At 73.2% G+C, this 57,671-nt stretch carries 45 protein-coding genes and 1 riboswitch (1 of these 46 running past the window's edge); of the genes, 26 read left to right on the top strand and 19 right to left on the bottom strand.

Annotation, left to right across the window (positions count from 1 at the left end; genetic code table 11):
• Positions 1-75: 75 nt before the first annotated feature.
• Positions 76-5,706 (top strand): MupA/Atu3671 family FMN-dependent luciferase-like monooxygenase, encoded by a 5,631-nt coding sequence (locus ABZ956_RS22480; protein ID WP_361896429.1) that lies wholly within the window; start codon positions 76-78, stop codon positions 5,704-5,706.
• A gap of 23 nt (positions 5,707-5,729) precedes the next feature.
• Entirely contained in the window at positions 5,730-6,506 is a 777-nt protein-coding gene (locus ABZ956_RS22485; protein ID WP_361896432.1) for an alpha/beta fold hydrolase, read from the top strand.
• On the opposite strand, the gene glgX is transcribed toward ABZ956_RS22485, so the two are convergent.
• Genes glgX through ABZ956_RS22510 form a run of 5 tightly spaced genes read right to left on the bottom strand, consistent with a single transcriptional unit; the run spans position 6,475 to position 13,882 of the window.
• The gene (gene glgX / locus ABZ956_RS22490; protein WP_361896435.1) at positions 6,475-8,571 is read right to left on the bottom strand and encodes a glycogen debranching protein GlgX; all 2,097 of its coding nucleotides are present in this window, start codon (positions 8,569-8,571) and stop codon (positions 6,475-6,477) included. The two genes, ABZ956_RS22485 and glgX, sit on opposite strands and share 32 nt — an antisense overlap.
• Before the next feature lie 16 nt (positions 8,572-8,587).
• Entirely contained in the window at positions 8,588-9,841 is a 1,254-nt protein-coding gene (locus ABZ956_RS22495) for a hypothetical protein (RefSeq protein WP_361896437.1), read from the bottom strand.
• Positions 9,842-9,850: 9 nt separating this feature from the next.
• Entirely contained in the window at positions 9,851-10,981 is a 1,131-nt protein-coding gene (locus ABZ956_RS22500) for a cupin domain-containing protein (RefSeq protein WP_361896440.1), read from the bottom strand.
• A complete protein-coding gene (locus tag ABZ956_RS22505) occupies positions 10,982-12,802 on the bottom strand; it encodes a GMC family oxidoreductase (RefSeq protein WP_361896443.1) in 1,821 nt (606 codons plus the stop codon).
• A 9-nt stretch (positions 12,803-12,811) separates the two neighbouring features.
• Positions 12,812-13,882 (bottom strand): gluconate 2-dehydrogenase subunit 3 family protein, encoded by a 1,071-nt coding sequence (locus ABZ956_RS22510; RefSeq protein ID WP_361896445.1) that lies wholly within the window; start codon positions 13,880-13,882, stop codon positions 12,812-12,814.
• 178 nt (positions 13,883-14,060) lie between these two features.
• On the opposite strand from ABZ956_RS22510, the gene ABZ956_RS22515 reads away from it, so the two are divergent.
• Positions 14,061-15,224 (top strand): methyltransferase, encoded by a 1,164-nt coding sequence (locus tag ABZ956_RS22515; RefSeq protein WP_361896448.1) that lies wholly within the window; start codon positions 14,061-14,063, stop codon positions 15,222-15,224.
• 22 nt (positions 15,225-15,246) lie between these two features.
• Here ABZ956_RS22515 and ABZ956_RS22520 read toward each other — a convergent pair whose 3' ends face one another.
• A complete protein-coding gene (locus tag ABZ956_RS22520; RefSeq protein WP_361896451.1) occupies positions 15,247-15,756 on the bottom strand; it encodes a pyridoxamine 5'-phosphate oxidase family protein in 510 nt (169 codons plus the stop codon).
• Positions 15,757-15,828: 72 nt separating this feature from the next.
• Between ABZ956_RS22520 and ABZ956_RS22525 the strand changes: the two genes are divergently transcribed.
• The 3 genes from ABZ956_RS22525 (at position 15,829) to ABZ956_RS22535 (ending at position 18,125) form a co-directional block, all read left to right on the top strand.
• Positions 15,829-16,425 (top strand): TetR/AcrR family transcriptional regulator, encoded by a 597-nt coding sequence (locus ABZ956_RS22525; protein WP_361896454.1) that lies wholly within the window; start codon positions 15,829-15,831, stop codon positions 16,423-16,425.
• Between the two features lie 32 nt (positions 16,426-16,457).
• Positions 16,458-17,042 carry an NAD(P)H-dependent oxidoreductase gene (locus ABZ956_RS22530; protein WP_361896456.1) on the top strand — a complete coding sequence of 195 codons (585 nt, stop codon included), beginning with the start codon at positions 16,458-16,460 and terminating at the stop codon, positions 17,040-17,042.
• A gap of 231 nt (positions 17,043-17,273) precedes the next feature.
• Positions 17,274-18,125 carry a hypothetical protein gene (locus ABZ956_RS22535; RefSeq protein WP_361896459.1) on the top strand — a complete coding sequence of 284 codons (852 nt, stop codon included), beginning with the start codon at positions 17,274-17,276 and terminating at the stop codon, positions 18,123-18,125.
• Here ABZ956_RS22535 and ABZ956_RS22540 read toward each other — a convergent pair.
• On the bottom strand, positions 18,111-18,455 hold the full coding sequence (locus tag ABZ956_RS22540; protein WP_361896461.1) for a helix-turn-helix transcriptional regulator: 345 nt from the start codon (positions 18,453-18,455) through the stop codon (positions 18,111-18,113). The genes ABZ956_RS22535 and ABZ956_RS22540 overlap by 15 nt on opposite strands.
• A gap of 474 nt (positions 18,456-18,929) precedes the next feature.
• On the opposite strand from ABZ956_RS22540, the gene ABZ956_RS22545 reads away from it, so the two are divergent.
• The 4 genes from ABZ956_RS22545 to panD all read left to right on the top strand — a co-directional run bounded on the left by ABZ956_RS22545 (position 18,930) and on the right by panD (position 23,243).
• Complete coding sequence (locus ABZ956_RS22545; RefSeq protein ID WP_361896463.1) at positions 18,930-19,583, top strand: DUF4360 domain-containing protein; 654 nt, start codon at positions 18,930-18,932, stop codon at positions 19,581-19,583.
• Between the two features lie 305 nt (positions 19,584-19,888).
• Entirely contained in the window at positions 19,889-20,467 is a 579-nt protein-coding gene (locus ABZ956_RS22550) for an ATP-binding protein (RefSeq protein WP_361896466.1), read from the top strand.
• A gap of 199 nt (positions 20,468-20,666) precedes the next feature.
• Positions 20,667-22,745, top strand: a complete 2,079-nt coding sequence (locus ABZ956_RS22555; RefSeq protein WP_361896468.1) for a SpoIIE family protein phosphatase — start codon at positions 20,667-20,669, stop codon at positions 22,743-22,745.
• A gap of 81 nt (positions 22,746-22,826) precedes the next feature.
• Complete coding sequence (gene panD / locus ABZ956_RS22560; protein ID WP_361896471.1) at positions 22,827-23,243, top strand: aspartate 1-decarboxylase; 417 nt, start codon at positions 22,827-22,829, stop codon at positions 23,241-23,243.
• Positions 23,244-23,269: 26 nt separating this feature from the next.
• Here the strand turns inward: panD and ABZ956_RS22565 are convergent, their stop codons facing one another.
• Complete coding sequence (locus ABZ956_RS22565; protein ID WP_361896474.1) at positions 23,270-24,058, bottom strand: alpha/beta hydrolase; 789 nt, start codon at positions 24,056-24,058, stop codon at positions 23,270-23,272.
• 22 nt (positions 24,059-24,080) lie between these two features.
• Positions 24,081-24,545: a helix-turn-helix domain-containing protein gene (locus tag ABZ956_RS22570; protein WP_361896477.1), complete on the bottom strand. Its 465-nt coding sequence runs from the start codon at positions 24,543-24,545 to the stop codon at positions 24,081-24,083.
• Positions 24,546-24,792: 247 nt separating this feature from the next.
• Between ABZ956_RS22570 and ABZ956_RS22575 the strand changes: the two genes are divergently transcribed.
• Positions 24,793-25,773, top strand: coding sequence for a streptomycin biosynthesis protein (locus ABZ956_RS22575; RefSeq protein ID WP_361896479.1), 981 nt, complete (start codon positions 24,793-24,795; stop codon positions 25,771-25,773).
• Positions 25,774-25,865: 92 nt separating this feature from the next.
• Complete coding sequence (locus ABZ956_RS22580; RefSeq protein WP_361896482.1) at positions 25,866-26,729, top strand: helix-turn-helix domain-containing protein; 864 nt, start codon at positions 25,866-25,868, stop codon at positions 26,727-26,729.
• 28 nt (positions 26,730-26,757) lie between these two features.
• On the opposite strand, the gene rbsK is transcribed toward ABZ956_RS22580, so the two are convergent.
• Positions 26,758-27,657, bottom strand: a complete 900-nt coding sequence (gene rbsK / locus ABZ956_RS22585; protein WP_361896775.1) for a ribokinase — start codon at positions 27,655-27,657, stop codon at positions 26,758-26,760.
• A gap of 364 nt (positions 27,658-28,021) precedes the next feature.
• Here rbsK and ABZ956_RS22590 point away from each other — a divergent pair, with 364 nt between their 5' ends.
• Complete coding sequence (locus tag ABZ956_RS22590; protein ID WP_361896485.1) at positions 28,022-28,810, top strand: sigma-70 family RNA polymerase sigma factor; 789 nt, start codon at positions 28,022-28,024, stop codon at positions 28,808-28,810.
• 395 nt (positions 28,811-29,205) lie between these two features.
• On the opposite strand, the gene ABZ956_RS22595 is transcribed toward ABZ956_RS22590, so the two are convergent.
• Positions 29,206-29,445, bottom strand: coding sequence for a chaplin (locus ABZ956_RS22595; protein ID WP_361896487.1), 240 nt, complete (start codon positions 29,443-29,445; stop codon positions 29,206-29,208).
• Positions 29,446-29,802: 357 nt separating this feature from the next.
• On the opposite strand from ABZ956_RS22595, the gene ABZ956_RS22600 reads away from it, so the two are divergent.
• Positions 29,803-31,290 (top strand): SDR family NAD(P)-dependent oxidoreductase, encoded by a 1,488-nt coding sequence (locus ABZ956_RS22600; RefSeq protein ID WP_361896490.1) that lies wholly within the window; start codon positions 29,803-29,805, stop codon positions 31,288-31,290.
• Between the two features lie 54 nt (positions 31,291-31,344).
• On the opposite strand, the gene alaS is transcribed toward ABZ956_RS22600, so the two are convergent.
• Both alaS and tsaD read right to left on the bottom strand, forming a co-directional pair.
• Positions 31,345-33,981, bottom strand: a complete 2,637-nt coding sequence (gene alaS, locus ABZ956_RS22605) for an alanine--tRNA ligase (RefSeq protein WP_361896493.1) — start codon at positions 33,979-33,981, stop codon at positions 31,345-31,347.
• A gap of 20 nt (positions 33,982-34,001) precedes the next feature.
• Positions 34,002-35,081, bottom strand: coding sequence for a tRNA (adenosine(37)-N6)-threonylcarbamoyltransferase complex transferase subunit TsaD (gene tsaD, locus ABZ956_RS22610; RefSeq protein WP_361896496.1), 1,080 nt, complete (start codon positions 35,079-35,081; stop codon positions 34,002-34,004).
• A 131-nt stretch (positions 35,082-35,212) separates the two neighbouring features.
• Between tsaD and cbiE the strand changes: the two genes are divergently transcribed.
• From cbiE to ABZ956_RS22630, 4 genes are all read left to right on the top strand, one after another.
• Positions 35,213-36,427 carry a precorrin-6y C5,15-methyltransferase (decarboxylating) subunit CbiE gene (cbiE, locus tag ABZ956_RS22615; protein WP_361896499.1) on the top strand — a complete coding sequence of 405 codons (1,215 nt, stop codon included), beginning with the start codon at positions 35,213-35,215 and terminating at the stop codon, positions 36,425-36,427.
• Positions 36,428-36,551: 124 nt separating this feature from the next.
• Positions 36,552-37,322: a precorrin-4 C(11)-methyltransferase gene (gene cobM / locus ABZ956_RS22620; RefSeq protein WP_361896501.1), complete on the top strand. Its 771-nt coding sequence runs from the start codon at positions 36,552-36,554 to the stop codon at positions 37,320-37,322.
• Positions 37,323-37,382: 60 nt separating this feature from the next.
• Entirely contained in the window at positions 37,383-38,219 is an 837-nt protein-coding gene (locus ABZ956_RS22625) for a MerR family transcriptional regulator (protein ID WP_361896503.1), read from the top strand.
• A 116-nt stretch (positions 38,220-38,335) separates the two neighbouring features.
• Positions 38,336-39,565: a serine hydrolase domain-containing protein gene (locus tag ABZ956_RS22630; RefSeq protein WP_361896506.1), complete on the top strand. Its 1,230-nt coding sequence runs from the start codon at positions 38,336-38,338 to the stop codon at positions 39,563-39,565.
• A 3-nt stretch (positions 39,566-39,568) separates the two neighbouring features.
• On the opposite strand, the gene ABZ956_RS22635 is transcribed toward ABZ956_RS22630, so the two are convergent.
• The gene (locus tag ABZ956_RS22635; RefSeq protein WP_361896509.1) at positions 39,569-40,711 is read right to left on the bottom strand and encodes a cobalt-precorrin-5B (C(1))-methyltransferase; all 1,143 of its coding nucleotides are present in this window, start codon (positions 40,709-40,711) and stop codon (positions 39,569-39,571) included.
• 56 nt (positions 40,712-40,767) lie between these two features.
• Between ABZ956_RS22635 and ABZ956_RS22640 the strand changes: the two genes are divergently transcribed.
• On the top strand, positions 40,768-41,529 hold the full coding sequence (locus ABZ956_RS22640) for a cobalt-precorrin-6A reductase (RefSeq protein ID WP_361896512.1): 762 nt from the start codon (positions 40,768-40,770) through the stop codon (positions 41,527-41,529).
• A 138-nt stretch (positions 41,530-41,667) separates the two neighbouring features.
• The gene (locus ABZ956_RS22645) at positions 41,668-42,006 is read left to right on the top strand and encodes a hypothetical protein (protein WP_361896515.1); all 339 of its coding nucleotides are present in this window, start codon (positions 41,668-41,670) and stop codon (positions 42,004-42,006) included.
• Positions 42,007-42,080: 74 nt separating this feature from the next.
• Here the strand turns inward: ABZ956_RS22645 and ABZ956_RS22650 are convergent, their stop codons facing one another.
• From ABZ956_RS22650 to ABZ956_RS22660, 3 genes are read right to left on the bottom strand one after another with little or no spacing between them, the layout of a single operon-like run.
• Positions 42,081-43,601, bottom strand: coding sequence for a precorrin-2 C(20)-methyltransferase (locus tag ABZ956_RS22650; protein WP_361896518.1), 1,521 nt, complete (start codon positions 43,599-43,601; stop codon positions 42,081-42,083).
• On the bottom strand, positions 43,598-44,251 hold the full coding sequence (locus ABZ956_RS22655; protein ID WP_361896521.1) for a precorrin-8X methylmutase: 654 nt from the start codon (positions 44,249-44,251) through the stop codon (positions 43,598-43,600). The genes ABZ956_RS22650 and ABZ956_RS22655 overlap by 4 nt, the downstream gene beginning before the upstream one ends.
• Positions 44,248-45,732 carry a cobalamin biosynthesis protein CobG gene (locus ABZ956_RS22660; RefSeq protein ID WP_361896524.1) on the bottom strand — a complete coding sequence of 495 codons (1,485 nt, stop codon included), beginning with the start codon at positions 45,730-45,732 and terminating at the stop codon, positions 44,248-44,250. Before ABZ956_RS22660 ends, ABZ956_RS22655 begins: the two co-directional genes overlap by 4 nt.
• 118 nt (positions 45,733-45,850) lie before the next feature.
• Positions 45,851-45,924: riboswitch (cobalamin riboswitch) on the top strand.
• A gap of 112 nt (positions 45,925-46,036) precedes the next feature.
• On the opposite strand from ABZ956_RS22660, the gene cobN reads away from it, so the two are divergent.
• The 4 genes from cobN (at position 46,037) to ABZ956_RS22680 (ending at position 52,504) form a co-directional block, all read left to right on the top strand.
• Positions 46,037-49,750, top strand: a complete 3,714-nt coding sequence (cobN, locus tag ABZ956_RS22665) for a cobaltochelatase subunit CobN (protein ID WP_361896527.1) — start codon at positions 46,037-46,039, stop codon at positions 49,748-49,750.
• A gap of 225 nt (positions 49,751-49,975) precedes the next feature.
• The gene (locus tag ABZ956_RS22670) at positions 49,976-50,434 is read left to right on the top strand and encodes a hypothetical protein (RefSeq protein ID WP_361896530.1); all 459 of its coding nucleotides are present in this window, start codon (positions 49,976-49,978) and stop codon (positions 50,432-50,434) included.
• A gap of 88 nt (positions 50,435-50,522) precedes the next feature.
• Positions 50,523-51,785, top strand: coding sequence for a VWA domain-containing protein (locus ABZ956_RS22675; RefSeq protein WP_361896533.1), 1,263 nt, complete (start codon positions 50,523-50,525; stop codon positions 51,783-51,785).
• Complete coding sequence (locus ABZ956_RS22680) at positions 51,785-52,504, top strand: hypothetical protein (protein ID WP_361896536.1); 720 nt, start codon at positions 51,785-51,787, stop codon at positions 52,502-52,504. The genes ABZ956_RS22675 and ABZ956_RS22680 overlap by 1 nt, the downstream gene beginning before the upstream one ends.
• Positions 52,505-52,565: 61 nt before the next feature.
• Here ABZ956_RS22680 and ABZ956_RS22685 read toward each other — a convergent pair whose 3' ends face one another.
• Positions 52,566-53,519 (bottom strand): trypsin-like serine protease, encoded by a 954-nt coding sequence (locus ABZ956_RS22685; RefSeq protein WP_361896539.1) that lies wholly within the window; start codon positions 53,517-53,519, stop codon positions 52,566-52,568.
• 212 nt (positions 53,520-53,731) lie between these two features.
• Between ABZ956_RS22685 and ABZ956_RS22690 the strand changes: the two genes are divergently transcribed.
• Both ABZ956_RS22690 and ABZ956_RS22695 read left to right on the top strand, forming a co-directional pair.
• Entirely contained in the window at positions 53,732-54,103 is a 372-nt protein-coding gene (locus ABZ956_RS22690) for a hypothetical protein (RefSeq protein WP_361896542.1), read from the top strand.
• Positions 54,103-56,358 (top strand): tetratricopeptide repeat protein, encoded by a 2,256-nt coding sequence (locus ABZ956_RS22695; RefSeq protein ID WP_361896544.1) that lies wholly within the window; start codon positions 54,103-54,105, stop codon positions 56,356-56,358. The genes ABZ956_RS22690 and ABZ956_RS22695 overlap by 1 nt, the downstream gene beginning before the upstream one ends.
• Here ABZ956_RS22695 and ABZ956_RS22700 read toward each other — a convergent pair.
• Positions 56,355-57,671 carry part of the coding region annotated (locus ABZ956_RS22700) for a hypothetical protein (RefSeq protein ID WP_361896547.1) on the bottom strand (this coding region is incomplete at its 5' end). 326 nt of the annotated region lie beyond the right edge of the window, so 1,317 of the 1,643 annotated nt are shown. The genes ABZ956_RS22695 and ABZ956_RS22700 overlap by 4 nt on opposite strands.

A 57,671-nucleotide genomic window follows, 5' to 3' on the forward strand; every position in this document is an offset into this window, starting at 1 on the left:
ATGTACCGGACCGGGGATGTGGTGCGGTGGTCGGTTTCGGGGGAGCTGGAGTTTCTGGGGCGTGCGGATGATCAGGTGAAGATCCGTGGGTTCCGCATCGAACTCGGCGAAATCGAATCCCTCCTCGCCGCACAGCCGCACGTCGCTCACGCCGCCGTCATCGTCCGCGAAGACCAGCCGGGCGACAAACGCCTGGTCGCCTACGTCGTCCCGGACAGCGGCACCACCCTGGAACCGCAGACGCTGAACGCGGCGGTGACCGACCGGCTCCCGGACTACATGGTTCCGGCTGCGGTGATCGTGCTGGACGCGTTGCCGCTGACCACGAACGGGAAACTGGACCGCAGGGCCCTGCCCGCACCCGACTACGCCCGCCTCAGCACCGCCCGCGCACCACGCAACCCCCGCGAAGAAACCCTCTGCGGCCTCTTCGCCGAAGTCCTCGGCCTGGACAGCGTCGGCATCGACGACAGCTTCTTCGACCTCGGAGGCCACTCCCTCCTCGCCACCCGCCTCATCAGCCGCGTGCGCTCCACCCTCGGTACCGAACTCGGCATCCGCGCCCTCTTCGAAACCCCCACCGTCGCGGGCCTGGCCGACCAGCTCTCCGACAGCACACCCATACGCCCCGAACTCGCCCCGACTGTACGGCCTGAGCGGTTGCCGTTGTCGTTCGCGCAGCGCCGGCTGTGGTTCATCAGCCGCCTCGAAGGGCCCAACGCCACCTACAACATGCCCCTCGCCGTCCGCCTCACCGGCACCCTCGACGAGCAGGCACTGCGCACAGCCCTCCACGACGTCATCACCCGCCACGAAAGCCTGCGCACCGTCTTCCCCGAAGACACCGACGGACAACCCCACCAGCACATCCTGAGCCCGGACGAGGCAGTCGAGTCGCTGACGCTCGTCACGGTCGACGCCCCCGGCGAGGAGGCGCTGGCGGCGGTCATGGAGAAGAGCGCCGGTTGCCGGTTCGATCTGGCCGTCGATCTGCCGCTGCGGGCATGGTTGTTCACCAGCGCTCCGGACGAGCACGTACTGCTGCTCGTCATGCACCACATCGCCGGCGACGGCTGGTCAATGGCGCCGCTGGCCAAGGACCTGTCCACCGCCTACACCGCGCGCAGCGGGGGCCGCGCCCCGTCATGGGCTCCGCTGCCGGTGCAGTACGCGGACTACACCCTCTGGCAGCGTCAGCTCCTCGGCGACGAGGACGACCCCGAGAGCGTCATCACCGGTCAGGTGGCCTTCTGGCAGGAAGCGCTCGCCGGTGTTCCCGAGGAGCTGGCGCTGCCCTTCGACCGGGCGCGTCCCGCCATCGCCTCGCACCAGGGTGGTTCGGTGCCACTGACGCTGGACGCGCAGTTGCACGCACGGATCGTCGAACTGGCCCGTGTGCAGGGCACGAGTGTGTTCATGGTGATGCAGGCCGCCCTCGCGGCCCTGCTCACCCGCCTCGGCGCCGGCGAGGACGTCCCCATCGGCTCGCCCATCGCCGGGCGGACCGACGACGCCCTCGACGATCTTGTCGGCTTCTTCGTCAACACCCTCGTCCTGCGCACCGACACCACCGGCGACCCCACCTTCACGGAACTCCTGAAGCGCGTCCGCGAGACCGACCTCGCCGCCTACGCGCACCAGGACCTGCCCTTCGAACGGCTCGTGGAGCTCCTCAACCCCGTCCGTTCCCTGGCCCGCCACCCCCTCTTCCAGGTCATGCTGACCCTGCAGAACCAGACGCAGGCCGGGCTCGAGCTCCCCGGGATCAGTGTCGGCATGGAACCGCTGGGGCCGCCGGCCGCGAAGTTCGACGTCGGCTTCACCCTGACGGAACGTTTCACTGCCGATGGCGGCCCCGCAGGCATGGATGGCACCGTCGATTACGCCACGGACCTGTTCGACCGCCCGACCGTGGAGGTGCTGTCGCGTCGCCTGGTCCGGCTGCTCGAAGCCGTCGTCGCCGACCCCGGCCTGCCCATCGGGCAGGTGGAGATCCTCTCCGACCACGAGCGGCACCAGCTTCTGACCGACTGGAACGACACCGGCCGCGACGTACCGCAGACCACGATCCCCGAGCTGTTCGAGCAGCAGGCGGCCCGTACGCCCGATGCCACCGCCGTGGTCTTCGAGGGCACCGGCCTCACGTACGCGGAACTCAACGCCCGCGCCAACCGGCTGGCCCATCGCCTCATCAGCCAGGGCACGGGCCCCGAGCAGATCGTCGCGATCGCCCTGCCCCGCTCGACCGAGCTGATCGTCTCGCTCCTGGCGGTCCTCAAGGCCGGCGCGGCCTACCTGCCCGTCGACCCCGACTACCCCGCCGACCGCATCGCCTACATGCTCGCCGACGCAAACCCCACCTGCGTCATCACCGACACACAGACGCGCCCCATCGTCGGATCCACCACGACTCCCGTGATCGTCCTCGGTACTGACGAGACGGGCGACGCCGACGACAACCCGGCCCGGACGACCCTGCGCCCCGACCACCCCGCCTACATCATCTACACCTCCGGCTCCACCGGCCGCCCCAAGGGCGTGGTCGTCCCCCACAGCGGCATCGTCAACTTCTTCGCCGGTGTCGACGAGCGGGTGGGCTGCGGTCCGGACGACACGCTCCTGGCCGTCACCAGCGTCGCTTTCGACATCTCCGTCCTGGAGCTGCTCTGGACGCTCGTCCGCGGAGCCCGCGTCGTGCTGATGCAGGACCGTGCCCTGGTCAAGGAAGGCGCCGGGGCCCTGGCGTCCGAGCGGGCGGTCAAGCCGTGCGACGTGAGCCTGTTCTACTTCGCGAGCGCCGAGACGGCCACCGCCGGTGACAAGTACCGGCTGGTGCTCGAAGGGGCCCGCTTCGCCGACCGTCACGGGTTCGAGGCGGTGTGGACCCCCGAACGGCACTTCCACGAGTTCGGCGGGCTCTACCCCAACCCCTCCGTGATGAGCGCGGCGCTGGCCACGGCGACCGAGCGGGTCAAGATCCGGGCGGGCAGCGTCGTCCTGCCCCTGCACGACCCCATCCGGGTGGCGGAGGAATGGTCGCTGGTGGACAACCTGTCTGGTGGCCGGGTCGGCGTGGCGTTCGCCTCGGGCTGGCACGCCGACGACTTCGCCTTCTACCCGGACCGGTACGAGCAGCGCAAGCAGTACACCTTCGAGGCGATGCAGGTCGTCCAGGACCTGTGGCGAGGGGGATCGCGGAAGGTCCGGGCCGGATCGGGTGCCGAGATCGAGGTCAAGGTCTTCCCGGCGCCCGTCCAGCGGGAGCTGCCGACGTGGATCACGACGACCGGCGGCGGCGAGGCGTTCGCCCGTGCGGGCGCGATGGGCGCCAACGTCCTGACGCACCTGCTGGGCCAGTCGGTCGAGCAGGTCGCCGCCAACGTCCGGCTGTACCGGCAGGCGCGCGCGGACCACGGCCACGACCCCGATGCGGGTGTGGTGACGCTGATGGTGCACACGTTTATCGGTGAGGACCGCGAGGCGGTCCGGGAACAGGTGCGTGAGCCGTTCACGGCCTACCTGAGGTCATCGGTCGGGCTGCTGATGAACCTCGCCAAGAGCCTGAACCTGCCGTTCGACCCGTCGAGCATCACCGATGCCGACCGGGACACGCTGCTGTCCTTCGCCTTCGACCGGTACTTCGAGAGCAGTGCGCTCTTCGGAACCGTCGAGTCGGTGCAGCCGTTCCTCGAGGGGCTGAGTGCGGCCGGTGTCGACGAAGTGGCGTGCCTGATCGACTTCGGCCTTCCGGACGACATGGTCCTGGAGCACCTGTCGAGCCTGGCGGCGGCCCGCGATCTGCATGTGCAACGGGTCGGAGGGGAGGAGGACCTGTCGCTGGCGGGCGTTGTCGAGCGGTATGCGCCGACGTTGATGCAGTCGACGCCGTCGCTGATGCAGATGATCGCGCAGGACGAGCGGAATCTGGCAGGTCTGGGCTCACTGCGGACCCTCGCCGTGGGCGGTGAGGCGCTGCCGTCGTCGCTGGCCGGACTTCTGCGGTCCGAGCTGCCGGATGCCCGGCTCGTCAACATGTACGGGCCGACGGAGACCACGATCTGGTCGGCGACCCACGAGGTGGGGGACGTGGCGGGACCGGTCCCGCTGGGGCGTGCCATCGCCAACACACGGACGTACGTCCTGGACGACCGCCTGGAGCCCGTACCGCCCGGCACCCCCGGCGAGCTCTATATCGCCGGCGCGGGACTGGCCCGCGGTTACCTCAACCGCCCCGCCCTCACAGCGGAACGATTCGTGGCCGACCCCTTCGACACCACCGGCACCGGTGCCCGCATGTACCGCACCGGCGACGTCGTGCGCCACCGCACCGACGGCACCCTCGAATACCTCGGTCGTGCCGACGACCAGGTCAAGATCCGCGGCTTCCGCATCGAACTCGGCGAGATCGAGGCCGCACTCGCCGCACAGCCCAATATCGCCCACGCCGCCGCCGTCGTCCGCGAGGACCGCCCCGGCGACAAACGACTCGTCGCCTACGTCGTCCCCACCGACACACTCACCGACAACGCGACCCTCTCCCCGGACACCCTCCGCGCAGCCATAGCCGGGCACCTGCCCGACTACATGGTCCCCAGCACCATCCTCACCCTCGACGCCCTCCCCCTCACCCCCAACGGAAAACTCGACCGCAAGGCCCTGCCCGCACCCGACTACGCAACCCTCACCACCGGCCGCAAGCCCCGTACCCCGCAGGAAGAGGTCCTCTGCGGTCTCTTCGCCGAGGTCCTCGGCCTGGAAACCGTGGGCGTCGACGTCAGCTTCTTCGAGCTCGGCGGGCACTCCCTCCTCGCCACCCGCCTCATCAGCCGCATCCGTTCCGTGCTGAGCGTCGAGCTGGGCATCCGGGTGCTGTTCGAAGCGCCGACGGTGGCGGGCCTCGCCGAACACCTGACGGGCGAGAAGGCACAGGACTCGCTGAAGCCGCTGTTGCCGCTGCGGGAGAGCGGAACCGCGGAGCCGCTGTTCTGCGTTCACCCCGGCACGGGCCTGAGCTGGCCCTACGCGGGCCTGCTCCGGCACATTCCGCAGGAGGTGCCGATCTACGGGCTGCAGGCCGGGCAGGTGTGCGGGGAGGGGGAGCCGCCGCGGGACCTCGCGGAGATGGCGGACGACTACGTCCGGCACATCCGGTCCGTCCAGAAGGAGGGGCCGTACCGCCTGCTGGGCTGGTCGTTCGGCGGCCTCGTGGCGCACGCCGTGGCCACGCGCCTGCAGGAGCAGGGCGCGGAGGTGTCCCTGCTGGCGTTGCTCGACGCCAGCCCCAGCGAGCAGACGTCCGCCCCCGCCTCGGTGGACGAGCGGGCGGCCGTGGTCGGGCTGCTGCGCTCCCGCGGGCACGTCTTCGACGATGCCGCGGCCATGGACCTGCCGGAGGCCGCGGAGATCCTCGTCGAGCATGACGAGTGGTTCCGCCACATGGACGTCCGCACCGCCGTCTCCGTCCTGCGGTTCATGCTCGACAGCGCGACCCTGTCCAGGGGGTACAAGCCCGCCGTGTTCCGCGGCGACGTGCTCGCCTTCGTCGCCGCCCGGGAGGGCGAGGAGACCGTGGTGACCGCGGGGGACTGGGCGCCGTACGTCGACGGGAGCGTCAGCCGGCACGAGATCGACTGCGTGCACATCGACATGATGCGTCCCGTCCCCCTGGCCGAGATCTGCACGACCGTCAATCAGTACCTGCGGTAAGGCGACGAGTGAAGGTGTTCTCCGTGTCGAATCACCCGACTGCCGGGTCCGGCCCCGCCCGGAACCGCTGGCTGAGGTTCCTCAGCAACCGGCCCGGTTCCCGGGCCCGGCTGGTTTGCTTCCCCCACGCCGGGGGAGCGGCCGGCTATTACCAGGCGTGGCCGCGGCACATCCCGTCCGAGGTCGACGTCGTGGCCGTGCAGTACCCCGGCCGGCAGGACCGGCTGGGGGACCCGCCGGTGACGGACATGCGCACCATGGCCGAGTCGGTCGCCGCGGCGCTGCAGCCGCTGGCAGACCGGCCGATGGCCTTCTTCGGGCACAGCCTCGGGTCGGCGGTCGCCTACGAGACGGCCCGCGTGATGGAGGGGCTCATGGGGTCGCCGCCCGCGATCCTCTTCGCTTCCGCCCGGATGGCACCGCACGCCGCGAAGCTCTCGGACCTGAGCCGGCAGGGGGACGCGGCGCTGATCGCCCATCTCACCGAACTGGGCGGCATGGCCCCGGAGATCCTGGCGGACGAGGAACTGCTGGGGCTGGTGATGCCCGCCATCCGCGCGGACTACCGCCTTCTCGAGGACTACCGGCCCACGCGCCTCGCCAGGCTGTCGACCCCCGTCGCGGCCCTGGTCGGCACGGACGACAAGGCGGTCGACGCCCGGTCCGCAGCGACCTGGAGCGACGCGACGCGTGAGTTCCTCGGGGTCAGCGAGTTCCCCGGTGGCCACTTCTACCCCGACGCGTGCCTGGAGAGGCTGAGCGGGGAGATCACCCGCCATCTGCGGGAAAGAGTGCTGTGAATCCCTCCGTGACGCCTTCCGCTGCCGGCAGCGGGGCGGTCGCCACGAGCACCGTGCGCGCCGGCACCACGCAGCGGTCGCCGGTCTTCGCCCCGGCGCCCGCCGCCGGGGCGCCGTCGGGGGCCGTCGTGTCCACGACGACGCGGTAGACCGCCCCGGGCCGGCCCGGCACGGTGAACTCCGCCGGGTCGTCGCCCGCGTTGAGCAGGACGAGGATGTCGTCGTCACGCTGCGGCGCGCCCTCGGGCGTCAGGGGGTCGACCCGGTCCCCGGCCAGGAGGAAGCCGAGGAAGCGGGTCGAGGGGTCCTCCCAGCGCCCGGTCGTCATCGGGCGGCCCTCGTGGTCGAACCAGGCGATGTCCGGCAACCCGGGCGGCTCTCCCGCCCCGGTCAGGAACGTGCGGCGGCGCAGCGCCGGGTGGTCGCGCTGCAGGGCCACGACGCGGCGTACGAAGGCGGTGAGCTCCGGCCGTGCGCTCTTCCAGTCGTACCAGCTGGTGGCGTTGTCCTGGCAGTAGGCGTTGTTGTTGCCGCCCTGGGTGCGTCCGATCTCGTCGCCGCCGCAGAGCATCGTCACGCCCTGCGACAGCAGGAGGGTGGCGAGGAGGTTGCGGCGCTGGCGCTCGCGCAGCGCGGTGACGGCGGGGTCGTCGGTGGGGCCTTCCACGCCGTGGTTGGCGGCGCGGTCGTCGTTGGTGCCGTCGCGGTTGTCCTCGCCGTTGGCGTGGTTGTACTTGCGCTCGTACGTCACCAGGTCGGTGAGGGTCTTGCCGTCGTGGCAGGTGACGAAGTTGACGGAGGCGTCGGGGCCGCGGCGTCCGACGGCGTAGAGGTCGGCGGAGCCGGTGAGCCTGCGCGCCAGGTCGGCCACGGCGGGCCGGCCCCGCCAGAAGTCGCGCAGGGTGTCGCGGCAGCGGTCGTTCCACTCGGCCCAGCCGGCCGGGAACCGGCCCACCTGGTAGCTGTCGGGGGCGCCGACGTCCCAGGGTTCGGCGATGAGCTTGGTCCGGTTCAGGACGGGGTCCTGGTGCAGGAGGTGGAAGAACGCGGCGAGCCGGTCCACGTACCCGTACTGGCGGGCGAGGGTGGCGGCCAGGTCGAAGCGGAAGCCGTCGACGTGCATCTCCGTCACCCAGTAGCGCAGCGAGTCGAGGATCAGGCGCAGTACTTCGGGGCGGCCGACGTCGAGGGTGTTGCGGGTGCCGGTGGTGTCGATGTAGCGGGAGCGGTCGGCCGGGTCGAGCCGGTAGTAGGTCTCGTTGGCGAGGCCGCGGAAGCTCAGGGCGGGGTCCGCCGGGCCGCCCTCCGCCGTGTGGTTGTAGACGACGTCGAGGATGACCTCGATGCCCGCGGCGTGCAGGGCCGCGACCATCCGCTTGAACTCGGTGATCTGTCCGCCGCGGTCGCCCGACGCGCTGTAGGCGGCGTGCGGGGCGAAGAAGCCGATCGTCGAATAGCCCCAGTAGTTGGTCAGGCCCCGGGCGAGCAGGGAGGGTTCGGAGAGGTGCTGGTGCACCGGCAGCAGTTCGACGGCGGTGACGCCGAGGTCCGTGAGGTGGCCGAGGACGGCGGGGTGGGCGAGCCCGGCGTAGGTGCCGCGCAGCGCGGGCGGTACGCCGGGGTGGGTGGCGCTGATCCCTTTGACGTGGGTCTCGTACAGCACGGTCCGTGACCAGTGCGTGCCCGGGCCGCGGTCGTCGCCCCAGTCGAAGGCCGTGTCGGCGACCAGGCAGGCGGCCGTGCGGGGGCCCAGCGGCCGCATGATCCTGGCGTAGGGGTCGAGGAGCAGGGTGCCGGGGGAGAACAGCAGGCCGCGCCCGGGGTCGTGGGGGCCGGTGGCCCGGAAGCCGTAGCGCCGCCCCGGGCCCACGCCCGGCACGTAGAGGTGCCAGATGTCGCAGTCGGCGGACATCGCGAGCCGGCTCTCGTGGCCGTCCTCGTCGAGCAGGCAGAGCGTGACGTGGCCGCCGTAGGCCCCGGCCGAGGAGTACACGGCGAAGTTGGTGCCGTGGCCGTCCCAGGTCGCGCCGAGGCGGTAGGGGTCTCCTGGCCGGGTGTCGGTCATCTCGGGCCCTTCCCTGTCAGTCGTAGCCGCCGAACATGAACAGGGAGGCGCGCTGGTCGGCCGGGTTCATCAGGCCGTGCAGGTTGCCGCCCTTGAGCAGTGCGAGGTGGCCCGCGGGGAGCCGGCGGATCTCGAAGGAGCGCGTGCGGGTTCCGGAGTCGGCCCAGTCGCCGATGACCATCAGCGCGTCGCCCTCCAGCATCAGGAAGACTTCCTGGTTGTCGCGGTGCCGGTGCAGGCCGATGCCGCAGGCGGGGTCGAGGACGTGCAGGTCCATGTAGGTGACCGCCAGGAACGGCTCGGTGTCGCCACTGCGGTGGCCCTTGGAGCCGTGGGCGTCCAGGTTGTACGGCTCCAGGACGCGGGGGAGGTCGCCGCTGCCCGCCCAGCGGCCGTAGTCGCTGAACAGGGTGCGGTATTCGAGGAAGCCCACGCCGCCGTGCGGGTTGGGGCTCGTACCGACGCTCAGGTAGGCGTCCCAGCCGCGGACGCGCATCTCGAAGCCGAGCCGGGTCACGCCCCGGTCCGGGTCGGCCGCGCCCGAACCGTCGCCGCCGGCGGTCCAGCGCACGTCGAGGTGGAGGGGCAGGACGGGGTGCAGGGTGTGGCCGGGGGAGACCTCGCGCAGGTCCCGTTCCGTGAGGCGGTCGCGGGCGAAGTCGTCGGCGCCGCCGGGGACGAGGTCGGGGCGGGGCTGCAGCAGCCCGGAGTCCAGGGCGGCACGGCCCCGGTCGCCGAGCAGCTCGCGCAGGCCGCCGCCGTCGTGGCCCCACAGCTCGACGGTGTAGAAGTCGCTCTCCTCGTCGTAGGGGGCCCGCAGCGTCACCGGGGGCCCGCCCCGGACCGAGACGACGCAGCCGATGGTGTCGCCGAGCTGCCCGGCCGCCCGCCACAGCGCGGAGTCGGGGCCGCCGCGGTAGCTCAGCTGCAGGAACGGCACGCGCCGGTCGCCGGCGGCCGCCCAGCCGCGGACGGCCCGGGTGTCGGCGAGGCGGAAGTCGCGGACGTTCTGCTTCTGGAAGTCGGTCTTGACGTCCTGGAGTTCGGGGTCGAGCTGGTCGGCGTCGCCGCCGCTCGGCCCGTACAGCTCGAGCCAGCGGTGCGGGAAGAGGTACTGCAGCGACAGGGACTCGTAGTGCTCGCGCTCGGCGGCGAGCCGGGAGCGCTCCACCAGGCCCAGCAGCCGCAGCAGCGGGTTGTCCGCGGTGTAGTCCGGCGGCTTCCCGGGATCGACGCGGAAGACCGAGTCACTGTGCACGATCTTGGGCATCGGACCGCCTCACGTGGTGTGGTAGAGGAAGGCGACGAATTTCAGCGGCTCGCCGGACGGATTGCGGATGCCGTGCACGCCGCCGCTTTTGGTGAGGATGACGCTGCCCGGTTTGACGGGCAACTCCCGGCACTTGACCGGGCCCACGCCGAAGACCTGCCGGTCGACCAGGGGGTAGGAGTCGGTGGCCGGGTCGTCGCCGTCGCTCATGTAGGCGATGCCGGTGCCGGAGACGATGTAGTAGAGCTCCTCGGAGCCGATGTGGCGGTGCGTGCCCTCGACCGTGCCGGGCGGGACGGTCACCTCGTGGAAGAAGACCAGCTCGCTGCCGAGTTCGCGCTGGAAGAGCCAGCGCATCTGGATGACGTTGTCCTCGAAGCGCTCCGGGTCGCCGGGGTCGGTCATCGCGTTGCGGTAGTTGACGGGCAGCACGTCGGCCGCGTCGGGGATGAAGTAGCCGCGCTGGAAGTCCAGCAGGTAGTTCTTGTCCTCGACCGTGTTCAGCGCCGAACTGGGCTCCGGTGTACGGGGCTCCTGGTGGGAGCGGAGGTAGGCGTTGTCCCACTGCGCGTCGCCGATGTTCTGGCCCGTGGGGTAGAGCACCCCGTCCTCGCGGAAGGCCAGCAGCACCTTGCGGGCCCCGCCCAGCAGCGGCGACAACCGCGGCACGCGGGTGATGGGCGCGTCCCGGCCCATCAGGGGCAGCACACGGTGGTCGTGGGCCGAGCCGGCGGGCGGCTCCAGCGTTTCCCAGATCTCCGCGGCGTACGCGCCGATGACCGGGTCCCAGTGCAGAGTGACGACGGCCTCGCCGGCCCGGTCCGGGCCGTCCCCGACGAGCCGGACCCAGGCTTTCACGCGCGGTCCGAGCCGGCGGCCGAACTCCCGGGCCTGCTCGACGAGCCGGATGCCCGCGTATTCGATGCGCAGCATCGAGCACAGCCGGGTGCCGCCCAGGAAGACGTCGCCCTTGATGGCGGTGCCGTCGGCGCTGTTGCGCACCTCGGAGACGTAGTAGCGGTAGCGGGAGGAGCGGGTCGCGCTGAGGTAGCGGGCGTGGTAGATCCGGTCGGGGTAGAACACCACCCGGAAGATCTCGTTCTCGGGGTGGGTGAAGATCTCGTCGAACCGGGTGTCCATTCACAGCCTCCCGAGCAGCGTGCCGGCGACGCGGAACGCGTTCGCCTCGATGGTCAGCGTGGGGTTGGCGCTGCCGGACGTCGGCATGAACGAGCCGTCGGTGACGTAGAGGTTGTCGAAGTTCCAGGCCCGGCAGTCCGGGTCGAGCACCGAGTCCGCGGGATCGGACCCGAAGCGGGCCCCGCCCAGGACGTGGTTGGCGATGCGCACCACCGAATGGCCGACGGAGCCCGCGCTGATGTCACTGGTCCGCCCGCCGGCGGCCAGGATGCGCCGGCACTGCTCGGCGAGGGTGTCCATGAGCGCCCGGTCGTGCGGGTGCCAGGTCTTGACGATGTAGGCGGCCGGACGGCCCCACTTGTCCTTCACGGTGGGGTGGAGCTCGATCCGGTTGCCGCGCTGGGGCACCTGGTTGGCCATGAACGCCACCGACAGGCGGCGGCCGAAGCTCGTCTCCAGATAGTCCTCGAAGCCATTGCCGACCAGCGAGGTGTCGTAGAGGTATCCCTTCCAGATGTTGTCCATGTCCATCGCGTGCCAGGTGCGGGCCAGGGACAGCGGCAGGGCGCCGTCGGAGGTGTTGTTGTAGATGACGCCGCCCGCCCACAGCCCCTGTTCCCTGATCCACTCCGCGCGTGCGCAGTGGTCGGTGGCCCAGTCGGAGTCCAGGGTGCGGGATTTGTCGGCCCGCTCCGGCACCACGCACTGGGCGCCGCCGAAGCAGTGGGTCAGGAAGTACGCGCCGAGCAGCCCGTTGCCGTTGATACGGCGCTCGAAGGCGGAATCCAGCAGCGCGGACAGCCGCAGCAGCCGCACCGATTCGATCGCGGAGCAGGCGACGACGACGGTCCGCGCGGCCAGCGCGCGGGGGCGGCCCGCCGGGTCGCGGTAGTGGACCCGGGTCACCTTGGAACCCTCGGCTTCCAGGTGGGTGACCGTGCAGTTGGCCCGCAGGTCGAAGCCGCCGCCGGCACCGCCGCCGTCGGCGCCGAGCGGCGCCAGGAGCGAGACCCAGGTGTTCGACTTCAGCCCCAGCGGGTCGCCGTAGCGGTTGACGAACGCCGTCTTGATGCTCTCCTCGTCCCGCGGCACGGTACGGCCGCTGGGCGCGTGATCGCGGGTGATCACCGCGAGCGGGGTGCGGTAGCGGCGCATGCCCAGGGCGTCCATGCCGGCGGCGGCGTACGCGCTGATCGGGTTCGGTTCCAGCGGCGGCTGGTAGTGGTCGGCCGAGGGCGTCTTCGCCTGGCCCTCCCACGTGCCGTTGACACCGATCAGCCGCTCCGCCGTCGTGTAGTACGGCTCCAGGGCCGCGTAGTCGACGGGCCAGTCGCGGGCCTCGCGCAGCACGTCACGGCCCGGGTCGTCACGCAGGTCGCCGCGGCCCTCGTTGAAGCTGCGCAGCCGCAGGTCGTCCGGGGTGAAGCGGGGCGAGACACCCCCGTAGAGCTGGGTGCCGCCGCCCACCACCTGGGCGGTGTAGCCCTCGATGGTGACGCGATCGGCGCCGTCGCTGTCGCGGTAGACGTGCGGCTCGTCGTTGAGGTCGGGCTCGACGTGGCTGGAGAAGTACGCCTCGCCCGTATTGGCGACGCCCGGCACCGTGATGCGCTTCTCGGCACCCGTGGCGAAGGACTCGTCGCGCTTGAAGTCGCTCAGCCCCTGCGGGCTCTGCGCCTGGGTGCGCAGCAGCGGGCCCTTCTCCAGCATCACCACCCGGTGCCCGGCCCGTACGAGCGTGTGGGCCACCGGGGCGCCGCCGGCCCCGCTGCCGATGACGACGATGTCCGCGGGCTCCAGCGGCCCCGTTCCCTCCGCCATGGCGTCCCCCTAGCCGCGGTAGTCGGTGTTGTGCCCCAGCGGTGATTCCAGCGCGCGCCGCCAGTCGAAGAGCGTCTCCCCACGGCCGTCCCGGAAGCGGTTCTCCAGGTACATCCAGCCCGCGGCACCCGAGTTGCCGCCGTGCCGGGGGTGGACGAACGCGCCGGTCATCGCGTGCCGGCGCAGGAGCAGCAGGAAATGGCGCGGGCTTCGGTAACGGGAGTGGTCCCAGCCGTCGACCTTCTCGGTCTCCATCTGCCCGTACAGCTCCGCGTACGCCTCCGGCGCCACCGTCGCCGGGTCCAGCCCGCCGGAGCGGGCCCGCAGCAGGTCGCCGACGATGCTCAGGCAGACGCGGTAGTCGTCGGCGTGGTGCTGCTCCTGGCGGGCGAGGAGTTTGTCGATGTAATTGACCGTGCCGACCTCGTCGTCGAGCTGATAGGCGAGTGGGAATTCCGCACTCCGCCGGGACCGGTCGAGGGATTCGTACACCCCGCGGATGAAACGGCGGTTCTCCTCGAGACGGAACGGCAGCAGATGTGCGACGAGCCGGCCCAGCAGTTCCCGCTCGGCCCGGTTCAGGACGAGCGGCACGGCACAGGCGTCGGTGAAGAAGCGCGACCAGCTCTCGCCGTTGTCGAGGACGGTGCGCTGCGGATTGACGGCGTCCAGAACATACGTCCCGTCGACCGCGAACTTGTAGGTGTGCACCTGCCCCTTGGGGACCCGCACGGTGACCGCCCGGAATCCGGTCGGCTCACCCGCGAACGACAGGGGCCGCAGCGGTACGGGCGAGTGCAGCGGGCCGAACGTGCCGGTGACGGTCACGGTGGAGGGCGCCGCTGCCCGGCCGTCGTGCACGAACGTCACGTCGTTGAACGGATACGAGCTCGCCGCCGAGACCCCGTCCCAGTGCGTGTCGACCACCGGGAAACGCCAGGCCTCACAGATGGCCGCCCGGGGGTCCCCGGGCGCGTACTGGCCGAAGTCGTGGCGCGGGGCGTCCCCGTCCCGCGCGAGGTATTTCGTGCAGTGGTTCAGGACGTACTGATCGTCCCTTTCGATGATCTCGACCTTCACCGCATTCCCCCGAACTCGGTCGATCTGGAGCCATCCATGCGGAGACGTCAATGAAAGTATTGCCGGGCCGGTGCTTTGTCCACGGCCGGCACAACCAGCGCTGCGCCTGTGCTCCGGGGTTTTTCGAGGGGCCGGTGATTCTCCGGCGCGGGCGGGCCTCCGATAGCCTGAGGCCATAATGAACAGCTTCACGACGCCATGGGGCGAGTTCGATCTCGCCCGCTTCCCCGAGGACCCCCGCGACCCCCTGCGCGCCTGGGACGCCGCCGACGAATACCTGCTGCGGCACCTCCACGGAAGCGACGGGGAGCCGACCGGTCTGCCGGAGCCGGCCGGCACCGTGGCCGTGGTGGGGGACCGGTGGGGCGCCCTCGTCACCGCGCTCGCCCGGCACCGGCCCGTCCAGATCACCGACTCCTTCCTCACCCAGGAGGCGACCCGGGCGAACCTGGCGCGCAACGGCCTCGCCGCCGACTCCGTGCGGCTGCTGTCCACCAGGGACACGCCCCCGGACCGCATCGACGTGCTGCTGATCAGGGTGCCCAAGAGCCTGGCGCTGCTGGAGGACCAGCTGCACCGGCTCGCGCCCCGCCTCCACGAGGGCACCCTCGTCGTCGGCACGGGCCGGGTCACCGAGATCCACACCTCGACGCTGAAGCTGTTCGAGCGCCTCGTGGGGCCGACCCGCACCTCCCTGGCGGTGAAGAAGGCACGGCTGATCTTCTGCACCCCCGACCCCGGCATCCAGCGGCCCGCCAACCCGTGGCCGCACCGCTACGCCCTGCCGGACGGGATCGGCGTGATCTCCGGGCGCACCGTCACCAACCACGCCGGCACCTTCTGCGCCGAGCGCCTGGACATCGGCACCCGCTTCTTCCTGCCACGGCTTCCCCGGCACGCCGAGCCCGAGCGCATCGTCGACCTGGGCTGCGGCAACGGCGTCGTCGGCACGGCGGCCGCGCTGGCCAACCCCCGGGCCGAGGTGCTCTTCATCGACGAGTCCTACCAGGCGGTGGCCTCGGCGGAAGCCACGTTCAGGGAGAACGCCGGACCGGGGACCACGGCGGAGTTCCAGGTCGGCGACGGCCTGGCGGCCGTGCCCCCGCAGTCGGTCGACCTGGTCCTGAACAACCCGCCGTTCCACAGCCACCAGGCGACGACCGACACCACGGCCTGGCGCATGTTCACCGGCTCCCGCAGGGCGCTGCGCCCCGGCGGCGAACTGTGGGTCATCGGCAACCGCCACCTGGGCTACCACGTCAAGCTGCGCCGCCTCTTCGGCAACTGCGAGGTCGTCGCCAGCGACCCGAAGTTCGTCATCCTGCGGGCCGTCAAGCGCTGAACCACCGCGCCGGGGGCGCCGGTCAGGCCCGGCGGTCGGCTTCCGTCCGCTCCCACTGGCCGGCGCGCCGCTCGATGACCGCGGGCACCAGGCCGAAGGGGGCGGGGTGGATGCGGTGGCTGAAGTCCATCAGCTCTATGCGCTCCGGGCGCAGCCGCAGCACGACGTAGTCGTCCCCGTCCGGCCCCTCGGGGAAGAACGCGGCGAAGGCGTCCTTCCAGTGGGTGAGGCGTTCGTGCAGGCCGTCCTCGACGTGGGCCTGCCCGCACAGGACGACATAGGCGCCGGCGGCACGGTCCTCGATCGCGTAGGTCACCTGCGGCCGCTCCGCGACGTGGGCCGCCTTGCGGGAGCGCGGGCTCGTGCCGATCCAGACCGAGCCGTCGTCGTCGACGCCGACGTGCTCGACCAGGCGGGTGTGCGGGCGCAGGCCGTCGTGGGTGGTCAGAAAGCCGTTGGGGTTCGCCCGCGCGAGCCGCAGGGCGGCTGTGAACAGCGTCTGCGCGGAAGGGCCGGACTGATCGGTGGTCATGCGGCATTCCTTTTCCTCGAACGCGAACTCTCCATACGCTTGCGTATGTTTACCGTACGGTAGCGTACGGCCATGGTGCAACGGCGAGAGGGCAGGCCGCGGAGCGGTGGACGGCAGCGGCTGAGCGCGCGGGACTGGGCGGACGCCGCCCTGACGGCCATCGGCGAAGGCGGCCTCGCCGCAGTCGCCGTCGAGCCGCTCGCCGCCCGGCTGGGGACCACGAAAGGCAGCTTCTACTGGCACTTCACCAACCGCGAGGCGCTCGTCGAGGCCGCGCTGCGCCGCTGGGAAGAAGTCTGCACCGAGGACATGATCAACGCCCTCGCCCCCGAACCCGACCCGCTGCGGCGGCTGCGCAGGCTCTTCGCCGAAGCGACCGCGGCGGCGGCCCGGGACCCGCTCGAGCTCTCCCTGCTCGCCACCTCCGCACACCCCCAAGTCGCCGCCGTACTGCGCCGGGTGACGGAGCGCCGCATCGGCTACCTCGCCGGGCTCTTCGCCGAGCTCGGCTTCCCGCCCGACGAGGCCCGCCGCCGCGGCGTGCTGGGCTACACCGCCTACCTGGGCCACACCCAGCTGGGCCACGCGGTGCCCGGCGCGCTTCCGCCCGCCGCCGAGCAGGCCGCGTATCTGGACTCGGTCATCGACACCCTGTTGCGCCGGGACTGAACCACCGCTGAAACTTTGGAGTCTTCCTTTTCATGAACACCATCGACGTGCCCGCCGGCACCGAACCCCTCCGCGTCCTGGCCATATCCGGCAGCCTGCGCGCCGACTCCGTCAACAGCGCCCTCCTGCGCGCGGCCGGCGCGCTGGGCGGCGCCGCGGTGAAGCTGGAGCTGTGGGACGGGCTGGCCGCGGTCCCGCCCTTCAGCGAGGACGACGAGGCCGAGCCGGGCGCGGGCGTCTCCGCGATGCTCGCCGCCTTCGCCGGCGCCGACGCCCTGCTGTTCGCCACGCCGGAGTACAACCGCTCCCTGCCCGGCCAGCTCAAGAACGCCCTCGACTGGGCCTCCCGCCCCTACGGCCGCTCGGTGCTCACGGGCAAGGCGGCGGCGGTCATCGGCGCCAGCCCCGGCAACTTCGGCGGCCGCCGGGCCCACGCCGACCTGACCAAGGTGCTCAAGGCCTGCGGCGCCCGGGTCGTCGGCGACGAGCTGTGCGTGGCGCAGGCCCACACCGCGCTCGGCGAGGACGGCCTCCCCGTGGGCGAGGAGCTGCGCACCGCCCTCACCGGCCTGCTCGCCGCTCTCGGCGAGGCCGTCCGCACCGCCGGGACCGAGTGAGCCGACGCCGCCTCCAGGCGTCCGGCAGGGGCGGGGGCCGCATGTTCGGGTGCCGCCCCCGCCGTTGTCCGGCGGCCGGGTGCGGCCGGTGCGTGGCGTGATTCGTTCGGTCTCCCATGAGCTTGGCCGGATCGTTGCACGCCGTAACCGCCGCGATGGGAACATCATTTGGTCGTCGTCGCGGTGAGCGTTGTGTGAAGGCTGTCGGCGCTGCCCGCGGTGCACGAGCAGATGACCACGAAGGGCCTCGCCGTCTCCGCCTCCAGAGTGGGAGCCGATGTGGCCTTGGACCAGGCGTCCGTCATCTCCGAGTGGGTCGTGCCCGCCGCCGTCTGCGCGCCGGTGACCTGGGTGTGCCTGGTCTTCCGCTACAAGGAGGACGGCCGGCTGCTGGGCACCGTCCGCTCGTCGTTGCTGGGCCTCTGCGTCGTGCTGTGGACGTCGGGGACGGCGGCCCTGGTCAGCGGCCTGCTGCTGCCCCTCACCCCGAGCCTGCCGCCGTGGGCGGTGGGCCTCGCGACGGGCTGGGGAGTGGTCTCCCGGGGCAGGGCGGAGCAGACCAGCGGGCGCGCCGCCATGGCGGTGCTGACGCTGGGCAACTCCCTGATGCTCCGCCAGCTGGCGCTGCGGCTGCGGGCCGACCGTGCCGACTGGTGCGAGCGGATGGCCGAGGGCTTCGGCGACTGCTGGGACCTGCAGTCCTTCGCCGACCACGTCAGGGGCCATCTGCTGCTGCGGGCCGACGTGCCGGGGGACGGCAGCCGGACCCGCACCGCCCTCAAGCGGGAGGTCAACGAGCGGCACAGGGAGGTGCGGGCCGCGGCCCAGAAGTGGATCACCCTGGAGACCAAGGTGGACAAGGTCTGCCAGCAGCAGGGCCGCCGGCCCTACCGGGAGGAACTGCGCATGCTGCGCCGGTCCTTCGGTGAGGCGGAGCAGTATCTGAAGTACCTGCTGGAGCTCGCCCACGCCCATGGCAGGCGCAGCGACGGCGAGCGGCTGCTCGCGCTCAAGCGGCGGTGCCTGGCCCGTGCCGGGTCGGAGGACGTGCCGGACACGCCGGACGTCTCAGCAATACGGTGACGGCGTCAGCGGCGTGATGGGCGCGGTCTGAGGCAGCGCGGACCCGGTGGCGTACGGCTCGCGGCCGTCCGACGGGTCGTGGAAGGTGATCTCCACTGTGGCGTCGAGGGACGCGGCGACGGCGGCCAGCGACCGCAGGGTGAGGTTCTCGCCGCCGGAGAGGATCTGGCTGACCCGGCCGGGCGAGACGCCCATGCAGTCCGCCAAGTCCTTGCGGGTCATGCCGCGTTCGGCGAGGAGCCCGGCCAGCGACGCCGTCGCCTGACGCGCGAGCCTGGCTCCCGCCAGCTCCGCCGCACGACCACCCTCTACGGTCTCTCGCCAGGCCATGTCTACCCCCACCAGCTGTGCTGTCGTCAGGTCCGGAAGTCCTCGATGCAGCATGCCACCTTTAGCCCTAGCTAAAAGCCAAGTCTGGCGTAAACGGCCGGTCCCCACAACCAGGAGGCCCGCGTTCCTTATCGATGACCAGGGGATACGCGAGCGTCGACGGTTTTCGGCCACATCCGGGGGTTTCACTCCGGTGGAGCCGTGGCGCGACGTCTGGTCAACCCCCCGTCCTCCCCCTACGATTCGAACGCTCTCAGTCCCAACGGGCCCGGGAAAGGCCCAGCAGGTTGGCATGAGCATGGTCGTATGACGGTCATGACGGGCCCGCCGCCCGCCGCCTTTCCCGGTTCGCCCGGCACCTCCTGCATCCCGGCGCCCGCCCCCTCCGCTCGGGGGAATTCCCGGTGCCAACGGGCGCGGGACCACTTGTCTTCCCCTCGGGCCCCAGGCCCGCAGACAACCGATTGGAGCACCATGCCCGCCGGTCTCTTCACCGCAGGCGCGATCGCGGCGTTACTCGCGACGCCGCTGTCCACGCACGGCTCCTCGTCCGTCATCACCAACCCACCGCCGGACAAGATCGTCATCGAGGTCGCCACCGTCAACGGGTCGGGCTGTCCGGCCGGGACCGCCGCCGTCGCGGTCTCGCCCGACAACACGGCCTTCACCGTCACCTACAGCCAGTACCTCGCCCAGGTCGGCGTCGGCTCCAAGCCCACCGACTTCCGCAAGAACTGCCAGCTGAACCTGAACGTCCACGTGCCGCAGGGCTTCACCTACGCGATCGCCGCCGCCGACTACCGCGGCTACGCCAAGCTCGAGGCCGGCGCGTACGGCGTGCAGAAGGCGTCGTACTACTTCCAGGGGTCACCCGTCACCACCCCGAGCAGCCACACCTTCAGAGGCAACTACGCCGACAACTGGCAGGCCACCGACAGCGTGCCCATCGCGGCGCTGGTCTGGGCGCCCTGCGGCGAGCTGCGGAACTTCAACATCAACACCGAGCTGCGGGTCAACGCCGGCACCTCCGACCCCAGCAAGACGACGAGCTTCATGACCATGGACTCGACGGACGGCAGCATCAACACGATCTACCACCTCGCCTGGAAGGAATGCCCGAAGCCCTGACGGGCCGCGCGCCCTGATCCCGGGCGCCCGGCGGGTCCGCGGGATGCGGGCGGGCCCGCCGGTGGCGGGATCGTGTCCTCGCTCACACCGACTTTATGCCCAAACCACCCGTTCCTACCTGCGGCTATCGCGCTCCGCAGGGCAATCGTGACCCAGAGGGTATAGACCTCTGGCGGAAATCGAGCGAATGTTGGGGGAATTCCTCGCGAAGACGGACGGTCCACGCATCGCTCCACGGGCCGCCGGCGCGGCGGACGAGCACCTGGTCCGGCGCCCTTCGCGCCCCTCGACCGCACCCGAGCCACATGCCTGCATCCAGCCGCGACACCCTGAGTTCCCCGTCCACGGCCGACGCCGTCACCAGCGCCTGTGAACCCGTCGCCGCATGGACGACCCACCCCCGGCGGCTCCTCGGTCAGTGGGATCCGGGCATGACGTCCTGCACGCACAGCCCGCCCTCGCCCTGGGCGCCGGGACCGCCACCCGCGCGAGCGGTCTCCCTGCCCGCCGCGCCGCCCTCCGTGGCCGCCGCGCGCCGGTTCTCCGAGCGCCTGCTGGCCGAATGGGGGCTGGGCGAGCTGACGGCCGACGCCACCCTGCTGCTGTCCGAGCTGGTCACCAACGCCATCGTGCACGTACCCGAGGGCGCCGGGGACGTGGAGCTCGTCATCAGCCGCACCCCCGATCACCTTCTCGCCCAGGTCAGCGACGCCGGCGGCTGCCTGCCGCTGTGCGCCGAGGCCGGCCCGGACAGCGAGAACGGCCGAGGCATGTGGCTCGTCGAGCAGATCGCCGACCGGTGGGGCCACCACGCCTCCGGCACCGGCACCGGCAAAACCGTCTGGTTCGCCCTCTCCCTCCCCGGGGCCGCCTCCGGCGACTGACGGGCACCGGCGGGGGCGCGCGGCCCGGAGGGACGCGCCGCCAATGCCCGCCGGACGCCTCCGTGGGCTGCGCGGGGGGCGGGTTCGGAGGGAACATGGAAGACGCTGCGGCGTAAACGGCGAGGAAAGGACCGAGGGACCGGCACCTACGGGCGCGAGGCCGCCGCACCACCCCGAGCGGGCGGAAGGAGGACCTCGAATGGGCACCACCGACGCGTACCGGCCCGACCCGGGCCGTTCCCGGCCCGCCCCTTACGAACCCGGCAGCCTCCTCGACCTGCTCAGCGTGGCCGCGGCGGTGCTGGACCAGGAAGGCCGGATCGTCCTGTGGAGCCCCCAGGCCGAGGAGCTGTTCGGCTGGTCCTCCGCCGAGGCGCTGGGCCAGTACGCCGCCAAGCTCCTGGTGGACGAGGACCACCGCGGCGACGTCCTCGAGCTCTTCGCCAAGGTGATGAGCGGCGGCTACTGGGCCGGGGTCTTCCCCGCCCTGCACAAGGACGGCACCACCCGGCTGCTGGAATTCCGCAACATGCGGCTGGAGGACAAGGACGGCGGCGTCTTCGCCCTCGGCATGGCCACCGACCGGGAGACCCTGCGCGAGGTCGAGCGGGACCTGGCCCTCTCGCTGCGCCTGGTGGCCCAGTCCCCGATCGGCCTGGCCGTCATGGACACCGAGCTGCGCTACGTCATGGTCAACCCCGCGCTGGAGCGGATGCACGGGCTGTCGGCCCGGGACCACATCGGCAAGCGCGTCCACGACGTGCTGCCCGTCAAGAACGCCGCGGAGATCGAGTCCGCCATGCGCCAGGTCCTGGCCAGCGGTACCCCGCTGGTGGACCAGTTCGTGGTGGGCCGCACGGCCGACCCGGCCGTCGGCGAACGGGCCCGCCTGGTCTCCTACTACCGTCTCGAGGACCCCGCCGGCCGGGAGATGGGCCTGGCCACGTCGGTCGTGGACGTCACCGACCGGCACCGCGCGGCCACCGAGGCCCGCCGCAGGCTGGCCCTGATCGCCGACGCGTCGGTACTGATCGGCACCACCCTCGACCTCGACCAGACCGCCCGGGAGCTGGCCGAGGTCGTGGTACCCGACCTGGCCGACGTGGCCGCCGTCGACGTCCTCGACACCATGCTGGGCGGCAACTCCGCCGCACCGACAGGACAGCGCGCCGCGGTGTTCCGGGCCCTGGCCGTCGCCTCGGTGGCGTCGGGCGAGGCCACCGACGCCGTCCGCGCCGCCGACCCGCCCGGTGAGATCGCCCGGTACGACGCCGACCGCCTCGTCTCCCGCTGCGTCAGCACCGGCCGCCCCGTCCTGCTCTCGCACGTACGGCCCGGGGACCTGCCCCGCATCGCCCGCGACGAGGACGCCGCCCGGCTCCTGGGCCGGGCCGGCCTGCACTCGTACATGGCGGTCCCGCTGATCGCCCGGGGCGAGGTGCTCGGCGCCCTGGACCTCAAGCGCACCCGCAACCCCGAGCCCTTCGACGAGGACGACGTCGTCCTCGCCGGCGAGCTCGCCGCCCGCGCGGCCGTCTGCATCGACAACGCCCGCTGGTACCAGCGCGAGCGCGCCACCGCCCTCACCCTCCAGCGCGACCTGCTGCCCCAGCTGCCCCAGAACCCGGCCGGCCTGGAGGTCGCCTACCGCTACCAGCCCGCCGGTACGGCCGGCCAGGTCGGCGGCGACTGGTTCGACGTCATCCCCCAGGACGGGGAGCAGAGCGCGCTGGTCGTCGGCGACGTGATGGGCAGCGGCATCAACGCCGCCGCGGCCATGGGCCAGCTGCGCACCGCCGGCCGTACCCTCTCCGCGCTCGGCCTCGACCCGGCCGAGGTCCTGCGCCACCTCGACCTCACCGCCAGTGGTCTGGACCAGACGATCGCGACCTGCCTCTACGCCGTCTACGACCCCCGCAGCGGACAGTGCCGCGTCGCCAACGCCGGCCACCTGCCCCCGGTCCTGATGCGCCCCGGCCGCCGTCCGACCCTCCTCGACCTGCCCACGGGCGCCCCCCTGGGCGTCGGGGGCGTCCCCTTCGAGTCCATCGTCGTGGACCTGGACCCCGGCGATCAGCTCGTGCTCTACACCGACGGCCTGGTCGAGACCCGCGACGAGGCCATCGACGCCCGGCTGGAGGTGCTCGTCGGCCTGCTCGACGGGCCGATGCCCGACCTGGAGTCCACCTGCGACCTGCTGCTGCGCGAGCTGCGCGAGGACAACGACCAGGACGACGTGGCGCTGCTCATCGCCCGGGTCCTGCCGGGGCCGGAATGAGCGCCACCGCGTTGTAGGCTGCGGAGACAGCCCTTGACCTGCGGAGAGCGGGCAGGGAGCCGACCAATGGGGAGTTTCTCCGTGCTTCGCACCATGATGAAGTCCAAGATCCATCGCGCCACCGTCACCCAGGCGGACCTGCACTACGTGGGCTCGCTGACCATCGACGCCGACCTGATGGAAGCCGCCGACCTGCTGCCGGGCGAGAAGGTCGACATCGTCGACATCAACAACGGCGCCCGGCTGTCGACCTACGTCATCGAGGGTCCGCGCGGCAGCGGAGTGATCGGCATCAACGGCGCCGCCGCCCGTCTGATCAGCCCCGGTGACCTGGTCATCATCATCGCCTACGGCTCCATGGACGACGCCGAGGCGCGTACGTTCGCGCCGCGCGTGGTCTTCGTCGACGAGCACAACGCCGTCGCCGACCTCGGCAGCGACCCCGCCGCCGTCCCCGAGGGCTCCGGCCTGCGGCGCGGAGACCTCGTCGCGGGCTGACGCCCCCGGACCCCCGGTCGCCGCGCTCAGGCCCGGGCCGCCCGGGCGATCGTCCGGGCGGCCTGCTCTCCCGCCGCCCGCACCCGCTCGTCCGTGCCCGGCCGCAGGCGCTGCGAGGCGGGGTCGTACTCCATCCCGATCGCCCCCGCGTGGTCGGCGCCGGCTATCTCCTCCAGCTCGACCGGCCAGCGCCGGGCCATGAGGGCGTCGCGCGCCGCACGTGAGTACGCCGGGCCCATCAGCGTGTCCGCCGTGCCGTGCACCAGGTGCACCGGCACCGGAACGGGGATGCCCGGCCCCGAGGCGGCCAGATCGCTCAGCGGGGGAGTGCCGGTCGTCCGGGCCGGCAGGTCGTAGCGCGAGGCGATGCCCACGACCGCCGCCGGCCGCCAGCCGCCCACGACCTCCGGCCGCAGGGCCAGCCCCAGGGCGGCAGGGGCGCCCGCCGACCACCCGGCCAGCACGATCCGTTCCGGGTCGCCGCCGTGCCGGCCCGCGTGCGTACGGGCGTACTCCAGCGAGGCCAGCAGATGGGCGCGGCCGGCGTCCGGGGCGTCCGAGCGCCAGTCGGGTACGTAGACAAGCGCGCCAAGCGCGCCGAGCGCGCCCGACCCGGCGACCGCCCGCGCGACCGGCCGCAGGATGTCCCGCTCGTCCGGGCCGGTGCCGTGCCAGAGCAGCACCGTGGGCAGGGGCGTGGGACCGGTGGCCGTGCCGGGCCGGTGGACGTCCACGAGCTTGCCGTTGGGCGCGGTGACGGTCGTGCGGATCACGTCGGGGCGTTCGGGCACGGCGGCCTTTCCTGGTCGGGTCATGGCTGACCGGCCGCCGTGGGAGCTAGGACTGGCCCTCGGGCGGCGCCGGTTTGGCAGGGTTGGCCGGGTTGGTGGGGAGGCCCTCCAACTGGCGTACGCGCTCGATGACTTCGTTGATCGAGTGCAGGCTCGCGGCGGAGAGCCCGGCCGCGCGGAGCGCCACGCGCTGCACCTGGGTGTCGCGGAGCGCCACCATCAGGCCGAGGTCGGCGTTGACCTCCGCGGTCACCTGGTCGTCGAAGAAGTACGCCGGAGGTACGCCGAAGAACTTCGCCAGCGCCTCCAGATGCCGCAGCGTCGGATTGTCGCGCTGTCCCTTGCGCAGCAGCCAGATGTAGCTACCGGAAATCGACACGCCCCCGGCGGTGATCGCACGTGCCACTTCTTCCGTCGTGTACGGCTCCCGGCCTGCCGGAATCACCGTCCGGAACAGGTGATTGAGCTTGTCGGCCAGTGTGTTTTCGGCCGTTGCGTCGGGGTTGTTCATGATCGCACCTCCCTCCCGGCGGTCAATCTAGCTTACGGGCGACCGGGGCGGTTCATGTCACCGCGCACCGAACGCGGTTGACAGAGTGTGGGCTCGCTGCCTAGCGTCCTTGGTGTCGGCGGATCGACTGGTGTTGGATCGCTCGTAAGGGCGGTCAATCACCAGTTGGTCGGGACGGGACTGGTGCCCGCCCCGACCGTGCACGGGGGATCCGCCGTCGTTCGGAGGTTCTGCTGGGGGGGATGTCATGACGGATCCGGAGCCGGAACAGCAACGGACCGCTGTGCTTCCCCTCTGCGCCCTGCTGCCCTCGGATTCCCCGAGGGTGGCGGGCGAGGACCCGCTCCACGTCCAGGCGCTCGCGCGGCTGGATGCACCACTGCCGCCCATCGTCGTCCACCGCGAAACGCTGCGGGTCGTCGATGGCATGCACCGGCTGCGAGCCGCTCGTCTACGGGGGGATGAGCGGATCGCGGTCCGGTTCTTCGACGGCAGCGCCGAGGACGCCTTCGTCCACGCGGTCAGGCTCAACATCCGGCACGGACTGCCGCTCACCCAGGCCGACCGCACCGCCGCGGCCGAGCGCATCATCCGCAGCCATCCACACTGGTCGGACCGGCTCATCGCCTCGGCGACGGGCCTGGCCGCCAGCACCGTCGCCGCTCTGCGCAGACGGGCCACCGGAGCGGCCCCGCAGGTCAAGGCCCGCACCGGCCGCGACGGCCGGGTCCGGCCCGTCAACGCGGCGGAGGGCCGCCGCCGGGCCGGCGCGCTGATCGCCGCCAAGCCCCAGGCCAGCCTGCGGGAGATCGCCGACGGCGCCGGCATCGCGGTGGGCACCGCACGGGACGTCCGCCTGCGCATCCGCCAGGGCCAGGACCCGGTGCCGAAGAAACTGCGCGACGCCGAGAGCCGCATGCAGGACACCCAGACGTGCGCACGGCCCGCGCCCGCACCGGCCGTCGCCGCCGCCGAGCCGGCGCCAACCGGCGCCGTGAACACCGATCCGCCCCTGAAGAAGCTCTGCAAGGACCCCTCCCTCCGCTTCACCGAGGACGGCCGCGCCCTGCTGCAGCTGCTCAGCGCCCACACCCTGGGCGGCACCAGGTGGCGCCGGCTGCTCGACGCCGTACCCGCCCACCGCCGGGCCATGGTCGCCCAGGCCGCCCGCTACTGCGGCGAGTCCTGGCTGCGCTTCGCGATCGAACTCGAACGCCGGGCCGTATGACGGCCCGCCGGTTCGTACGGACAGTCCGCGGGCAGCTGGCCTCGCGGGGGACCGACGCTGTGCGGCGACCGCCGCGGATACGAGGACAGGCCATGAGCGCCGCGACTGCAGCGACCACCACCGGCGTCGACGCCGGGACGATCGCCTTCACCCTGCTCGGCCCGGTGTCCGCCAGGGTCGGCCCGGAACCCGTCACCATCGACGGCCGCCGGCAGCGCGTCGTCCTCTCCCTCCTCGTCCTGGCCCGGGGCCGGGTCGTCCCCCTCGACACCCTGGTCGACGCCGTATGGGGCGACCGGCCGCCGCTCTCCGCCCGCACCCAGGTCGTCCTGTGCGTCCGCGCCCTGCGCAAGGCCTTCAGAGCCGCCGGCCACACCGGCCCCGTCATCATCACCGCCCACCAGGGCTACCGTCTGCGCACCGAACGGGCCGACGTCGACGTACGTGCCTTCGACGCCCTGGTCACCGCCGCGGACGAGGCCGCCGCGGAAGGCGAACCGACCGAAGCCGGCACGCTGTACAAGCGCGCCCTCGACCTGTGGAGCGGACAGGCGCTGGAGGGCGTGGGCGGCCGGGTGACCGAGGAAGAGGCCGCCCGCCTGGAGGAACGGCGGCTGGCCGCGTACGAGGCCCTGCTCGGCGTCGGCGAGACCCAGCTGGCCACCGGCCTCTTCGACGAGGCGGAGAGCACCCTGCTCGACGCGCTCGCCACCGCCGAACGCACCGGCGACGCCCTGCTGGTCGCCGAGGCCAACCTGGTGCTCGGCCGCTTCTGCCGCATGCTGCGCCGCACCGTCCGCGCCGGCCAGTACCTGGCGGTGGCCCACCGGGCGTTCCGTCAGATCGGCTCGGCCCAGGGCGAGAGCCAGGTGGCGGTGGAGATGGCGCTGCTCGCCGAGCGCGTGGCGGAGTCGGGCCCGCCGCTGGACGCGATTCCGCGTCAGCTGACGCGGTGACGGCCGGGGGCAGGCCCCCTGACCTTTCTTACGCCAGCTCCGCCATCGTCGGGTACGACGACTGCGCGCCCTGCCGGGTCACCGCCGCCGCGCCCACGCGCACGGCGAAACGGACCGCCTCCGGCAGGGAAGCGCCCCGCGCCAGCCGTGCCGCCAGCGCACCGGTGAACGCGTCGCCCGCCCCCGTCGTGTCCACGACCTCGACCGCGACGCCGGGCACCACGACCGGCGCGTCCGCGCCCGCCTCCAGCGCCAGCGCCCCCTCCCCGCCGAGGGTCACCACCACCGAACGCGCCCCCCGCTCCCGCAGCGCCCGGGCCCACTCGGTGGGGGAGCCGTCCGCGCGGCCCGACAGCAGCCGCGCCTCGTGCTCGTTGACCACGAGCGGGTCGGCGGCCGACAGCAGCCGCGCGTCGAGGGCGTCCGGCGCCGGCGAGGGGTTGAGCACCACCCGGGTGCCGCTCTCCGCGGCGACGTCGACCGCCGCCCGTACCGTCCGCGGCGGCACCTCCAGTTGGAGCGAGACCACCGCCGAGGCGGCGACCGCCTCGCGGGCCGCACGCACGTCCTCCGGAGTGAGGTGGGCGTTGGCGCCGGGGGAGACCACGATGGTGTTGTCCCCGTCCGGGCCCACGACGATCATCGCGGTCCCGGTCCGGGCCCCCTTCTCCACCAGCACGTGCCCCAGCCGAGTGCCCGCCACGCGCTGGGCGTCCCACACCAGTCGACCGAAGTCGTCGTCCCCGACCCGGGCCAGCAGGGCCGTCCGCGCGCCGAGACGGGCCGCCGCCGCGGCCTGGTTGGCGCCCTTGCCGCCGGCGGACTCCACCAGGTCCGAGCCCGTGACGGTCTCGCCCGGTCCCGGGCGCCGGCCGACCCGGACCATCAGGTCCACGTTGGCCGAGCCGATCACCAATACGTCATACATGTCGTCCCACCCGTCGAACTCCGCCGGGCTCGCCCCGGTCACCAGGGTCACCGGCACCTTCACCTGCTTCGGAAGCCTCTCACCCCGCACCGCCGTCAGCGCCCCCGACCACGGCGAGGCCGTCATCCGGAGTGGCGCGAGGCGCGTTTTCGCTCTGCGTGACGGTGCGCACGCTCCGAGTCGCGGGAATCGTGGGGCCGGGTCATGCTGGGACGACCGTGGCCGACACCGGCCGGCCCGGCCCCGGAGCACCGGTCGCGACCGTGCGCGGGGGCGGGCGAAGGCACCCGCACGGTGCCCCGGCCGGCAGGCATCCGGCACTCCCTGGCGTCCTTGACGCACGAGCGAGGGGACAGCTGTGATCATGGCTGAGACAAGGCCTTGCCCCCGCGGGCGCGACACCGCCTCACCCGACACCACGGGTCACTTCCTGCGCCTGGCCGCGCTCCCCGAGGGCCCCGAGCGTGACCGGCTGCGGCAGGAGGTGATCGCCGCCTGGCTGCCCATGGCCGAGCGCGTCAGCGTGCGGTTCCGCAAGAGCGGCGAGAGCCCGGCGGACCTCCGGCAGGTGGCCGCGCTGGCCCTCGTCCATGCCGTCGACCGCTTCGACCCGCACCTCGGGTGCGCGTTCGAGTCCTTCGCCATCCCCACCATCACGGGCGAGCTCAAGCGGCATGTACGCGACCACGTGTGGTCGCTCCACATCCCGCGCAGGGACCAGGAGTTGCGCGCCGCGGTCCGCGCCGCGCGCACCAGGCTGGAACAGCGCGACTCCGGCGCGCACATCACCGCCGCCGCGCTGGCCGCCGAGACCGGGTTGTCCGAGGAGGAGGTCCGGCGCGGTTTGCACGCCGACGGCGTGCACCACACCCTCTCCCTGGACCATCCGGTCGCCGGCGCCGACGACCTGCCGCTCGCCGAGACCCTGGGCCTGCCCGACCGCGCCCTGGACCTGGTGATCGACCGGCAGTCCCTCAAACCGCTGCTGGACGCGCTGTCCGAGCGTGAGAGATACGTCCTGTACTGGCGCTTCTTCGGCAACCTCACCCAGCAGCAGATCGGCGCGCGCCTGGGCGTCTCGCAGATGCAGATCTCCCGCATCCTCAGCCGCACCTGTGAGCGGCTGCGCCGGCAGCTGCTCGCGGCGGCCTGACGGCTTTCCCGCCTTCCCGCCCTCCAGCCTTTCCCGTTTTCCCCGCTTTTCCGTTTCCTGCGTTTCTCGATTTCTCGCTTTTGTCGTCGTTCTCCGTTTTTCCATCCCCGTGACGGAAGGCAGGCGCACACCATGACGTCACACCACACGCATCTGACCCCGGACCTGCCGCCGATCGTCGACGTGCCCGATCTCCCCGGCGGCAAGGCCGACGCGGGGGAGGGGGAGGGGGACGGGTCCGAGCCTGGACCGGCGGCCGGACGCGGCAGTGGCGCCCATCAGGAGGATGGGCGCCACGGGCGCGCAGGGGAGGGTTCCGGCGGCTGACTGTGACCCTCCCCCCGCGCGGTGCGCGCGGGTCCGGCTGTGACGCGCGCGCTCTTGGGGGGTGGGACTCAGTCGTTGACGCAGGTGTTGCCGAAGGTGGGGTTCAGCAGGCCGACGATGTTGATCGTGTTGCCGCAGAGGTTGATCGGGACGTGCAGCGGGATCTGAATGACGTTGCCGGAGATGACGCCGGGGGAACCCACGGCGGCACCCTGCGCGCCGGAGTCGGCCGAGGCGATGCCGGCGGCGCCGGATACGACGGTGCCGACGGCGGCGGTCAGGACGGCTGCCTTGGCGATACGCGACATGGCTAAACCTTTCTAAGGGGTGTTGAGAGATGATTGTGGCGGGCAGTTCAGTAGGAGTTGGGTCAATATGGACCGCAGCACCCGTAATTAACCCGGAAAGGCCAATAAGTCGGATGTAATGTCCGGGGTTTGGGGAGCGCATTTCCGGCCCTTTCCGGACCCGTTTCCCCGGTCGCCCGCCGTCGCCTGTCGCGCCGTGGCGACGGTGCCCCGCCCGGCGGGCCGGGCACCGCGTGCGGCCGCCCGCGCACGGTCCCGCGCCGACGCCCCCGGAGCCGGAATTGGCGCTGCCGCGCCGGTCTACGTACAGTTTCCTGGAACCCTTATCGAACAAACGGACTGGAAACGACAGCGGTCATGACCGTCACTGAAGAAATCCACGACGGTGCAGGCCACCAGTCGGACCACCCCGGCATAGATCCCGAGCGCATGGCGATCTGCCTGAGCGTCCTGGCGGAGCTCGACGAGCTGCCGGTCGACCACCCCGACGCGATCGCGGTCCGCCGTGCCACGTCCGGGATCTACCGGACGGTGAAGCAGCGCCGCCGTCAGGAACGGCGCGCCGCCAAGACCGCCCACGACAAGCAGGTCACCGAGGCCACCGCCACCGGCTCCGCCGACCGGATCGACGACGAGACGCAGGGCATCCTGCCCAGCTCCACGGCGCTCGGCGAGATCGCCGGCATCCTCCAGCGCCCGCGCTCCTGCTACATCTGCAAGACCCGCTACGTCGAGGTCGACGTCTTCTACCACCAGCTCTGCCGCGACTGCGCTGCGGAGAACCGGGCCCGCCGCGACGCCCGCACCGACCTCACGGGCCGGCGCGCGCTGCTCACCGGCGGCCGGGCGAAGATCGGCATGTACATCGCCCTGCGGCTGCTGCGTGACGGTGCGCACACCACCATCACCACCCGCTTCCCCAACGACGCGATCCGGCGCTTCAAGGCCATGCCGGACAGCGACGAGTGGATCCACCGCCTCAAGATCGTCGGCATCGACCTGCGCGACCCCGCCCAGGTGGTCGCCCTCGCCGACTCGGTGGCGGCCGAGGGCCCGCTCGACATCCTGATCAACAACGCCGCCCAGACCGTACGCCGCTCCCCGCGCGCCTACAGCGAGCTGGTCGCCGCCGAGTCCGCCCCGCTGCCCGCGGGCGAGCTGCCCACCGCCGAGGTGATCGGCACCTTCGGCAGCGGTGCGGTGGACGCCGTCGCCGCGCTGCCGGCCCCGCGCCGCGAGGGCGAGGGCCTGACCGCGCAGAACATCACCGACCTGGCGCTCGTCGGCGGCTCGGCCTCCCTGGCCCGTATCGAGGCGGGCACCGCGATCGACGCCGGCGGCCTGGTGCCGGACCTGGACTCCACCAACAGCTGGATCCAGACCGTCTCGGAGGTCGACCCGGTCGAGCTCCTCGAGGTCCAGCTGTGCAACTCCACGGCGCCGTTCATCCTGATCAGCCGCCTGCGCCCGGCGATGGCCGCGGCAGCCGCCCGTCGCACGTACGTGGTGAACGTCTCCGCCATGGAGGGCGTCTTCAGCCGCGGCTACAAGGGCGCCGGCCATCCGCACACCAACATGGCCAAGGCCGCCCTGAACATGCTCACCCGCACCAGCGCCCAGGAGATGCTGGAGAGCGACGGCATCCTGATGACCGCCGTCGACACCGGCTGGATCACGGACGAGCGCCCGCACCCGGACAAGGTGCGCCTGGCCGCCGAGGGCTTCCACGCCCCGCTCGACCTCGTGGACGGCGCGGCACGGGTCTACGACCCCATCGTCCGCGGCGAGCAGGGCGAGGACCTGTACGGCTGCTTCCTGAAGGACTACCGCAAGTCGAACTGGTAGCCCGGGGCCCCGCCCCCGGGCTCCGGTCCTCGAGCGCCGGACGGGCTGATTCGATCAGGGCCGCGTCAGCAGGCCGGGGAGCGAGGCCAGCGTCGACGTCAGGGCCGTCGACGGGACGCCGCCGCCCTGGGCCACCTCCGCCGTGCCGCCGCCGCGGCCGCCGAGGAGGGACTTCACCAGGGTCGCGGCCGACAGGCCGGCCGCGGTCGCGGCCCGGTTGAGGGCGATCGTCAGGACCGCCTTGCCGTCGCCGGCCGCCCCCACCGCCACCACGCCCGGCCGGGCGTCCGGCAGCCGGTCGCGGACGGCCAGGGCCAGGGAGCGCGCGTCGGCGTCCGTGGTCGCCGTCACCACGAGCGTGCCGGCCACGTCGGCCGCCGCCCCGGCGAGCTCGGCGGCACGGTCCTGCTCGGCCCGCCTGCGCAGCTCCTCCGCACGCTGGTCGGCGGCCTTGAGCCGGTCGAGGAGGCCCGCGACCCGCTCGGGCAGCCGGCCGCGCGGCGTCTGGAGCTGCTCCGCGAGGCGGGCGACCAGGTCGCGCTCGCGGGCCAGATAGCCGAAGCCCTCGAAGCCGACCGCGGCCTCCAGCCGGCGCATCCCGGCCCCCACCGACGACTCCGCCGTCAGCGCCACCACGCCCACCTGCGCCGCGTGCTCGACGTGCGTACCGCCGCACAGCTCGCGCGACCACGCGCCGCCGATCTCGACGACCCGCACCCGCTCGCCGTACGTCTCACCGAAGAGCGCCAGCGCGCCCAGCTCCCTGGCCTCGGGCAGGGACATCCAGCGCACGTCCACCGGCAGGTCCCGGCGCAGCGCGCGGTTCGCCGCCTCCTCGACCTCGCCGCGCGCCGCCGGGCCCAGGGCGCCGCGCCAGGGGAAGTCCAGCCGCAGGTAGCCGGGCCGGTTGTACGAGCCGGCCTGCAGCGCGGTCGGGCCGAGCACCTGCCGCAGCGCCGCGTGCAGCACGTGCGTACCGGAGTGCGCCTGCCGGGCACCCAGCCGCCACTCGGCGTCCACGGCGGCCCGTACGGTGTCGCCCACCGCCAGTTCGCCCGCCGTCACCCGGACCTGATGGACCACCAGCCCCGGCAGCGGCCGCTGCACGTCCAGCACCTCGGCCTCCACCGACGCACCCGTCAGGGCGCCCGCGTCGCTGTCCTGCCCGCCGGACTCGGCGTAGAAGGGCGTCCGGTCCAGGACGGCGGTGGCGATCTCCCCGGTGCCCACGGACGTCAGCGGCCCGGCCGGCCCGAGCAGGGCCAGCACCGTGGAGTCCGTCAGCAGCGTGTCGTAGGCCCGCCAGTCCGTGGGCCCGTGGGCGTCCAGGACCGACCGCAACGCCGAGGTGTCGAGCGCCCCGCCCGACTTCCGTGCCCGGGCGTCGGCGCGGGCGCGTTCGCGCTGCTCGGTCATCAGGGCGGTGAAGCCCTCGCGGTCGACCTCGACGCCCTGCTCCTCGGCCATCTCCAGGGTCAGGTCGACGGGGAAGCCGTAGGTGTCGTGCAGCAGGAACACCTGCTTGCCGGGCAGCAGATGGCCGCCCTGGGCCTTGACCTCGGCCACCGCCGTGTCCAGCACGGTCGTGCCCTGCCGCAGCGTCGCGCGGAACGCGTCCTCCTCCGCGTACGCCTGCTGCGCGATGCGGCCGAACTCCTCGGCCACCTCCGGGTAGCTGTGCCGCATGCAGTCCCGCGCGGCCGGCAACAGCTCCGGAAGCGCCGGATCCTGGTACCCCAGCAGCCGCACCGACCGCACGGCCCGGCGCAGGATGCGCCGCAGCACGTACCCGCGACCCTCGTTGCCGGGCGCGGTGCCGTCGGCGAGCAGCATCAGGGCGGTGCGCACATGGTCGGCGACGACCCGCAGCCGGACGTCCGCCTGATGGTCGGAGCCGTAGCGCACCCCGGTCAGCTCGGCGGCGCGGTCGAGGACGGGCCGGGTCTCGTCGATCTCGTAGAGATTGTCGACACCCTGCAGCAGCGCGGCCATGCGCTCCAGGCCCATGCCGGTGTCGATGTTGCGGCGCGGCAACTCACCCAGGATCGGATAGCCGGACTTCCCGGCGCCCTCACCCCGCTCGTACTGCATGAAGACCAGGTTCCAGAACTCCATGTAGCGGTCCTCGTCCGCGGCCGGCCCACCCGCGCGGCCCAGCGCCGGCCCGCGGTCGTAGTACAGCTCCGAGCAGGGCCCGCAGGGGCCGGGGACGCCCATGGACCAGAAGTTGTCCTCGTCGCCCCGGCGCACGATGCGCTCCTCGGGCAGCCCGGCGACGCGCCGCCACAGCTCGGCGGCCTCGTCGTCGGAGTGGTGCACGGTGGCCCAGATGCGATCGGGGTCGAGCCCGTAGCCGTCCTGGGAGACGGACAGCTCCCAGGCGAAGGCGATGGCCTCTTCCTTGAAGTAGTCCCCGAAGGAGAAATTCCCGTTCATCTGGAAGAACGACCCGTGCCGGGTGGTCTTGCCGACCTCCTCGATGTCGAGGGTCCGCACGCACTTCTGCACGCTGGTCGCGCGCGGCCACGGCGGCGCGGCCTCGCCGGTCAGGTACGGCTTGAAGGGGACCATGCCCGCGTTGACGAACAGCAGCGTCGGGTCGGGCGTGGGCAGCGGCGCGCTGGGCACCACGGTGTGGCCGCGGGCGGCGAAGAAGTCGAGGAAGCGGCTGCGGATGTCGGCGGTACGCACAAGGGTCTCCGGAACAGATGTCAGGCGGCGCGGACGGTGCGGGCTGTTCTCGCGACGGGGTGGAGCGCCGCGTACTCCAGGGGCGCGGACGGGTCGATGGACACATCGAGCGGCGCGGGCTCGGCCCCCGCCCGCACCAGCAGGTCCCCGACTGCGGCGATCATCGCGCCGTTGTCGGTGCACAGCCGCAGCGGCGGTACGCGCAGCTCGATGCCCGCAGCATCGCAGCGGGCCTGCGCCAGCGCCCGCACCCGCGAGTTCGCGGCCACGCCGCCGACAACGACCAGCGTGCCCACGCCGTGCGCGGTGCACGCGGCCACGGCCTTGCGGGTGAGCACGTCCGCGACCGCCTCCTGCAGGGACGCCGCCCCGTCGGCGACGGGCAGGGCCCGGCCGGCCGCGCGGTGCTGCTCGACCCAGCGGGCGGCGGCCGTCTTCAGCCCGGAGAAGGAGAAGGCGTACCGGTCGTCGCGCGGCCCGGTCAGCGGCCGCGGGAAGGCCACCGCGCGCGGATCACCCTCCCGCGCCGCCCGGTCGATGGCGGGCCCGCCCGGATAGGGCAGCCCGAAGACACGGGCGACCTTGTCGAAGCACTCACCGGCGGCGTCGTCGAGCGTGTCGCCCAGATGCAGGATCGGATCGCGCGCGAGATCCCGGACGAGCAGCAGCGAGGTGTGCCCGCCGGAGACGATCAGCACCATGCAGGGATCGGGCAGCGGCCCGTGCTCGAGGGTGTCGGCGGCCACGTGCCCGGCCAGATGGTGCACCCCGTAAAGAGGCACGTCCAACGCGTACGCGAGCCCCTTCGCGGCCGCGACCCCGACCTGCAGAGCGCCGGACAGGCCCGGCCCGGTCGTCACCGCGACCGCGTCGATGTCCGCCATCTCCAGCCCGGCGTCCGCCAGTGCCGCCCGCACCACGGGCGCGGCCGCGTGCACATGCGCCCGCGCCGCGATCTCCGGCACGACGCCGCCGTAGCGCGCGTGCTCGTCCATGCTCGACGCCACCGCGTGGCCCAGCAGCTTCCCGTCCCGGACCAGACCGGCGCCGGTCTCGTCGCAGGACGACTCGATACCCAGCACCACCGGTGAACGCCTCACGAGCGCGCCTCCTGCCTTCATTAGGTAATTGCACATCCTATGCAACAAGCCTCCCGGCCGTGGCGCGGTCTCCGCTGGTCAGTAGAGTTCCGGTGCCCCTTGATCGCAGCCCGAACCCCGAGGTACACCCCGTGAGCCACGCCCCCGTGACGGTCGTCGGAATCGGCGCCGACGGCTGGCCCGGCCTCGCCCCCGGCTCCCGGGAGGCCCTGCGCCACGCCGAGGTGCTCATCGGCGGCCCCCGCCAGCTCGACCTGCTGCCGGGGGAGTGCACCGGCGAACGCGTCGCCTGGCCGACGCCGCTGCGCCCGGCCGTCCCGGCCCTGCTGGCCGCGCACGCCCAGCGGCGGGTGTGCGTCCTGGCCAGCGGCGACCCCATGTTCTACGGCATCGGCCGCACCCTCGCCGAGGTGCTCGGCGCCGAGCGGCTGCGCGTGCTGCCCCACCCCTCCTCCGCTTCGTACGCCTGCGCCCGGCTGGGCTGGGCCCTGCACGACACCGACGTGCTCAGCCTCGTCGGCCGCCCCCTCCCGGCGCTCACCGCCGCCCTCCACGACGGCCGCCGCCTGCTGCTGCTCAGCGCGGGCGCCGGGACGCCCGCCGAGGTCGCGGCCCTCCTGCGCGAACGCGGCTACGGACCGAGCCGGATGACGGTACTGGAACAGCTGGGCGGCGACCGCGAACGCCGCATCGAGGAAACGGCCGTGAACTGGCGGCATCCCGCCGTCGACGCGCTCAACGTCATCGCGATCGAATGCCGCCGCGAGCCGGACGCCCTGCGCACCGCCCTCACGCCGGGCCTCCCGGACGAGGCGTTCGAGCACGACGGCCAGCTGACGAAGCGCCACGTACGCGCCGCGACGCTCGCCGCGCTCGCCCCCGCCCCCGGCGAACTGCTGTGGGACGTGGGCGGCGGCTCCGGCTCCATCGGCATCGAGTGGATGCGGGCCCACGCCTCGTGCCGGGCCGTCGCCGTCGAACGCGACCCCGTACGGGCCGGGCGCATCACCCGCAACGCCGACGCGCTGGGCGTCCCGGCCCTGCGCGTGGTGACGGGCCGCGCGCCCGCCGCGCTCGCGGATCTGCCCACCCCGGACGCCGTCTTCATCGGCGGGGGCCTGACGGCACCGGGCCTGCTGGAGGCGTGCTGGCAGGCGCTGCCGTCGGGTGGACGGCTGGTGGCGAACACCGTCACCTTGGAATCCGAGGCGTTGCTGACGGACTGGTACCGCCGCCATGGCGGTGAGCTGACCCGGCTGGCGGTCGCGCATGCCGTGCCCGTCGGGGGCTTCACGGGGTGGCGCCAGGCGATGCCGGTGACGCAGTGGTCGGTGGGCAAGCGGTGACGGGCGCCGCCTCTGTGCGTACCGGTTCGGGTGCGGCCTGGTGGTCGGTTTGTGCCCACCCGTTCCGCCCAGCGGAACGACTGCCCACAAACTACAACGCACCGCATCCATCGGAGGAGACCCCATGACCGTGTACTTCATCGGCGCCGGGCCCGGCGCGGCCGACCTGATCACGGTGCGCGGTGCGCGGATCATGGCGAGGGCCGGGGTCTGCCTCTACGCCGGCAGCCTCGTCCCCCGCGAACTCCTCGCCGAGTGTCCCCCCGACGCCCGCCTCGTCGACACCGCCCGCCTGAACCTGGACGAGATCACGGACGAGTTCGTCCGCGCCCACGCCGCCGGCCAGGACGTCGCCCGGCTGCACTCCGGCGACCCCTCCGTCTACAGCGCCGTCGCCGAGCAGATGCGCCGCCTCGACGCGGCCGGCATCCCGTACGAGATCGTCCCCGGCGTCCCCGCCTTCGCCGCGGCCGCCGCGGCCCTCGGCCGTGAGCTGACCGTGCCCACCGTCGGCCAGACCGTCATCCTCACCCGCGTCGCCCAGCGGGCCACCCCCATGCCCCCCGGCGAGGACCTCGCCACCCTCGGGCGCAGCGGCGCCCTGCTGGTCCTGCACCTCGCCGCCCGCCACGCCGACCGGGTCGTCGCCGAACTCCTCCCGCACTACGGCCCCGACTGCCCCGCCGCCGTCGTCGCCATGGCCAGCCGCCCCGACGAGATCGTCCTGCGCGGCACCCTCGCGGGCATCGCCGACCAGGTGAGGTCTGCGGGCATCGTCCGCACCGCCGTCATCATCGTGGGCCGCACGCTGGCCGCGGAGCAGTTCCCCGACAGCTTCCTCTACTCGACGACGCGGGACCGCGACGCCTGCGGCCGGACGGTGCTCGAGCCCTGAGAACCCGAAAAACGGACGCCTTGACCCTCACACCGTGTCAGGCCGTGGAGTGATCCCACCATGTTCACCATCGGAGACTTCGCCCGGCACGGCCGCGTGTCCGTCCGCATGCTGCGCCACTACGACGCCGTCGGACTGCTGAGGCCCGCCCACGTCGACCCGTTCAGCGGCTACCGCTTCTACGAAGCCGGTCAGCTCGCCCGCCTCAACCGCGTCATCGCCCTCAAAGACCTCGGATTCACCCTCCAGCAGGTCCGGGCGATCGTGGACGAGCAGGTGGGCGCCGAGGAGCTGCGCGGGATGCTGCGGCTGCGGCGCGCCGAACTGGAGGCGGCCGTCGCCGCCTCCACGGCCCGCCTGGGCCAGGTCGAGGCGAGGCTCCGCACGATCGAGAGTGAGGGACGCATGAACGCGAACGACGTGGTGGTCAAGCGCATTCCCGCCGTACGGGTCGCCGAGTTGAGCGCGACGGCGGCGAGCTACGAGCCCCAGGACATCGGCCCCGTCGCCGGCCCGCTGTTCCAGGAGCTGTGCCGCCGGCTGGAAGCCGCCGGGGTCGAGCCGACGGGCCCGGCCATCGCCTCGTACGAAGACGCGCCCGGCGCGGGCGGTGCGGTCGTCGTCCACGCCGCCCTGCCGGTCGCGGCGGACGTCCGCGGCGGTCCGGACTTCCGGGTCGTCGACCTGCCCGCGGTCGAGAGCGCGGCCACCGTCGTCCACCGCGGCGCGATGGACGACGTGCTGCCGACGGCCCAGGCCCTGGCCCGCTGGATCGAGGCGGGCGGCCACCGCTCGACGGGCTACGCGCGGGAGCTGTACCTCGAGTGCCCGCAGGACCCGCGCCAGTGGGTGACGGAGCTGCAGGAGCCGATCGAGCCGGCCGGGACCGACGGCTGACCGACGGCTGACCGACAGGATGTGGGCCCGGTCATAGCCATGGGCGGCGGGCTGTGATGCTCTTGGAAATGATCATGTAGCGGCCGTCGGGCCGCGTGTTTCCAGGGGGGAAGCCCATGTCGAATCCCACGCGCTCCGCGCTCGCGGCACTCACGGCCGCGGCCGTCGTCGCCGGTGTCATCGCCGGCGCCGGCGCCGGCCCGGCCACGGCCGCGACGCAGGCCGAGGAGTCGGGCGGCACCCGCGCCGCGACGCAGCAGGCCCTCGACGGCCTGGTCGCGGCCGGGATGCCCGGCGTCGCCGGTGAGGTCCGTACGCCGAGGGGGAGCTGGTTCGGTTCGTCCGGCTACGCGGACACCGCCACCCAGCGCAAGCGGACAGCTGCCGACCACTTCCGGGCGGGCAGCATCACCAAGACCTTCGTCGCCACCACGCTGCTGCAGTTGGAGGCCGAGGGGAAGCTGAGCCTGGACGACTCCCTCGAGCGCTGGCTGCCCGGCGTCGTGAAGGGCAACGGCTACGACGCCACGAAGATCACGATCCGTCAGCTCCTCAACCACACCAGCGGTGTGCACGACATGGTGTACACCCCGGAGTGGGACAAGGACATGAACGGCCCCGGCTTCTTCCAGCACCGCTACGACGTCAAGACCCCGCAGGAGGTCATCGCGTACGGGCTGAAGTACGGGCCCGACTTCGAGCCGGGCAAGGGCTGGAACTACTCCAACACCGGCTTCGTCCTCGCCGGCATGGTCATCGAGAAGGTGACGGGCAAGCCGTACGCGAGCGAGGTCGAGCGCCGCATCGTCAAGCCGCTGGGCCTGAAGGAGACGACCTTCCCCGGCACCGACCCGAAGCTGCCGGCCCCGCACCCGGTCGGCTACTCGAAGCTCTACGTGCAGAACCCGGGCCCCGAGATCCACGACGCCACCGAGTACCGCCCCTCCTGGTCCGGCGCCACGGGCGAGGTCGTCAGCACCAGCGGTGACCTCAACCGCTTCTACAGCGCCCTGCTGCAGGGCAAGCTCCTGCCGCGCAAGCAGCTGGACGCGATGCTGACCACCGTCGAGACGGGGCAGCACTTCACCTACGGCCTCGGCATCATGGCGCGCTCGCTGTCCTGCGGCACGACCGTCTGGGGCCACGACGGCGTCGTGTGGGGCTCCCTCTCCGGAGCCGCCGCGACCCGCGACGGCAAGAACGCGCTCGCCTTCAACATCAACGGCGACTGGCTCGACCAGTCCCCGCCGTTCGAGAACATGTTCGAGGGTGCGTTCTGTGGCACGACGGCCAAGCCGGCGAAGAAGGCGCCGGCCCGCGCGGCGCTGGGCCCCGTGAACCGCTGACCCTCAGGCGTCGCGCGGTCCCCTGGGACCGGCCCGCCCCACGATGACGCCCGCGCGGTCGATGCACAGGACGTCGACCGCGACGGGCGCCCCGCGCAGCACGGCGAGGGCCTCGTCGCGGGCGGTGGCGGCGACCAGGTCGCCGAGGGGAACGCCCGCGGCCTCGCACAGACGCAGGGCCTCCAGGCCGGTGTTGGCGGCGGTGACGGCGGCCGCGAGGGCGTCGTCACCACCGCCGTGGCGGGCCAGTCCGGCGAGGAACTCCTTGTTCACCTGGGAACGGGCCGAGTGCAGGTCGAGGTGGCCCGCGGCCAGCTTCGAGAGCTTGGCGAAGCCGCCGGCAACGGTCAGCCGGTCGACCGGGTGGCGGCGGATGTACTTGAGCACCGCCCCCGCGAAGTCGCCCATGTCCAGCAGCGCGTCCTCGGGCAGCCCGTGCACGGCCACCGCGACCTTCTCGGACGTTGCTCCCGTGCACCCGGCGACGTGCGTGCGGCCCGCCGCGCGGGCCACGTCCACACCGCGCCGGATGCTGTCGATCCATGCCGAGCAGGAATAGGGGACGACGATGCCCGTGGTGCCCAGGATGGAGATGCCGCCGAGGATGCCCAGCCGCGGGTTCCACGTGGAGCGCGCGATCTCCTCGCCGTGATCGACCGAGACCTCGATCTCGACGTCGCCCGTGCCGCCGTACCGGGCGGCGACCGCGGCGACGTGCTCGCGCATCATCTGGCGGGGCACCGGGTTGATCGCGGGTTCGCCGACCGCCAGCGGGAGCCCCGGCCGGGTGACCGTACCCACGCCGGGGCCTGCGCGGAAGACCACCCCGGAGCCCGGCGGCAGCACGCGTACCGTGGCGCGCACCAGCGCGCCGTGCGTGACGTCGGGGTCGTCGCCGGCGTCCTTGACTATGGCGGCCATCGCCGCCCCGCCCCCGGCGGGCAACTCCTCGGCGGCCAGCGCGAAGGCCGGCGTCTGGCCCTTGGGCAGGGTGATCGTCACCGGGTCGGGGAACTCGCCGGTGAGCAGCGCGGTGTACGCGGCCGTGGTCGCGGCGGTCGCGCAGGCCCCCGTGGTCCAGCCGTGCCGGAGCCCGGTGTGCTGCAACTGCGCGGTGCGCCCGCCGATGGCCTTGCCGTCAGACACCCCGGCCCCCGGCCGTAGGCTTGGCCGACCGGGCAACGACCGAAGGGCCACACCTCATGACCGGCGCCGTGCGCCACATCCTGATCCTGGGCGGCACGACCGAGGCGCGGCGGCTCGCCGCCGAACTGGCCGCCGACCCCGCGCTGCGCGTCACCAGCTCGCTCGCCGGGCGCGTCGCCGAGCCGCGGCTGCCCGAGGGGCAGGTGCGCGTCGGAGGGTTCGGGGGCCCCGAGGGCCTGGCCCGGTGGCTGCGCGAGCAGCAGGTGGACGCACTCATCGACGCCACCCATCCTTTCGCCGGCACGATCAGTTTCAACGCGGCACAGGCTGCCGCCGACGTCCATGTTCCCCTGCTCGCCGTCCGCCGCCCCGGCTGGGTCGCGGGTCCCGGCGACGACTGGCACCCGGTGGGCTCGCTCGCCGAGGCCGCGGACACCCTGCCCCTGCTGGGCGAGCGGGCGTTCCTGACCACGGGCCGGATGGGCCTCGCCGCCTTCGCGCACCTTGAGGGTATGTGGTTTCTCATACGCTCCGTGGACGCCCCCGGCCCCCCGATGCCGGCCCGCACCGAGGTGCTGCTGGACCGGGGCCCCTTCACGGTCGAGGGCGAGCGGGAACTGCTGCGGCGGCACCGGATCGACGTGCTCGTGACGAAGGACAGCGGCGCCGCGGCCACGTCCGCGAAACTGGTCGCCGCACGGGAGGCGGGCATCCCGGTGGTAGTGGTCCGCCGCCCGCCCGTCCCCCACGGGGTGCCCGAGGTCGCCGGCGTGGCGGAGGCGGTGGAGTGGCTGAGGCGGACGCCGGGCCCCTGCTGAGGGAGGCGCGCGGGGGCATCACCTGATCAGGTGGCGTCCTCGCCGGGCGCCCGGCAAGCGGCCCGGCGTGCGGGTCTACTGGGCCGGGACCGGCCGCACCAGGGGTGTGCGGGGCCTACACCATCAGGGGGAACAGCCATGAAGAAGATCGCGACCGTGCTCGCCGCTTTCGCTCTCGGCTTCGGCGCCGCGGCGCCGGCGAGCGCGGCACCGAGCGGCGTCGACTCCCAGTGCGGGAAGTACATCTGCGTCATGACGGCCCATCACAACAGGTTCGTCCAGGACATCACGGTCCGTACCAAGGACGGCCTGCCCGGCACGCTGCGCTCCTACTGGGGCAACTACCACTCCCCGAGGGTCAACGCCGCCTCCCACCGTTGGAACGTGGGCTACGAGCAGGCCGGCGCCAAGCTCGTCTGCGGGGGCCTGGAGCGCGACGGCCGCACCATCGAGGACGGCATCTGCGTCACCATCTGAGCGGCCCGGCGACGCCGGGGTAAGACGAGCGGTGGCCCCGCCGGGGCCACCGCTTTCGTCACCGGCCGCCGGCGTCAGCGCTCCGGATACCGCCTCGGCGTCCAGACGATCTCCTCGCCGTCGCCCGCGCCCCGCCGTACCGTGCGGGTCTGCGTCGAGCCCACGATGAGGATCGTGCGCATGTCGACCTGCTCCGGGTCGAGTTCGCCGAGGCGGACGATGCGGACGCTCTCCTGCGGGCCGCCCACGTCCCGGCCCAGGACCACCGGCGTGTCCGGGGTGCGGTACTCCAGCAGGAGCTCACGTGCCTTGCCGACCTGCCAGACGCGGCTGCGCGAACCGGGGTTGTACAGGGCCAGGACCAGGTCCGCGGCGGCCGCCGCGCGCAGGCGTTCCGCGATGACCTCCCAGGGCTTGAGGCGGTCGGAGAGCGAGACGACCGCGTAGTCGTGGCCCAGCGGCGCACCGGCCCGGGAGGCGGCGGCGTGGGCGGCCGTCATGCCGGGGACCACCCGGACGGGGATCTCGCGGTACGGGTCCTCGGAGGCGACCTCCAGCACCGCGGTGGCCATGGCGAAGACACCAGGGTCACCGGACGAGACGACGGCGACCCGCCGGCCCTGGCGCGCGAGGTCCAGCGCGAACTCGGCGCGCTCGGACTCCACCTTGTTGTCGGAGGCGTGGCGCGCCTGGCCGGGCCGCGCGGGAACGCGGTCGACGTAGGTGCTGTAGCCCACGATGTCCTGGGCCGCCGCCAGCGCGCCGCGCGCCTCCGGCGTCAGCCACAACGGGCCCGCCGGGCCCAGCCCGACCACCACGACCTCGCCCCGCGCGCCGGCGACGGGCGCCGCGTCGACGCGGCTGGGCAGCACGGCCACGGAGAAGTACGGCACCGACTCGGCGTCCACGTCCGCCAGCCGGCCCGTGCGCTCGCCGCTCATCGTCGCGCGTTCCACGTAGCGCGCCTCAGCCAGCCGGCCCGAGCGCTCCAGCGCGCCGCGCACCGTGGGGAAGGTCCGGCCGAGCTTCATCACCACGGCCGAGTCGGTGGAGGCCAGGCGCGCCGTCAGCTCCTCCTCGGGCAGCGTGCCCGGCAGGATCGTCAGCACCTCCTCGCCCTCCACCAGCGGCGTACCCAGCCGGGCGGCCGCCGCGCTGAACGAGGTGACCCCGGGGATCACCTCCGTCGGGTAACGGCCGGCCAGCCGCTTGTGCATGTGCATGTACGAGCTGTAGAAGAGCGGGTCGCCCTCGGCGAGCACGGCGACCGTGCGCCCGGCGTCCAGGTGCGCGGCGAGGCGGGCCGCGGCCTCCTCGTAGAACTCCTCCATCGCACCCCGGTAGCCGCCGGGGTGGTCGGTGGTCTCCGTCGTGACGGGGTAGACCAGCTGCTCCTCGATGTGGCCGGGGCGCAGGTGGCGTTCGGCGATGGAGCGCGCGATGCTGCGGCCGTGCCGGGCGCTGTGATAGGCGACGACGTCGGCCGAGGTGATGACCTCGACGGCGCGTACGGTCATCAGCGACGGGTCGCCGGGGCCGAGCCCCACTCCGTACAGCCGGCCCGTCGGGCCCGTCGTCAAAGGCTGCTCGCTCACTCTTCCTCGCTCGCTATCGCGTTGATCGCGGCCGCGGCCATCGCGCTGCCGCCCCGCCGGCCCCGCACCACCAGGTACTCCAGCCCCAACGGGCTCTCCACCAGCGCGTCCTTCGACTCGGCGGCGCCGATGAAGCCGACCGGGATGCCGAGGACGGCGGCCGGGCGGGGTGCCCCCTCGGCCACCATCTCCAGCAGGCGGAACAGCGCGGTCGGCGCGTTGCCGACCGCCACCACGGCGCCCTCCAGCTTCTCGCGCCACAGCTCCAGCGCCGCCGCGCTGCGCGTCGTGCCCATGCGCGCCGCCAGCTCCGGCACCGCCGGGTCGGCGAGGGTGCACAGCACCTCGTTGCCGGCCGGCAGCCGCTTGCGGGTGACCCCGCTGGCGACCATGTTCGCGTCGCACAGGATCGGGGCCCCGGCGCGCAGCGCCTCGCGGGCCCGGGCCACGACCTGCGGGGAGTACGCGAGGTCCCGTACGAGATCGGTCATCCCGCAGGCGTGGATCATGCGTACCGCGACCTGGCTGACGTCCGGCGGCAGGCCGCCGAGGTCGGCCTCGGCCCGGATGGTCGCGAAGGACTGGCGGTAGATGGACGCGCCGTCCTTGTCGTAGTCGAACACTGTGCCCTCGTCGCCTTCGTCGTTCATGGTGTACGGGTGGTGCGTGTCGTGCCGGTGGTCCGCGCTGCGGCCACCGCCTCGGCCAGGTCTTCCGGTGCCGCCGCGTGTGTCGTGCCGTCCCGGTCCCCGTCGCGCACGGTGATCCGGTAGCCGTCGCCCGTCGCCAGCACGTCGACCCACCGGCCGTCGGCCGGGTGCCCGCAGCGCCGTTCGCACCCGGACCAGTACACCGGCAGCGTCCCGGCCCCGCCAGGGCGCGCGCCCGTGAGCGCGGCGGCCGCGTCGGCCCGCACGTCCGCGAGGGACTTCGCGCAGCCGGGACGGCCCGCGCAGGCGCCCGCGCCGTACCAGGGGGAGTCGGCGGAGGTGATCAGTCCGGCGTCGGCGAGCGCCGCGGCCGCCGCCGCGGCCGCCCCGGCCGACAGGCCCGGGACGACGATGCCGCGCCAGGGTGTCACACGCAGCTCGCCGTCGCCGTCCCGGTCGGCGGTACGGGCCACGAGCCGCCACTGGCTCGCGCTCAGGCGCCCCAGCGGTGCGGTCACCGACAGGGCCCACCGCCCGTCGTGGCCGTGGACCGGGCCCGGAGCGGTCGGGGGCCCCAGCGGCAGCGCGACATGGGGGACGAGCACACAGCCGATGCCGGCCGCGGTCAGCCGGCGGGCCAACGCCTCCGGGCGCGGGCGGCGTTCGGGGGCGAGGTCGCGTACCCGCCAGGCCCTGTCGCCGCTCCCGCGCACCGCCGCGAGGAATTCCCGTGCCGCCAGGACGGCCGCGCGCGGCGCGTCGCCGGCGGCGACGCGCAGGCCGGGGCCGTCGGTGGCGAAGCACAGCAGGGCGGTGGGCCCGTCCTCCGCGCCGGTGCCGCCGGGCTCTGCGATCAATGTCACATCGGGGGCGAGGGCCACGATGTCGCCGCGCCCGTCGTCGAGACCGAAGAGGAATCGTCCCGACAAAGCCGACAAGTCGCCTGTGACGCCGTCCGTGTTGGTCGCGTCGTCCGCGTCGTGCTTTGCGCCCGTGGGGTCCGCCGCGTCCGTGGTGTCCGTGCCGCCGGCGCACAACAGCGCGTCCAGCGCCCGCGCCCAGGACTGGACGTCCGTCCGCGCGCCCCCGGCGCTTGCTCCGTCCAGCCCGCACAGCGGCGACGCGACCACGTTACGGACCCGGTCGTGCCGGTCCGAGGGCAGCAGTCCGGCCCCGCGCAGCCGCTCGCCCAGCTCGCCGCCGGCCCCGGAAGCCAGGCCGCGCAGCTGGACGTTGCCCCGCGAGGTGATGTCGAGACGGCCGTCGCCCAGCTCCCGCGCCGCACACGCCAGCACCTCGGCCTGACGGGCCGTCAAAAGCCCGGCCGGCACCCGGACGCGGGCCAGCCCACCGTCGTCCGCCGGGTGCAGCCGCAGCGCACCGGGGCACGCGTCGCCGCGATCGCGCACGGTCGCACCGGTTCGGCACGTCTCGTCCCGGTCCGCGGGAGATGTGGGGGGCACAGGCATGGCGGCGAGCATACCGACGCCCCCACCCGGTGCACCGTCCCCGTACCGGATCACCAGCGCTTACTATGCTCACCAGGTGGGCAGTCTCCATGGGATTCCGGCCCGCCATACGCCAGCGACGGCGCCAGGGGAGGAAGCCGGTGAGACTCCGGCACGGTCCCGCCACTGTGAGCACGGCAGCGATGCCGCGCGAGTCAGGAACTCCCGCCGTCCTCCAACCGCCCGGGGCGCGGACCCCGAGGAAGGCCTGCCGCCGCATGCGCACATTCCGGCCCCGCGCACCCCGGGCGACCCTCGAAGCACTCGGGAGCGCCGCGTGATCCTTCTCCTGTCGACGTCCGACACCGACCTGCTCAGCGCCCGCGCGGCTGCCGCCCTTGGGGGCCCGGTCCCGTACCGGCTCGCCAACCCGGCCCGGCTCGCCCTGGACGACCTCCCCTCGCTCCTGGAGGGCACCGAACTCGTCGTCGTACGGCTCCTCGGCGGCATCCGCGCCTGGCAGGAGGGGCTCGACCTGCTGCTGGCCCAGGACCGCCCCGTCGTCGTCCTCACCGGCGAACAGGCCCCCGACGCCCAGCTGATGGAGACCTCCACCGTCCCCATCGGCATCGCCGCCGAGGCCCACGCCTACCTCGCCCACGGCGGCCCCGCCAACCTCGAGCAGCTGGCCCGCTTCCTCTCCGACACCGTGCTGCTGACCGGCCACGGCTTCGAGCCCCCGGCCGCCGCCCCCGCCTGGGGCGCGCTGGAACGCACCCCCCGGGCCACCGACGCCGACGGCCCGTGCGTCGCGGTGCTCTACTACCGCGCCCACCACATGAGCGGCAACACCGCCTTCGTCGACGCCCTCTGCGGCGCGATCGAGGACGCCGGCGGCCGCGCCCTGCCGCTGTACGTCGCCTCGCTGCGTTCCCCGGAACCCGAGCTGATCGAGGCCCTCGGCGCGGCCGACGCCGTCGTCACCACCGTCCTCGCCGCCGGCGGCACCCGCCCCGCCGAGGCCTCGGCGGGCGGCGACGACGAGTCCTGGGACGCCGGCGCCCTCGCCGGCCTCGACGTGCCGATCCTGCAGGCCCTGTGCCTGACCGGCCCGCGCAGCGCCTGGGAGGAGAACGACGAGGGGCTCTCCCCGCTCGACGCCGCCACCCAGGTCGCGGTGCCCGAGTTCGACGGCCGCATCATCACCGTCCCGTTCTCCTTCAAGGAGGTCGACGAGGACGGCCTGCCCGCCTACGTCGCCGACCCCGAGCGCGCCGCCCGCGTCGCCGGCATCGCCGTGCGCCACGCCCGGCTGCGCCACATCCCCGCCGCCGAGAAGCGGATCGCGCTCGTCCTGTCCGCGTACCCCACCAAGCACTCCCGCATCGGCAACGCCGTCGGCCTCGACACCCCCGCCAGCGCCGTGGCCCTGCTGCGCCGGCTGCGCGAGGAGGGCTACGACTTCGGCGACGAGCCCGTCCCGGGGCTGGAGTCGGGCGACGGCGACGAGCTGATCTACGCCCTCATCGAGGCCGGCGGCCACGACCAGGACTGGCTCACCGAGGAGCAGCTCGCCCGCAACCCCGTCCGCATCCCGGCCGCCGACTACAAGCGCTGGTACGGGCAGCTGCCGCAGGAGCTGCGGGAGTCGGTGGAGGAGCACTGGGGCCCGCCGCCGGGCGAGATGTTCCTCGACCGCAGCCGCAACCCCGAGGGCGACATCGTGCTCGCCGCCCTGCGCCGCGGCAACCTGCTGATCCTCATCCAGCCGCCGCGCGGCTTCGGCGAGAACCCCATCGCCATCTACCACGACCCCGACCTGCCGCCCTCGCACCACTACCTCGCCGCCTACCGCTGGATCGCCGCCTCCCGCGAGGACGGCGGCTTCGGCGCCGACGCGATGGTGCACCTCGGCAAGCACGGCAACCTCGAGTGGCTGCCCGGCAAGAACGCCGGCCTGTCCGCCGCCTGCGGCCCCGACGCCGCCCTCGGCGACCTGCCGCTGGTCTACCCCTTCCTCGTCAACGACCCCGGCGAGGGCACCCAGGCCAAGCGCCGCGCCCACGCCACGCTCGTCGACCACCTCGTGCCGCCCATGGCCCGCGCCGAGTCCTACGGCGACATCACGCGCCTGGAGCAGCACCTCGACGAGTACGCGCAGATCTCCGCCATGGACCCGGCCAAGCTCCCGGCGATCCGCGCCCAGATCTGGACCCTCATCCAGGCCGCCAAGCTCGACCACGACCTCGGTCTGCAGGAGCGCCCGGACGACGACGGCTTCGACGACTTCCTCCTGCACGTCGACGGCTGGCTGTGCGAGGTCAAGGACGCCCAGATCCGCGACGGCCTGCACGTACTGGGCGGCGCGCCCACCGGCGAGGCGCGGGTCAACCTCGTCCTGTCGATCCTGCGCGCCCGCCAGATCTGGGGCGGCACCGCCGCCCTGCCGGGCCTGCGCGAGGCCCTGGGCCTGGACGAGTCGGCGGCGACCCGCACGACGGCGGACGAGGCGGAAGCGGAGGCGAGGGCGCTCGTAGAAGCGATGGAAGCTGCCAACTGGGACCCGGCCGCCGTACAGACTGTTGTGGGCAATCGTCCCGCAGGGCGATGGGGGTCCCCCCTGCTCGAGCGAAGCCGAGAGCTTGGGGGAGGGTGGGCACAACCCACGGTGCCGGTCACCGACACGGCAGACGCCGACCCCGTCGCGGCCATCCTGGACTTCGCGGCACGCGAAGTCGTCCCCCGCCTCGCGGGAACGACGGCCGAACTCGACCACGCGGTCAAGGCCCTGGCTGGCGGCTTCGTCCCCGCAGGCCCCTCCGGCTCCCCCCTGCGCGGCCTGGTCAACGTCCTGCCGACGGGCCGCAACTTCTACTCCGTCGACCCCAAGGCCGTCCCCAGCCGCCTCGCCTGGGAGACCGGCCAGGCCCTGGCCGACTCCCTCCTGGAGCGCTACCGCACCGACAACGGCGACTGGCCGGAGTCGGTGGGCCTGTCCCTGTGGGGCACGAGCGCCATGCGCACGGCGGGCGACGACGTGGCCGAGGCGCTGGCCCTGCTGGGCATCCGCCCGGTGTGGGACGAGGCGTCGCGACGGGTGACGGGCCTGGAGCCCATCCCCCTCGCGGAACTGGGCCGCCCCCGCATCGACGTCACCCTGCGCATCAGCGGCTTCTTCCGCGACGCCTTCCCGCACGTCATCGGCCTCCTGGACGACGCGGTGCGGCTGGCGGCGTCGTTGGACGAGCCCGCCGAGCAGAACCACGTCCGCGCCCACGCCCAGGCCGACCTCGCCGCCCACGGCGACGAACGCCGCGCCACCACCCGCATCTTCGGCTCCCGCCCGGGCACGTACGGCGCCGGCCTCCTCCAGCTCATCGACAGCCGCGACTGGCGCACCGACGCCGACCTCGCGGAGGTCTACACCGTCTGGGGCGGCTACGCCTACGGCCGCGGCCTGGAGGGCCGCCCGGCCCGCGCGGAGATGGAGAGCGCCTACAAGCGCATCGCGGTGGCCGCCAAGAACACCGACACCCGCGAACACGACATCGCCGACTCCGACGACTACTTCCAGTACCACGGCGGCATGGTCGCCACGGTCAAGGCCCTGCGCGGCAAGGCCCCCGAGGCGTACATCGGCGACTCCACCCGCCCCGAGACGATCCGCACCCGCACCCTGGTCGAGGAGACCTCCCGCGTCTTCCGCGCCCGCGTGGTCAACCCCCGCTGGATCGAGGCCATGCGCCGCCACGGCTACAAGGGCGCCTTCGAACTCGCCGCCACTGTCGACTACCTCTTCGGCTACGACGCCACCACCGGCGTCGTCCCCGACTGGATGTACGACAAGCTCGCCCAGACCTACGTCCTCGACCCGGAGAACCGCGCCTTCCTCCAGGACGCCAACCCCTGGGCCCTGCACGGCATCTCCGAGCGCCTCCTGGAGGCCGAGAGCCGCGGCATGTGGGCCAAGCCGGACGCCGAGACGCTGGACGCGCTGCGCCAGGTCTTCCTGGAGACGGAGGGGGAGCTGGAGGGCGGGGACGACGCCTGACCGGGCGCCGGTGACGCGGTGGGCGCCGCGGCCGTCCCCCAGGGCGGCCGGTGCTCCCGTGCGCCTGGCGCCGTCGCTTGCGGTACGGCGTGCCGCCTCCTAGGTTCGAAGGTCACCCGACCCCGGTGGTCCGTTCCACCGGGGTCATGACCCATCCGGGAGAGCGCAGCAAGTGAACGTCGACAAAGTGAAGTTACCGGTCCGGTCGGAGCATGAGGCGGCGCCATGCTGCTGAGCGACGCCGACGGTCTGTTCGCCGCCCTGGCGGCGCTGGGACTGCCCCGGGAGCACTACGTGGTGTGCGGTTCGGCGGCCCTCTACGTCCGGGGCCTGCGCCCGCGCATGGGCGACCTCGACGTCCTGGCCCGGGGGCCGGCCTGGGAGCGGGCCCTGACCCTCGGGGACCCCGAGCCCACCGTCTCCGGCTACGGCCGGCGGGTCGTACATCCCTCGGCCGACATCGAGATCATGGACCGGTGGACCCCGGGCTGGTCCACGGACCGGCTGATCGACGAGGCCGACCTCATCGACGGAGTGCCCTTCATGCGCCTCGGCGACGTACTGCGCTGGAAGGTCGCCGCGGGCCGCCCCAAGGACGTGCCCGACATCGCGGCCATCCGCACCCTGTACCGGGTCTGGGCCGGCGACGCCGAGCCCCTGGTCGCCGGTTCCGCCGGGGAGTGAACCGCCTGCCACCGGGCGTCCGGGACCGGGCGTCCGTCGTGCCGCGTTCGTTTTGATGGCGTCCGGTGGCGATCACTAGGATCCTCGGATGATCATCACAAAACGGCTGGCGGCGGGCGCGTGTGCCCTGCTCGCCGCCCTGGCCGGGGGTATCGTGCCGGCGAACGCCGCCGACGGGCCCCCGAAGGATTCCCCCAAGGTCGAGCTGGTGCTGGACGTCAGCGGCTCGATGCGGGCCCAGGACGTGGACGGCGGCAGCCGGACCCGCATGGCCGCCGCGCAGCAGGCGTTCAACGAGGTCATCGACGCGGTGCCCGACGGCGTACGGCTCGGCATCCGGACGCTCGGCGCCGACTACTCCGGTGACGACAAGGCGACCGGCTGCCGGGACAGCCGGCAGCTCTACCCCGTCGGCAAGGTGAACCGGACCGAGGCCAAGGCGGCCGTGGCCACCCTGCGGCCCACCGGCTGGACGCCCATCGGGTACGCCCTGCGCGGTGCCGACCAGGATCTGGGGAAGGACGGGGGCACGCGCCGGATCGTGCTCATCACCGACGGCGAGGACTCCTGCGGGATGCCCGACCCGTGCGACGTGGCGCGCGAACTCGCCGCCAAGGGCACCCACCTGACCATCGACACCCTCGGCCTGGCCCAGGACGACAAGACCCGCGAGCAGCTCAGCTGCATCGCCGAGGCCACCGGCGGCACGTACACCACCGTGCGGCACACCAAGGAGCTCTCCGGGCGCATCAAGCAGCTCGTGCGCCGCGCCGAGACGCCCGTCGAGACGCCCAGGCCCACCCGGGGCGCGAACGAGTGCTCGGCCGCGCCCGAGCTCGGTGCCGGGATCTGGACCGACCGGGCGACGTTCGGCGAGCACCGCTGGTACCGCGTCAAGGTCAAGCCGGGGCAGGAGCTGCGCGCCTCGGCGAGCGTGGCCGCCGACCGTGCCGTCGACCGCGACTACGGGGTGCTGGTGCGCGCCGTGGGCGAGGGTGGACAGGAGCTCGTGCGCGGCTCGGACGCCGGCAGCGGGCGCACCGATGTGATGGCGTCGGGCCTGCGCCTTCCGCTCTGGAAGAAGGCCGAGGACGACAAGGAAGCCAGGACCGTCTGTCTCGAGGTCTCGCACTCCTTCTCCGCCCCCGCCTCCGTCAAGCGGGATCCGGGGCTGCCCGTCGAGCTCGCCGTGGACCTGGTGAAGGCGCCCGACAACCCCTCCGACCTGGCCGCGTTCGGCCTCGGCCGGGGCTGGGTGCTGCTGGCCGTGCTCGCCGTGACCGGACTGCTGGCCGGACTGCTGTGGGGCTGGCTGGCCCGCTGGCGCATCGCGGTGTGGAGGGAGAACTGATGCGACGTACGACACGCGCGCTGACCGCCGGGCTGCTGGCGGCCACCGGTCTGCTGGGCTGCGCCACCACGGCCACGGCCGACGACGCGCCCACCGAGGCCGGCACCGACTTCCGTACCGCCGTGGCGATCGAACAGGGGCAGAAGGCCACGGCTGACGCCTCCACCGGCGACTACCTCTACTGGCAGTTCCCCGTCGGAGCGGGCCAACGGCCGACCGTGAAGGCGAACGTGCAGCTGCCGGAGGCGTCGACGCGCAACGGTGCCGCCACCTGGCGGCTCGACGTCTTCGACGGACTGCGCCGCCGCCAGGCATGCACCTCCGGGCAGCAGACGGCGCGAGCGGACCAGCAGGACGCGGCCGTGGGCCTGTCCTGCACGCTGCGGACCGTACGGTCGTGGTCGGAGCGCTGGGCCAACGACCCGCTGCCCGGCGCGTACTACGTCCGCCTCACCGTCGTCGACGCGCCCGACCGGGACCTGGGACTGCCCGTCCGGACCGAGGTCAAGGCCACCGCCGAGGACGCGGGCGGGGCCCACGCCGGGGGCGGCGAGCTGGGCGCCCCGCTGCACGCCGCGGCCGTCAAGGAACCGGAGAGCGGCTGGAACGGGAGCTGGTGGTCGGGCCGTTGGGGCTGGACCGTGGGCGGCGCCGTCCTCGGCGCGCTCGCGGCCGTCGGCGGCTACACCCTGACGCGGCACGGGCGGCGGCGCCCGTAGCCACCGGTGGCTGAACCGGCCGAGGGCCGCACTCCCGCGCGGGGGTGCGGCCCTCGGCGCGTCACGGGGCGGCCGGGGGCTCGCCGTCCACGGCCCGCAGGTACAGCTCCAGCAGGTCCTCGTCGAAGTAGGAGCTGTAGGAGATGTCCGGGGTGTCGCCGCCGGTGTGATAGCCGCCGATGACGCCGATCAGCGCGTACCCGCCGCGCCCGCGCACCAGGAACGGGCCGCCGGACGTGCCGCCGATGTAGCCCGCGCAGGCGATCTCCAGGAAGTCGCCCGGCGCGGCCGGGTCCGTACTGGTGTAACGGTGCGTGGAGGAGCGGCAGTCGAGCGGCTTGGGGTGGGTGGTGTCGCTGCTTCCCGGATAGCCGATCAGGCGTACGTTCTCGTGCCGGTAGCCGGGGCGGATGGCCAGGTCGAAACCGCCGACGGCGCGCTGGACCTTCGTGCCGTCCGCGCGCGGGCCGAGCCGGACGACGGTGTAGTCCCAGCGCGCGCCGCCGTCCGTGCCCAGGTCGTAGTAGCGCTGGTCGATGTAGATGTCCTCGACCGGGAAGACGCCGTGCGGCTTGAGGCCGTCGTGGTACTGCGGGACGAACGACAGCCGTTTCTTCGGGTCGGGCGAGCGCAGGCAGTGCGCGGCGCTGACGACGAGATCGCGGTGCGGGCTGCGGATCACGGTGCCGCCGCAGAAGCGGCCCTGGTTCTGGCCGTCGGTCCAGAAGAACGTGCCCACTTGAGGGAGCCCGTCGAAGGGGCGGCTCGGCGGTACGGGCTCGCCGGCGGCCGCCGCTGCCGGCGTCCGCCGGGCGTCGGAGGCGGGGAGCGCGGCCCGCATGCGCTCGGGCGTCCAGTAGGCGTCATCGGCGGCGGCTGAGACGGTGGCCGAGGTGGTGGCTGAGACGGTGGCCGCGGTCGCGGCCGGTCCCGGCAAGGCGGCGGCCGCCACCGCCAGCAGGGTGACGAGGACGGCGGTCGGGCCCCGGCGTATGGCGAAGGGTCTGCGGCGCATGAACGGTTCCTCCCGGCTGCGGAACGGCACGTACGAGGTGAGCGTGTCATCGTCCTACGAGCGGTCGGGGTACGACGAGTGACCGACGCGACAGGATTCACCACAACGCCGGACAGCACTGTCAGAGGCAGCCGGTAGCCTGTGCGTACCAGTGAGTTGGGTTGTCCGGGCTGTCCGGCCGCAGGGTGGGGAGTGGGATGATGGTCGATCCGGTGTCTCTCGGCGCGATCACGACGGCGGTGACGGCGGCCGCCGGCTCCGTCGGGACCGAAGCGGGACGTCAGGTCTGGGGTTCGCTCGTCGATTTCACGCGGCGCGCCTTGGGACGGGGCCGGGAGGACGACGCCGCGGCCGAGCCGCTGCCGCTCGACCCGGGCAACCAGCAGGAAGTCCAGGCGCTGGCCGCGCTGCTGTTCGGCCGCATCTTCCAGGACGAGGCGCTGACGGCGGAGTACCGCCAGTGGGAGGAGCGGGCGAGGGCGGCGAACGTGTCCGTCACCCACACCACGGTCACCAACACGGTCTCGGGCAACGCCAGCGTCGGCACGCTCTACCAGGGCCACACCATCTCCGTGAAGCCCTGATGAGCGGACACCCCACGGCCGGGGACGGCACGGAAGGCGAGCCGGACGACGCGGCCGCTCCCGGCCCGCACCACCACGTCAGCAACGACTTCTCGGGCGACGCCGAGCAGGTGTTCCAAGCCGGCGGGAACATCTTCTACCACGACCACCGCTCGCCGGCGCCCCAGAAGCCGCACGCGCTCTACCAAGTGCGCCCCGGCACACCGCGCTTCATCAACCGCACCGGCCAACTCGCCGCCCTGCACAGCTGGCTGGCGGATGACGGCGACGGCGACGGTACGCCCTGGACCTGCGTCATCAGCGGAGTCCCCGGCATCGGCACCCGCAGCACGGCCCGGCGCTGGGCGGAGGACGTACGCGACGCCTACCCCGGCGGGGTCCTGTACGTCGACTTCGCCGAGCTGCACGGCCCTTCGGGCGGCGGCGACGTCCGCGGCGCCCAGGCGCAGGTCCTGCGCAGCGCCTTCGGCGTGGCGGAGAAGTACCTGGAGGTGCCGGGCCCCGAACTGGACGCGCTCTACCGCAGCAAGACCCACGAGCGCGGCCGCATCCTGCTGGTGCTGGAGAACGTCACCCAGCCCGCCCAGGTCAGCGCGCTCGTCCCCGTGGCACCGGGCAGCGCGGTCGTGGCCACCAGCCACCAACGCCTGGCGGAACTCGTCATCGACGGCGCGCACCTGATGCCCCTCTCCCCGCTGAGCGCCGAACACGGCCGACAGCTCCTCGCGCGGCTGTGCGGCGCCGACCGCGTCGCGGCCGAACCCGAGGCGGCGGCACGGCTGGTCGAGTGCTGCGGAGGACTGCCGCTCGCGCTGACGATCACCGGTTCCCGGCTCGCCGCCCGGCGCGGGCTCGGCCTCGCCGCGGTCGCCGCCGAACTCGCGGCCGAGAACGAGAGGCTGCCCGCCCTCTCCGTCGGCTCCGGGCAAGGCCGGCGCAGCGTGTCGGCGGCCCTCGCTGTCGCCTGCCGCGACCTGCCCGCCCCGGCCTTACGGCTCTACCGCCGGCTCGGGCTCCTGCCCGGCCGTACGTTCCACGCGCGGACCGCGGCCGTCGTGGACGGGCGCGACGAGCACACCGTGCGCGGCCTGCTCGAGGACCTGCACTCCGCCAGCCTGCTGGAGGAACAGATCATGGACGGCGAACCGACGGGCCGCTACGACATCCACGACCTCGTACGGCTGCACGCCCGCGCCCTGGCCGCGGCCGACGAGACCGCCGGGGAACGTGCCCGGGCGCTGCGCCGCGTCGTCGACCACTACGTCGTACGGGCCGCCTTCGCCGACCGGGCCGTGATGGGGAACCGGCTGCGGATCACGGACCACGGCACCCTGCTCGCCGGACACGAGGACCCCTTCGCCGGGCCCGGCGCCCGCCACGCCGCGCTCGACTGGCTGGAGGCCGAGCGGCACAACGCCGTGGCCGTCGTGCGCACGGCCGTCGAGCAGGGCCTCGACCGGCAGGCGGCCCAGCTCGCCGAAGCCCTCACCGCCCTCTACCTCAACCACCGGCACCTCACCGACTGGGTCGAGACGGGCACCCTGGGCGCCGCCGCCGCGGCGCGCCGCGCGGACCGCGCCATGGAGGCCAGGCTGCGCAGTCTGCTCTCCCGGCCCCTGCTGGACATGGGCCTCGCCGACCGGGCCCGCCAGGAGTCGGACAGGGCCCTCGAACTCGCGGACACCACGGACCACCTGGTTCTGCGGGCCTCGGTGCGGGAGTTCTCCGCCCGCTACTGGGACGGCGCCGACCCGTCGCGTGCGCTGGCCCTGTACGAGGAGGCGCTCGGCCTCAACACGCGGGCGGGGGAGTGGCGTGGCGTCGCGCTCGTCCGCTACTTCATGGGCTGCGCCCAGCACGCCACCGGCGAGCACGCACGCGCCCTGACGACGCTGACGGACGCCTACGACCGGCTCATCGGCCTCGGTGACGCGCGCATGGCGGGCCGCGCGCTGGCGGCCGTGGGCGCTGCCCACGACGCCCTGGGACGGCCGGTCGAGGCGATACGGGCGTTCGAGCGCGCGGCGGAGATGCTGCGGGAGCAGCGCGCCTCGTTCTACGAGGCCCAGGTGCGACAGACGCTGGCGGACCTGGCGGCCGATGCCGGCGATCTCGGTGCGGCGCGGCGGGAGTTGGAACGGGCGGCGGAGCTGCTGGAGCGGGACGGGAGCCCACGGGTGGGTGAGCTGCGGGAGCGGCTGGCCGCGCTCGGCGGTGACGACCAGGGAGGCGGTGCGGTGCCGGCGGCGGGCTAGGGGCGGAGGCGGAGGGCCAGGTCCCTCTCGCGCCGGCCTGTCCGCAGGGCCAGGGTCGTCGTCAGGGGGCGGGTGGCGCGGAGATGGGCGTAGACGGCCGCGGCGTGCAGGGCGGCATCGGCCGCCGGGCCGGTCGCGGTCGACTCCACGACGCGGCCGTCGCGCAGGACGGACACGCACCCGCCCGGCACGGGCGCCGTGGCGAGCCGGCTGCCCGGCCACGCCGCCAGCGCGGCGCGGGCCCAGCGCACGGCGGCCGTGGCCGTCGCCTGCCGGGTCCCGGAGGTGATCACCGACGCGCTGCCCAGCAGGCGCAGGTCCTGTTCCGTCTCGTCGCAGGACAGATGACAGAAGTCGCAGGGGCCTTCCTCCGGTTGTTCGCCGGTCGCCGGGCGGCGTCGTACGGTCACGGCGTCGGCGGTCACCGTCGTGCTCACCCAGGCCGCCGTGACCCGACCGCCCTCGGCCTCGGGCACCGGGCACGCGTGCAGCGGCGGCGGCCCCGCGGCCGGTTCGCCCAGCCCCAGCAGCTCGTACACGGCGGCCCGCAGCCGCTCCAGCGCGTACCCCGGCTCGTCGAACGCACCGCCCGCGACCTTCCGCACGCGCTCGGTGTCGTGCTCCGCCACCGCACGCTCCAGCTGCGCGGCGAACGGGGCGTGGGGCTCCAGGCGCGGCACGACGCGCCCCAGTTCGCCCATGGGCGTGCCCGGCACGGACTCCTCGCCGAACGCGGCGAGGAGCAGGGGGCTGCCCAGCGCGGCCGCGTACAAGGTCACCGAGCCGTGGTCGCCGATCACGACGTCCGCGGCGAGCACGGCGGCCTGCCAGCCGCGGTGCGGCGGTATCAGCAGCAGGCCGCCGTCCAGAGCGGCCGCCTCGACGGCCCGGACCTGCCAGGGGCTGTGGGCGGCCCCTATGTTGGGGTGCAGGACGGCGGCCACGCGGTACTCGTCGAGCGGCAGTTCCGCCACCAGCCGGGCCGGCAGGTCCGCTTCCGTGCCGAGCAGGGACTGCGGCCCCCAGGTGGAGGTCACCAGGACCAGCCGCCGGTCGTCGCCGGCGCCGAGCGCCTCGCGGTAGCGGGCGCGCAGCGGCCGTGAGGCCAGCATCCGGTCGTAGTACGGGTCACCGACCAGGCGGGTGCGGCCCGCCAGGGCGGGGTGGTGTGCGGCGAGCTGGGCGACCTGGTCGGGGTGCGAGACGGCGTGCCAGGCCCGTGCGTCGTCCATGACCCCGGACAACCGCCGTCCCTCGCCGCGCGAGTCGGGCACCAGCTTGTGGAAACCGACGCCGTGCGGCAGGACGAGCAC

Origin of the sequence: Streptomyces sp. NPDC046261 (genome assembly GCF_040646235.1) — a bacterium.
GTDB lineage: Bacteria > Actinomycetota > Actinomycetes > Streptomycetales > Streptomycetaceae > Streptomyces.

Excerpts from the sequence above, each read along its gene's own strand:
- ABZ956_RS22685 (WP_361896539.1), bottom strand. The coding sequence starts at position 53,519 with ATGCGCCGCAGACCCTTCGCCATACGCCGGGGCCCGACCGCCGTCCTC.
- glgX (WP_361896435.1), bottom strand. The coding sequence starts at position 8,571 with ATGACCGACACCCGGCCAGGAGACCCCTACCGCCTCGGCGCGACCTGG.
- ABZ956_RS22645 (WP_361896515.1), top strand. The coding sequence starts at position 41,668 with ATGAAGAAGATCGCGACCGTGCTCGCCGCTTTCGCTCTCGGCTTCGGC.
- ABZ956_RS22515 (WP_361896448.1), top strand. The coding sequence starts at position 14,061 with ATGAACAGCTTCACGACGCCATGGGGCGAGTTCGATCTCGCCCGCTTC.
- ABZ956_RS22555 (WP_361896468.1), top strand. The coding sequence starts at position 20,667 with ATGGGCACCACCGACGCGTACCGGCCCGACCCGGGCCGTTCCCGGCCC.
- ABZ956_RS22580 (WP_361896482.1), top strand. The coding sequence starts at position 25,866 with ATGAGCGCCGCGACTGCAGCGACCACCACCGGCGTCGACGCCGGGACG.
- cobM (WP_361896501.1), top strand. The coding sequence starts at position 36,552 with ATGACCGTGTACTTCATCGGCGCCGGGCCCGGCGCGGCCGACCTGATC.
- ABZ956_RS22680 (WP_361896536.1), top strand. The coding sequence starts at position 51,785 with ATGCGACGTACGACACGCGCGCTGACCGCCGGGCTGCTGGCGGCCACC.
- ABZ956_RS22530 (WP_361896456.1), top strand. The coding sequence starts at position 16,458 with ATGAACACCATCGACGTGCCCGCCGGCACCGAACCCCTCCGCGTCCTG.
- ABZ956_RS22575 (WP_361896479.1), top strand. The coding sequence starts at position 24,793 with ATGACGGATCCGGAGCCGGAACAGCAACGGACCGCTGTGCTTCCCCTC.
- ABZ956_RS22695 (WP_361896544.1), top strand. The coding sequence starts at position 54,103 with ATGAGCGGACACCCCACGGCCGGGGACGGCACGGAAGGCGAGCCGGAC.
- rbsK (WP_361896775.1), bottom strand. The coding sequence starts at position 27,657 with ATGTATGACGTATTGGTGATCGGCTCGGCCAACGTGGACCTGATGGTC.
- ABZ956_RS22525 (WP_361896454.1), top strand. The coding sequence starts at position 15,829 with ATGGTGCAACGGCGAGAGGGCAGGCCGCGGAGCGGTGGACGGCAGCGG.
- ABZ956_RS22550 (WP_361896466.1), top strand. The coding sequence starts at position 19,889 with ATGCCTGCATCCAGCCGCGACACCCTGAGTTCCCCGTCCACGGCCGAC.
- ABZ956_RS22595 (WP_361896487.1), bottom strand. The coding sequence starts at position 29,445 with ATGTCGCGTATCGCCAAGGCAGCCGTCCTGACCGCCGCCGTCGGCACC.
- ABZ956_RS22675 (WP_361896533.1), top strand. The coding sequence starts at position 50,523 with ATGATCATCACAAAACGGCTGGCGGCGGGCGCGTGTGCCCTGCTCGCC.
- ABZ956_RS22655 (WP_361896521.1), bottom strand. The coding sequence starts at position 44,251 with ATGAACGACGAAGGCGACGAGGGCACAGTGTTCGACTACGACAAGGAC.
- ABZ956_RS22600 (WP_361896490.1), top strand. The coding sequence starts at position 29,803 with ATGACCGTCACTGAAGAAATCCACGACGGTGCAGGCCACCAGTCGGAC.
- ABZ956_RS22535 (WP_361896459.1), top strand. The coding sequence starts at position 17,274 with ATGACCACGAAGGGCCTCGCCGTCTCCGCCTCCAGAGTGGGAGCCGAT.
- ABZ956_RS22625 (WP_361896503.1), top strand. The coding sequence starts at position 37,383 with ATGTTCACCATCGGAGACTTCGCCCGGCACGGCCGCGTGTCCGTCCGC.
- ABZ956_RS22630 (WP_361896506.1), top strand. The coding sequence starts at position 38,336 with ATGTCGAATCCCACGCGCTCCGCGCTCGCGGCACTCACGGCCGCGGCC.
- ABZ956_RS22670 (WP_361896530.1), top strand. The coding sequence starts at position 49,976 with ATGCTGCTGAGCGACGCCGACGGTCTGTTCGCCGCCCTGGCGGCGCTG.
- ABZ956_RS22545 (WP_361896463.1), top strand. The coding sequence starts at position 18,930 with ATGCCCGCCGGTCTCTTCACCGCAGGCGCGATCGCGGCGTTACTCGCG.
- ABZ956_RS22500 (WP_361896440.1), bottom strand. The coding sequence starts at position 10,981 with ATGGACACCCGGTTCGACGAGATCTTCACCCACCCCGAGAACGAGATC.
- ABZ956_RS22640 (WP_361896512.1), top strand. The coding sequence starts at position 40,768 with ATGACCGGCGCCGTGCGCCACATCCTGATCCTGGGCGGCACGACCGAG.
- ABZ956_RS22660 (WP_361896524.1), bottom strand. The coding sequence starts at position 45,732 with ATGCTCGCCGCCATGCCTGTGCCCCCCACATCTCCCGCGGACCGGGAC.
- ABZ956_RS22495 (WP_361896437.1), bottom strand. The coding sequence starts at position 9,841 with ATGCCCAAGATCGTGCACAGTGACTCGGTCTTCCGCGTCGATCCCGGG.
- ABZ956_RS22590 (WP_361896485.1), top strand. The coding sequence starts at position 28,022 with ATGGCTGAGACAAGGCCTTGCCCCCGCGGGCGCGACACCGCCTCACCC.
- ABZ956_RS22505 (WP_361896443.1), bottom strand. The coding sequence starts at position 12,802 with ATGGCGGAGGGAACGGGGCCGCTGGAGCCCGCGGACATCGTCGTCATC.
- ABZ956_RS22570 (WP_361896477.1), bottom strand. The coding sequence starts at position 24,545 with ATGAACAACCCCGACGCAACGGCCGAAAACACACTGGCCGACAAGCTC.
- ABZ956_RS22520 (WP_361896451.1), bottom strand. The coding sequence starts at position 15,756 with ATGACCACCGATCAGTCCGGCCCTTCCGCGCAGACGCTGTTCACAGCC.
- ABZ956_RS22540 (WP_361896461.1), bottom strand. The coding sequence starts at position 18,455 with ATGGCCTGGCGAGAGACCGTAGAGGGTGGTCGTGCGGCGGAGCTGGCG.
- ABZ956_RS22565 (WP_361896474.1), bottom strand. The coding sequence starts at position 24,058 with ATGACCCGACCAGGAAAGGCCGCCGTGCCCGAACGCCCCGACGTGATC.